Source organism: Megasphaera elsdenii DSM 20460 (genome assembly GCF_003010495.1).
Lineage (GTDB): Bacteria > Bacillota > Negativicutes > Veillonellales > Megasphaeraceae > Megasphaera > Megasphaera elsdenii.
This window is the reverse complement of record NZ_CP027570.1, coordinates 1833015-1890685: the sequence shown is the minus strand read 5'-3', so window position 1 is coordinate 1890685 and position 57671 is coordinate 1833015. Positions and strand designations below refer to the sequence as shown.

The 57671-nt window shown below is 54.6% G+C and carries 48 protein-coding genes (2 of these 48 cut by a window edge); 7 read left to right on the top strand and 41 right to left on the bottom strand.

All coding sequences use genetic code 11. The annotated features are described in order from the left end of the window. The 11 genes from aspS to nifJ all read right to left on the bottom strand — a co-directional run. Window positions 1-489, bottom strand: the beginning of a protein-coding gene (aspS, locus tag C6362_RS09005) for an aspartate--tRNA ligase (RefSeq protein WP_014016972.1). The gene continues 1305 nt to the left of window position 1, outside the view; the window shows 489 of its 1794 coding nt (coding positions 1-489); it begins with the start codon at window positions 487-489; the stop codon falls past the left edge of the window. Window positions 490-496: 7 nt separating this feature from the next. Continuing rightward, entirely contained in the window at window positions 497-1762 is a 1266-nt protein-coding gene (gene hisS, locus C6362_RS09000; RefSeq protein WP_014016973.1) for a histidine--tRNA ligase, read from the bottom strand. Further along, on the bottom strand, window positions 1763-3217 hold the full coding sequence (gene hemZ, locus C6362_RS08995) for a coproporphyrinogen dehydrogenase HemZ (RefSeq protein WP_014016974.1): 1455 nt from the start codon (window positions 3215-3217) through the stop codon (window positions 1763-1765). A gap of 1 nt (window position 3218) precedes the next feature. Beyond that, window positions 3219-3746, bottom strand: a complete 528-nt coding sequence (locus tag C6362_RS08990; RefSeq protein ID WP_014016975.1) for a Fur family transcriptional regulator — start codon at window positions 3744-3746, stop codon at window positions 3219-3221. Next, on the bottom strand, window positions 3718-4812 hold the full coding sequence (locus tag C6362_RS08985) for an AI-2E family transporter (RefSeq protein ID WP_014016976.1): 1095 nt from the start codon (window positions 4810-4812) through the stop codon (window positions 3718-3720). The genes C6362_RS08990 and C6362_RS08985 overlap by 29 nt, the downstream gene beginning before the upstream one ends. Before the next feature lie 3 nt (window positions 4813-4815). Continuing rightward, complete coding sequence (locus C6362_RS08980; protein ID WP_014016977.1) at window positions 4816-5451, bottom strand: MBL fold metallo-hydrolase; 636 nt, start codon at window positions 5449-5451, stop codon at window positions 4816-4818. Between the two features lie 15 nt (window positions 5452-5466). After that, on the bottom strand, window positions 5467-5916 hold the full coding sequence (gene dtd, locus C6362_RS08975) for a D-aminoacyl-tRNA deacylase (RefSeq protein WP_014016978.1): 450 nt from the start codon (window positions 5914-5916) through the stop codon (window positions 5467-5469). Then, window positions 5913-8117 carry a RelA/SpoT family protein gene (locus tag C6362_RS08970; RefSeq protein WP_014016979.1) on the bottom strand — a complete coding sequence of 735 codons (2205 nt, stop codon included), beginning with the start codon at window positions 8115-8117 and terminating at the stop codon, window positions 5913-5915. Before C6362_RS08970 ends, dtd begins: the two co-directional genes overlap by 4 nt. A gap of 15 nt (window positions 8118-8132) precedes the next feature. After that, entirely contained in the window at window positions 8133-10109 is a 1977-nt protein-coding gene (recJ, locus tag C6362_RS08965) for a single-stranded-DNA-specific exonuclease RecJ (RefSeq protein ID WP_041647315.1), read from the bottom strand. Between the two features lie 331 nt (window positions 10110-10440). Then, entirely contained in the window at window positions 10441-12063 is a 1623-nt protein-coding gene (locus C6362_RS08960; RefSeq protein WP_014016981.1) for an EamA family transporter, read from the bottom strand. Between the two features lie 149 nt (window positions 12064-12212). Beyond that, window positions 12213-15728, bottom strand: a complete 3516-nt coding sequence (gene nifJ / locus C6362_RS08955; protein WP_014016982.1) for a pyruvate:ferredoxin (flavodoxin) oxidoreductase — start codon at window positions 15726-15728, stop codon at window positions 12213-12215. Window positions 15729-16218: 490 nt separating this feature from the next. On the opposite strand from nifJ, the gene C6362_RS08950 reads away from it, so the two are divergent. After that, window positions 16219-17130, top strand: coding sequence for a LysR family transcriptional regulator (locus C6362_RS08950; RefSeq protein ID WP_014016983.1), 912 nt, complete (start codon window positions 16219-16221; stop codon window positions 17128-17130). 5 nt (window positions 17131-17135) lie between these two features. Further along, complete coding sequence (locus C6362_RS08945) at window positions 17136-17525, top strand: hypothetical protein (RefSeq protein ID WP_014016984.1); 390 nt, start codon at window positions 17136-17138, stop codon at window positions 17523-17525. A 157-nt stretch (window positions 17526-17682) separates the two neighbouring features. Here C6362_RS08945 and C6362_RS08940 read toward each other — a convergent pair whose 3' ends face one another. Genes C6362_RS08940 through C6362_RS08930 form a run of 3 tightly spaced genes read right to left on the bottom strand, consistent with a single transcriptional unit; the run spans window position 17683 to window position 20170 of the window. Continuing rightward, window positions 17683-18369: an HAD family hydrolase gene (locus tag C6362_RS08940; protein ID WP_014016985.1), complete on the bottom strand. Its 687-nt coding sequence runs from the start codon at window positions 18367-18369 to the stop codon at window positions 17683-17685. A gap of 36 nt (window positions 18370-18405) precedes the next feature. Beyond that, window positions 18406-19602, bottom strand: coding sequence for an acetate/propionate family kinase (locus C6362_RS08935; RefSeq protein WP_014016986.1), 1197 nt, complete (start codon window positions 19600-19602; stop codon window positions 18406-18408). 31 nt (window positions 19603-19633) lie between these two features. Next, the gene (locus tag C6362_RS08930; RefSeq protein ID WP_014016987.1) at window positions 19634-20170 is read right to left on the bottom strand and encodes a hypothetical protein; all 537 of its coding nucleotides are present in this window, start codon (window positions 20168-20170) and stop codon (window positions 19634-19636) included. Between the two features lie 260 nt (window positions 20171-20430). On the opposite strand from C6362_RS08930, the gene C6362_RS08925 reads away from it, so the two are divergent. Beyond that, the gene (locus C6362_RS08925; protein WP_014016988.1) at window positions 20431-21642 is read left to right on the top strand and encodes a tRNA(Met) cytidine acetate ligase; all 1212 of its coding nucleotides are present in this window, start codon (window positions 20431-20433) and stop codon (window positions 21640-21642) included. Between the two features lie 114 nt (window positions 21643-21756). Next, complete coding sequence (gene gltS / locus C6362_RS08920; RefSeq protein ID WP_014016989.1) at window positions 21757-23019, top strand: sodium/glutamate symporter; 1263 nt, start codon at window positions 21757-21759, stop codon at window positions 23017-23019. 541 nt (window positions 23020-23560) lie between these two features. Here the strand turns inward: gltS and htpG are convergent. The 4 genes from htpG to C6362_RS08900 form a co-directional block, all read right to left on the bottom strand. Continuing rightward, a complete protein-coding gene (gene htpG / locus C6362_RS08910) occupies window positions 23561-25510 on the bottom strand; it encodes a molecular chaperone HtpG (RefSeq protein ID WP_014016990.1) in 1950 nt (649 codons plus the stop codon). Between the two features lie 387 nt (window positions 25511-25897). Further along, window positions 25898-29116 carry an ESPR-type extended signal peptide-containing protein gene (locus C6362_RS08905; RefSeq protein ID WP_014016991.1) on the bottom strand — a complete coding sequence of 1073 codons (3219 nt, stop codon included), beginning with the start codon at window positions 29114-29116 and terminating at the stop codon, window positions 25898-25900. A 39-nt stretch (window positions 29117-29155) separates the two neighbouring features. Then, window positions 29156-29314: a hypothetical protein gene (locus C6362_RS11820; RefSeq protein ID WP_014016992.1), complete on the bottom strand. Its 159-nt coding sequence runs from the start codon at window positions 29312-29314 to the stop codon at window positions 29156-29158. Then, window positions 29311-29613: a hypothetical protein gene (locus tag C6362_RS08900; protein WP_014016993.1), complete on the bottom strand. Its 303-nt coding sequence runs from the start codon at window positions 29611-29613 to the stop codon at window positions 29311-29313. Before C6362_RS08900 ends, C6362_RS11820 begins: the two co-directional genes overlap by 4 nt. Before the next feature lie 214 nt (window positions 29614-29827). Here C6362_RS08900 and pckA point away from each other — a divergent pair, with 214 nt between their 5' ends. Beyond that, entirely contained in the window at window positions 29828-31414 is a 1587-nt protein-coding gene (gene pckA, locus C6362_RS08895; RefSeq protein WP_014016994.1) for a phosphoenolpyruvate carboxykinase (ATP), read from the top strand. Between the two features lie 144 nt (window positions 31415-31558). Here the strand turns inward: pckA and C6362_RS08890 are convergent, their stop codons facing one another. Then, window positions 31559-32374: a hypothetical protein gene (locus tag C6362_RS08890; protein WP_014016995.1), complete on the bottom strand. Its 816-nt coding sequence runs from the start codon at window positions 32372-32374 to the stop codon at window positions 31559-31561. 169 nt (window positions 32375-32543) lie between these two features. Between C6362_RS08890 and C6362_RS08885 the strand changes: the two genes are divergently transcribed. Next, the gene (locus C6362_RS08885) at window positions 32544-33017 is read left to right on the top strand and encodes a CBS domain-containing protein (protein ID WP_036203949.1); all 474 of its coding nucleotides are present in this window, start codon (window positions 32544-32546) and stop codon (window positions 33015-33017) included. A gap of 233 nt (window positions 33018-33250) precedes the next feature. On the opposite strand, the gene C6362_RS08880 is transcribed toward C6362_RS08885, so the two are convergent. From C6362_RS08880 to secA, 21 genes are all read right to left on the bottom strand, one after another. Then, the gene (locus tag C6362_RS08880; RefSeq protein ID WP_014016997.1) at window positions 33251-33913 is read right to left on the bottom strand and encodes a TatD family nuclease-associated radical SAM protein; all 663 of its coding nucleotides are present in this window, start codon (window positions 33911-33913) and stop codon (window positions 33251-33253) included. Between the two features lie 44 nt (window positions 33914-33957). Beyond that, window positions 33958-34779: a pyridoxamine kinase gene (locus C6362_RS08875; protein WP_014016998.1), complete on the bottom strand. Its 822-nt coding sequence runs from the start codon at window positions 34777-34779 to the stop codon at window positions 33958-33960. Window positions 34780-34792: 13 nt separating this feature from the next. Continuing rightward, window positions 34793-35347: an ECF transporter S component gene (locus C6362_RS08870; RefSeq protein ID WP_014016999.1), complete on the bottom strand. Its 555-nt coding sequence runs from the start codon at window positions 35345-35347 to the stop codon at window positions 34793-34795. Between the two features lie 385 nt (window positions 35348-35732). Then, complete coding sequence (locus C6362_RS08865) at window positions 35733-36587, bottom strand: CvfB family protein (RefSeq protein ID WP_027895748.1); 855 nt, start codon at window positions 36585-36587, stop codon at window positions 35733-35735. Window position 36588: 1 nt separating this feature from the next. Then, window positions 36589-36972 carry a ribosome silencing factor gene (gene rsfS, locus C6362_RS08860; RefSeq protein ID WP_014017001.1) on the bottom strand — a complete coding sequence of 128 codons (384 nt, stop codon included), beginning with the start codon at window positions 36970-36972 and terminating at the stop codon, window positions 36589-36591. A gap of 30 nt (window positions 36973-37002) precedes the next feature. Continuing rightward, window positions 37003-37971, bottom strand: a complete 969-nt coding sequence (locus tag C6362_RS08855; RefSeq protein ID WP_014017002.1) for an LCP family protein — start codon at window positions 37969-37971, stop codon at window positions 37003-37005. Between the two features lie 2 nt (window positions 37972-37973). Next, on the bottom strand, window positions 37974-38570 hold the full coding sequence (gene yqeK / locus C6362_RS08850; RefSeq protein ID WP_014017003.1) for a bis(5'-nucleosyl)-tetraphosphatase (symmetrical) YqeK: 597 nt from the start codon (window positions 38568-38570) through the stop codon (window positions 37974-37976). Continuing rightward, a complete protein-coding gene (gene nadD / locus C6362_RS08845) occupies window positions 38528-39169 on the bottom strand; it encodes a nicotinate-nucleotide adenylyltransferase (protein WP_014017004.1) in 642 nt (213 codons plus the stop codon). Before nadD ends, yqeK begins: the two co-directional genes overlap by 43 nt. 147 nt (window positions 39170-39316) lie before the next feature. Beyond that, window positions 39317-40561 (bottom strand): glutamate-5-semialdehyde dehydrogenase, encoded by a 1245-nt coding sequence (locus C6362_RS08840; RefSeq protein ID WP_014017005.1) that lies wholly within the window; start codon window positions 40559-40561, stop codon window positions 39317-39319. Between the two features lie 15 nt (window positions 40562-40576). After that, window positions 40577-41707 (bottom strand): glutamate 5-kinase, encoded by a 1131-nt coding sequence (gene proB, locus C6362_RS08835; RefSeq protein WP_014017006.1) that lies wholly within the window; start codon window positions 41705-41707, stop codon window positions 40577-40579. Window positions 41708-41720: 13 nt separating this feature from the next. Further along, on the bottom strand, window positions 41721-42014 hold the full coding sequence (locus tag C6362_RS08830; protein WP_014017007.1) for a YhbY family RNA-binding protein: 294 nt from the start codon (window positions 42012-42014) through the stop codon (window positions 41721-41723). A gap of 225 nt (window positions 42015-42239) precedes the next feature. Next, on the bottom strand, window positions 42240-43511 hold the full coding sequence (gene obgE / locus C6362_RS08825; protein WP_014017008.1) for a GTPase ObgE: 1272 nt from the start codon (window positions 43509-43511) through the stop codon (window positions 42240-42242). A gap of 135 nt (window positions 43512-43646) precedes the next feature. Beyond that, complete coding sequence (locus C6362_RS08820; RefSeq protein ID WP_014017009.1) at window positions 43647-44804, bottom strand: S41 family peptidase; 1158 nt, start codon at window positions 44802-44804, stop codon at window positions 43647-43649. Window positions 44805-44842: 38 nt separating this feature from the next. Then, window positions 44843-46006, bottom strand: a complete 1164-nt coding sequence (locus C6362_RS08815; protein ID WP_014017010.1) for a murein hydrolase activator EnvC family protein — start codon at window positions 46004-46006, stop codon at window positions 44843-44845. A 1-nt stretch (window position 46007) separates the two neighbouring features. Beyond that, window positions 46008-46895: a permease-like cell division protein FtsX gene (gene ftsX / locus C6362_RS08810; RefSeq protein WP_014017011.1), complete on the bottom strand. Its 888-nt coding sequence runs from the start codon at window positions 46893-46895 to the stop codon at window positions 46008-46010. Next, a complete protein-coding gene (gene ftsE, locus C6362_RS08805) occupies window positions 46885-47571 on the bottom strand; it encodes a cell division ATP-binding protein FtsE (protein ID WP_014017012.1) in 687 nt (228 codons plus the stop codon). The genes ftsX and ftsE overlap by 11 nt, the downstream gene beginning before the upstream one ends. Continuing rightward, the gene (gene csaB / locus C6362_RS08800; RefSeq protein WP_014017013.1) at window positions 47568-48701 is read right to left on the bottom strand and encodes a polysaccharide pyruvyl transferase CsaB; all 1134 of its coding nucleotides are present in this window, start codon (window positions 48699-48701) and stop codon (window positions 47568-47570) included. The genes ftsE and csaB overlap by 4 nt, the downstream gene beginning before the upstream one ends. Further along, window positions 48694-50742 (bottom strand): DUF5693 family protein, encoded by a 2049-nt coding sequence (locus tag C6362_RS08795; protein WP_051014201.1) that lies wholly within the window; start codon window positions 50740-50742, stop codon window positions 48694-48696. The genes csaB and C6362_RS08795 overlap by 8 nt, the downstream gene beginning before the upstream one ends. Before the next feature lie 23 nt (window positions 50743-50765). Further along, on the bottom strand, window positions 50766-51452 hold the full coding sequence (locus tag C6362_RS08790) for an LmeA family phospholipid-binding protein (RefSeq protein ID WP_014017015.1): 687 nt from the start codon (window positions 51450-51452) through the stop codon (window positions 50766-50768). Then, window positions 51453-52563 (bottom strand): peptide chain release factor 2 gene (gene prfB / locus C6362_RS08785; protein ID WP_333491161.1). Its coding sequence is split into 2 segments (ribosomal slippage): window positions 51453-52505 and window positions 52507-52563, totalling 1110 coding nucleotides; the frame shifts between segments, so codons are not numbered across the junction. A 105-nt stretch (window positions 52564-52668) separates the two neighbouring features. Then, window positions 52669-55134: a preprotein translocase subunit SecA gene (secA, locus tag C6362_RS08780; RefSeq protein WP_014017017.1), complete on the bottom strand. Its 2466-nt coding sequence runs from the start codon at window positions 55132-55134 to the stop codon at window positions 52669-52671. Window positions 55135-55310: 176 nt separating this feature from the next. Between secA and putP the strand changes: the two genes are divergently transcribed. Beyond that, window positions 55311-56816, top strand: coding sequence for a sodium/proline symporter PutP (gene putP / locus C6362_RS08775; protein WP_071821850.1), 1506 nt, complete (start codon window positions 55311-55313; stop codon window positions 56814-56816). Between the two features lie 368 nt (window positions 56817-57184). Here putP and hpf read toward each other — a convergent pair whose 3' ends face one another. Beyond that, on the bottom strand, window positions 57185-57671 hold the 3' portion of the coding sequence (gene hpf, locus C6362_RS08770) for a ribosome hibernation-promoting factor, HPF/YfiA family (RefSeq protein ID WP_014017019.1). 38 nt of this gene lie beyond the right edge of the window; only the last 487 of its 525 coding nucleotides appear in the window; the start codon falls outside the window, past its right edge; its stop codon occupies window positions 57185-57187.

Sequence of the window (57671 nt, the reverse complement as noted above, 5' to 3'; positions counted from 1 at the left end):
GTTGAGGAACGTCCGCATGGCATGTTTTACTTTATGGCGCATAATGAGGTTCTTCTGCATTTCCGGACGACGCAAGTCGAGGTAACGGTATTTCAGGCGTATCTTTTCGTCGACGTCGATGTTGTCTTCAATGTAGAACGGCGGTGTCTTGGACGAATTGAGGATGCGCAGTTCTTCGCAGCGGATTTCGATAGTGCCCGTCTTCATCTTGGGGTTGATCGTATCTTTATCACGCATGCGGACGATACCGCGTACAGCCAGGACGTATTCTGTACGTACCTGTTCTGCTTTATCGAAAGAAACCTTTTCATAATCCGGCGAAGCGACGACCTGTACGATGCCCGTACGGTCGCGGAGATCGATGAAGATCAGTCCGCCGTGGTCGCGGCGGCGTTCTACCCAACCGGTCAAGACGACTTCTTTGCCGTTGTCCGCTTCACTTACTTCAGCGCAGTATTGGGAGCGGTGTAAACCTTCCATTGTATCCATTCGTAAATCATCCCTTCTTGTGTGTTTCCATATATGCAACAATCCCATCAAGGGGAACGCTGACTTGTTCTTTGCTGGCCATATTGCGGACCTGGGCTTCACCGGCGGCTAATTCATCTTCGCCGATGATGACCGTGTAATCGGCATGGAGCTTATTGGCCGATTTCATCTGGCCCTTCATGCTGCGGCCTAAGAGGTCGATTTCAGCATAGAGGCCCTTTTCGCGGAGCTGCTGCTGCAGTTCGAAGGCCTTGGTCTTGGCAGCATCGCCGAGGGCGACGATGAAGACGGGCTGTTTCTTTTCGACCGGCGGCAAGAGGCCCTGTTCCTTCAAGGTCAGGAGCAGCCGTTCCATGCCGATAGCAAAGCCGATGCCCGGTGTCGACGGACCGCCGACTTCTTCGATGAGGCCGTCGTAGCGGCCGCCGCCGCAGACCGTGCTCTGTGCGCCCAAGGGAGCGTACATGATTTCAAAGGCCGTATTGGTATAATAGTCGAGGCCGCGGACCAGGCGCGGGTCGAGGGTAAAGGGAATACCGATGGCTGTCAGATATTCCTGGACTTTGTGGAAATGTTCCTTGCAATCGTCGCAGAGATTATCTGTAATCAAGGGTACGCCCATCTGCATCATTTTTTCGCCGTCTTCTTTGCAGTCGAGGACGCGGAGCGGATTCTTTTCCAGCCGTTCGTTGCAGTCGTCGCAGAGCTGATCCCGTTTATCGGCAAAGAAATCGAGGAGCTTCTGGCGATAGACAGGACGGCATTTCGGGCAGCCGACAGAGTTGAGGTGCAGGACCAGATCGTTCAGGCCCAGTTCCCGGAAGAGCTGGAAGGCCATGGCGATGATTTCGGCATCGACAGCCGGGTCCTTGGAGCCGATTTCTTCGACGCCGAACTGGGTGAACTGGCGATAGCGGCCGGCCTGGGGACGGTCATGACGGAACATGGGCCCCATGTAGTAAAACTTGTGGACCTGCGGGTCGCCGTAGAGCTTATGTTCCAGGAAGGCCCGGACGACGGAAGCCGTATTTTCCGGGCGCAGGGTCATGCTGCGGCCGCCGCGGTCTTCAAAGGTATACATTTCCTTGGTGACGACGTCTGTCGTTTCCCCGATGCCGCGTAAAAATAATTCAGTACTTTCAAACATAGGCGTGCGGATTTCGCCGAAACCATAGAGCGAGCAGATCTGGCGGATCTTGGCTTCCAGCAGCTGCCACTCTGCCGTCTGTTCCGGCAGGAAATCCTGCGTGCCTCTCGGTGCAGTAATTGCCATTTAAACATCCTCTTTTCCGTATATGATAGCACACAAACGGCGGCGCTGGGCCATTTTCTCAGCCAGCGCCTGCACATATGCATCGACATCTTTCGGCATATACACCTTTTCCAAGGTGTGGCCGTCGCGGCAGAGGAACTTCGTCGCCCCGCCCGGTCCGGCTGCCAGGACGGACTGCCGCTCTTCCATCATTTCAATATTATAGGCACTGACGCTGCCCGGCAGGGCGTAGCCGATATTGGCGAAGCTGGCTGCCATGTACTTCTGACGGTACATATAATAGGGCACATAGCCGCTGCCGGTCAGGATGGACTGACAGAGGCGGACCATGCGGCCCGTTTCTTCGGCAGGCGGAATAGAAGCCCGCAATTCATGATGGAACAAAGGAGCCCGTTTTTTTAATGCTAACGTATGAATTGTAACATTTTCCGGGTGCAGTTTGCAAACAATTTCCATATTTTCCTGCATATCCGCCACGGTTTGCCCGGGAAGGCCGGCGATGAAGTCCATATTGATGACGGAAAATCCCAGCTTCCGGCAGTTTTCATACATGGTGTAAATCGCTTCGACGCTATGGCGCCGGCCCAGGGCATCGAGGAGGTGCTGCTGCAGGGTCTGGGGATTGACGCTGATGCGGTCGACGCCGGCCTTGCGGAGCATGGCCAGCATGTCCGGCGTCGCCGTATCAGGACGGCCCGCTTCGACCGTCCATTCGCGGGCTTCCGGGAAATTCCGGGCCAGCCGCGTCATCATCGCTTCCAGGACCGGCAGGGGCAGGCACGTCGGCGTCCCGCCGCCGACATAGAGCGACGTCACTTCCAGGTCATAGGTCCGGCACAAGTCGGCCAGGTCGTCGAGATCGGCCAGGACGGCATCGCGGAAAGCCGTAAGCGCTGCCTCCCCTTCCCTGCCGATGAGGCGCGACGGGAAGGAACAGTACAGGCAGTGGCTGGGGCAGTAAGGGATGCCGACGTATAAGGCCAATTTCCGCCCCCGACAGGTCACGTAAGGCCGCTGCAGGCGGGCCATGGCCACCAGGTCCCGGGCCGTAGCCGGCGCGACGTGATACGACGTCTGCAAGGCTTTTTCGGCCTGGTCGTCAGTAAAGCCCTGGTCGAACAGGTGGTGGACCAGCTTCGTCGGCCGCACGCCGATGAGCGTCCCCCACGGACCCGGGCCATGGCCGGAAAAGCGGTTGTGCCAGTGGATGAGGCAGTCCTTGAGGGCGTCCCGTGCCCGGACCCCTGGCAAGAGGCGGGCTTCAGAGAACCAGGGTTCCCCGCCATCCTGGAAGGTACAGCTCAGATAGAGGTGGCCGCCGTCATCGCGGACGGTAACGGCCGCCCCGACGTCGCGGATTTCCCGGCCGCCGACATAGCCCAGCGACGCCATGACCTGGCCGACCAGGGCGTGGAGCCCCTCGGGCCCGTCATAGGTATAGGTCTGGACAGACATGTTATTCCGCTTCTTTCGCAGCTGCTTCCTTGGCCGCTTCTTCTGCCCGCTTCTTCTGGCAGTCTTCACAGTAGCCATAGACTTTCAGCTGATGGTCGACGGTGTGGAAGTGGAGGCGTTTTTCCAGGATCGTTTCCAGTGTTTCCAGGAGGTCGTCTTCACATTCCCAGACCTTGCCGCAGCCCAGGCAGATGAGGTGATGATGGAAATGGCCTTCATTGTCGCGGTCATTCAATTCGTAGCGGCTGCAGCCGTCGTCGAAGTCGAGTTTCTTCAAGAGGTCCATCTGGGTGAACAGGTCCAGCGTCCGGTAGACCGTAGCCAGGCCGATGTCGGGCGCCGTCTTCTTGACGAGTTCGAAGACTTCTTCGGCGCTCATGTGGCGGATCGGGCTTTCGACGAAGGCCCGCAGGATGATCTGACGCTGGGAAGTCATCTTGCACTTCTTGAACTTGATCTTTTCTTTCATGCGCTTCATCATGGTTTCCATGATTTCTTTTTTATTGGTTTCTGTTTTCGTTGTTTCCATTGTGCTTCATCGCCTTTTCTTTATATGTATTGTAGAACCATAAATGTTTACACAGAATCTGTAGCACTGCCGTCACCGGGACAGTAAGGATCATGCCGGCTACGCCAAAGAGGGTCCCGCCGATGAGCAGGGCGATGACGATGACGACCGGATGCAGGCTGATGACGGCCCCCATGACCTGAGGCATGATGAGGTGGCTGTCGATCTGCTGGATGACGATATAGAAGATGATGACTTTGATCGGCAGGGACAGGCTGACTGTCGCACTGAGCAGGATGGCCGGCACGGCGCCGACGATAGGCCCGACGATGGGGATCCATTCGGTAATGGCCGCCAAAAGTCCGATGACCATGGGATAAGGTACGCCCATAGCCCACATGCCGAGGAAGGTCAGCGTCGCAATGATACAGCTCATGAGGATCTGGCCGCGGATGTAACGGCTCAGGACGTGCTGTATTTCCTGGAAGAGCCCGGCCAGGTGGCTGCGGTAACTTTCGGGGAAGATGTCGACGAAAATCCTGACCATATGGCCGCCGTCTTTCATGAAATAAAAGGTAATGATCGGTACGACGAAAAATTCGACGACTGTCCCGGCAATGGCAAAGACCGACTGGATGAGGTTGGTAATGCCGTCGATGCCGTAATTGCCGACTTTGACGAAGGCGTCGTTGATGATCTTCTTGACCTGGTCGGGAATATAGAACTGGGTCTGCTCATTTTCAAGCTGCGTCACCAGAGCCGCCGTCTGGCTGACCAAATCGTTGAAGTTGGCTGCCAGTAAATTGACCTGGACGACCAGCGGTTTGACGATGCTGTTGGTAATGACCGTCACGATGACGATGAGGATGACGAAGGAAATGAGGATGGCTATATCGATGGGTACCTGGCGTCCCGTAAGGCGGCGCAGTCCCTTGATGACGCCATCGCGTATCGGCATGAGGATGAATGTCAGGATCAGGGAGATGACGACGGGCCAGTAGACGGCGTGGACCGTCAGGAACAAGGCCCCGGCCAGGACGGCCAGGGTGACGCGCATCCAAAATTCCGCTCCCTTATAGGCAGTCATGGTTTACCAGCCTCCGTCCAGGAAGGGATTGCCCCGCCGTTCGTCACCGATGGACGTGGCCGGGCCATGGCCGGGCAGGACCAGCGTATTGTCGGGCAAGGTCATGAGCTTCGTTTCCAGGCTGTGGAGCAAGGTCTTCGACGAACCGCCGTAGAGGTCAGTACGGCCGACGGAATAGCGGAACAGTGTGTCGCCGGAAAAGACGACGCCTTCGCCGTACAGGCTGAGGCCGCCCGGCGTGTGGCCCGGCGTTTCCAGGACCGTGAAGTGCAGGTTCCCCAGGGTCAGTTCATCGCCGTCCTTGACCAGGTGGTCGGCCGACGTACATTCGATGGCCTGGCCCATGAACAGGGACAGGTTGTTGTGCGAATTGGAAATGAGGTCGGCATCGCCGGCGCCGACGTAGACCGGTACATTCTTGCGCTGGCGCAGTTCCTGCAGGGCGCCGATATGGTCGGCATGGCCGTGAGTCAGGAAGATGAACCGCAGCGTCAGGCCATGGCTGGTCAGGGCCTTGTCGATGGCCGGATAGTCCCAGGCCGGGTCGACGACCATGGCGTCTTTCGTATCCGTATCGTAGACGATATAACAATTGGTCATGATAGGACCGAGTTCCATATTGATATATTTCATGCTCATATACACATTTCCCCCTTAAAAGGTTTTCTGGCTGTCCAAGAGGATGGTCACGGGCCCGTCGTTCTCCAGGGATACGACCATGTGGGTCCGGAAACGGCCTGTCGCCACGGGTACCCCGAAGGCGCGGACAGCGTCGACGAACTGATTGTACAGGGCTTCAGCCTGTTCAGGCCTGGCCGCTTCGATATAACTGGGACGGCGGCCGTGGCGGGCATCGCCGTACAAGGTGAATTGCGAAATGACCAGCATCTCCCCGCCTTCATCGAGGAGGGAGTGATTGAGTTTCCCCTGGTCATCTTCAAAGATCCGCAAGTGGACGATCTTATCGGCCAGGTAGCGGACGTCATCGTCTGTATCCTTGACGGACACGCCCAGGAGGACCGTCAGGCCGCTGCCGGCCTGCCCTGCCAAGACGCCGTCCGACGTCACAGAGGACTTCAAGGTCTTTTGTACGACAGCTCTCATGCCTGGCTCCCTCCCGTATAGCGTTCGACGGCATAGACATCCTTCAGGCGGCGTATCTTGGTGGCGACAAATTCGAACTGGGCCAGGTCCTTGATGCTGATGCCCATGTGGATGGTGACGTTCTTGGTATCGCTGGTCTTGGCGTTGACGCTGAGGATGGAAATCTTCATTTCCGCCAGGGTGGCCATGATTTCGGCCATGATGCCCGTGCGGTCGTAGGCGACGATTTCCATGTTCACTTCAAAGCGTTCGTTGCCGTCGTAATCCCATTCGACGTCGATGAGGCGGTCTACGTCATTCTGGCCGTGGGTGACATTCGGGCAGTCGGCGCGATGGACGGAGACGCCGCGGCCGCGGGTGATGAAGCCGATGATGGGGTCGCCCGGTACAGGACTGCAGCACTTGGCCAGGCGGACCAAGAGGCCCGGTTCGCCTTTGACCAGGATGCCCGTGCCGTTGTGCTTGACAGGCTTCTTGGTCTTGAGTTTTTCCAGGGCTGCCAGGCTGTTGGTCTTTTCTTCCTGCTTCTGCAGGTCTTTCTTGTGCAGTTCCAGGAGCTTGATGAGGACCGTATTGACGGCAAAGCCGCCGTAACCGACAGCGGCGACCAGGTCGTCTTCGGAGCCGGCATTCATCTGCTTGGCCACGCGGCCCAGGCGGCCGCCGACGTTGAGGGCTTTCCAGTCATGGCCCAGGCGCTTACATTCCCGTTCCAGCGCATCCAGGCCTTTGGCGATGTTTTCTTCGCGGTTTTCCTTCTTGAACCAGCTGCGGATCTTCGAGCGGCTTTCGGAGCTGCCGACGATGTTCAGCCAGTCCAGGCTGGGCTTGCCCACTTTGGACGTAATGATTTCGACGATGTCGCCGTTCTTCAATTTATAATCCAAGGGGACGATCTTGCCGTTGATCTTGGCGCCGACGCAGCGGTGGCCGACGTCGGTATGGATGCGGTAGGCGAAGTCGATGGGAATAGCCCCCTGGGGCAGGTCGATGACATCGCCCCGCGGCGAAAAAACGAAGACTTCGTCGGAAAAAGCATCGAGCTTGAGGGCATTGACAAATTCCTTGGGATTGCTCGTATCCTGCCATTCCAGGAGGTTGCGCAGCCAGCCCATCTTTTCATCGAAAGCGTCCTTATTGGCCGTCTGGTTGCCTTCTTTATACCGCCAGTGGGCGGCGACGCCGTATTCGGCGATGCGGTGCATTTCCCAGGTGCGGATCTGGATCTCGACGGGCTGCCCCCGCGTCCCGATGACCGTCGTGTGCAGGGACTGATAGTTATTGGGCTTGGGCATGGCGATGTAGTCCTTGAAGCGGTACGGCAAGGGCTTCCACAGGCTGTGGACGATGCCCAGGACGCCGTAACAGTCCTTGACGTCGTCGACGATGACGCGGATGGCGAAAAGGTCATAGACCTGGCTCAAGTCGCGGTTATCTTTCTTCATCTTCTTATAAATGCTGTAAAAATGCTTGGGCCGGCCGTTGATTTCGCAATGGATATGGGCTTCGTCGAGGGCCTTCTTGAGGACGTCGATGGCTTCGTTGACGATTTCTTCGCGGACGTGGCGCTTCTGCTTCATCTGGTCGACGAGGTCATAGTATTTATCCGGTTCGAGATAGCGGAAGGACAGATCTTCCAGTTCCCATTTGATATTGAAGATCCCCAAGCGGTGGGCCAGGGGCGCAAAGATTTCCAGCGTTTCCTGGGCGATGCGCTTCTGCTTGTCGCTGCGCATGTAGCGCAGGGTCCGCATGTTGTGCAGGCGGTCGGCGAGCTTGATGACGACGACGCGCACGTCCTTGGCCATGGCCAGGAACATCTTGCGCATGCTGTTGAGCTGCTGATCTTCTTTGGTACGGTAATTGAGACGGCTCAATTTGGTGACGCCGTCGACGAGGAAGGCCACTTCCTTGCCGAACATCTTCTTGAGGTCGTCCAGGGTATACGACGTATCTTCGACGACATCGTGGAGGAGCGACGCCGTAATGGTCGTCGTGTCTATTTTCATATCTGCCAGTATCTGTGCCACCGCCAGGGGATGCAGGATATACGGCTCCCCGCTGACGCGGCGCTGGTCCTTATGGGCCTCTTCGGCCAGCTGGTAGGCTTTGGTCACATCATCGCATTTGGCCTTAGGCAAATACGAATGTATCGTATCGATGAGGTGTTTAAATTCGACATCTTTATCTTTAAATTCCATAATATGAAGACCTCCTTACTCCTTGCAGTACAATTCATACGTCGGCGACGCATGGAGATCCATTTTCCCCGCAAGGATAGGAAAATAATAAGCTGGGCCGTCGTCATCATGGCGCACTTTGAGGACGCCGATTTCCCGCAGGACGACGATGGCAGCATAAATGGTGTGGACGTCGTAGCAGTCCCCCTGGGCCGCAGCCAGACGGCGGCGGACCTGCCAGACCGGCATGCCCCAGTCGGGGATGCACTTCTTGAGGGCCATGTAGATATCGACCATGACCGCCCGATTGAGGACGATATGGCGATGGGGCAGGTGGACGTCCTGGATGACCAGCTGCGGCGACGACAGGCCATTGAAGTCGTTCCGTTCGAGCTGGAAGGCCACGTCGATGACATCGCCTTCGACGATGGCGTCACACAGGCCGGCCTGGGACCAGGCCACGCCGGAAAGGCGCGTCCTGTCGGCTCCGCGGGCGACGAGGCGGACGTGCTGCTTTTCCCGGCCGATGGGCCGGATTTCTTCTACCACCGCCCCGGTCAGGGAAAAGACGGGCCGGCTGTTGCCCATGCCATACGGTTCCAGGCGGGCCAGTTCGGCAATGAGGTCCAGCGTCACCTCCGCCGGTTCCAGTTCCTTGTCGATGTGGACCAAGGGGATGTAATCAGCCGCCGTCATGTGGGCTGCGGCATAATCGAGCAGGCGCTGGCGCAGGGCCTCGATATTCTCGGCCTTGACGGAAAAGCCTGCTGCCATGGTGTGGCCGCCGAACTGGATGAGCAGGTCCTGGGCATACTGCAGGGCTTCGTACATATTGAAACCGCTGATGCTGCGGCACGAGCCCTTGCCGATGCCGTCGCGGACGGTGATGACCAGGGATGGCCGGTAGTACGTTTCCACCAGGCGCGATGCGGCAATGCCGATGACGCCGACGTGCCAGCCCTGGTGATAGGCGATGAGGACGCCGTCGCGTCCCCTCCCCTGCCCTTCGATCTGAGCGATGGCTTCCTGGGCAATGGTGTGCTCGATGTCCTGGCGCTCTGTGTTGAGATGGCTCAGTTCGGCCGCATCGGCCGCAGCCTTAGCCGCATCGGTCTCCAGGAGCAGTTCGACGCCTTTCGTGGCATGGCTGATACGGCCAGCCGCATTGAGACGCGGCGCTGCCGTAAAGGCGATGCGGCCGGCCGTGATGTCCCTGCCGCTCAGATTCGACGCGTCGAGGAGAGCTTTGATGCCTATCCGCTTCCCTTCTTTCATAGCCGTCAGGCCATGGCGGACGAGGATGCGGTTCTCCCCGGTCAGCGGGACCAGATCGGCAATGGTCCCCAAGGCGGCCAGGTCAGCATAGCCCGGCAGGTCCTCCTGGCAGTGATGCTGCCACAAGGCCCGGCAGAGGACGTAGGCCACGCCGGCTCCGGCCAGCTCCTTGAAGGGATAAGGGCAGCCGTCCTGCTTGGGATTGAGGACGGCCAGGGCCGGCGGAATCAGGTCCGGCGGCTCGTGATGATCCGTAATAATCATATCCAGGACCGGTGAGAACTGCCGGACCAGGTCGTATGACGAAATGCCGCAGTCGACGGTGATGAGCAGATCCGCCTGCCGGCTCAGCTGGTCCAAGGCCCCTTCGTTAAGGCCGTAGCCTTCGCTCTCCCTCTCAGGGATATAGAACTGCGGCGACGCACCCAGGTCGCGGAGGACGGAATAAACAAGAGACGTCGACGTAATGCCGTCGACGTCATAGTCCCCATAGATGACGATGCGCTGGTTTTCGGTTATGGCCTGTTCCAGCCGCTGCACGGCCGCGTCCATGCCCTTCATCAAAAAAGGGTCAGCCATATCGGCCAGGGTATCATGAAGAAAATGACTGGCTTCGCCGGCATCGGCAATGCCGCGATTGGCCAGTACCTGTGCTAAGACCGGAGAGATATGTAATTGTTCGGTCAAAGCCTGTATGAGCCCGCTGTCCGGACGGCCGAATTGCCATCGTTTCTCCATAGCTATCACAACACATTCTCAGGAATAATCACTATCAATAAGTCATCTCTTATTTTATCACTTTCTATTCTCAAAATAAAGACTAAATCTATCGCTCCTTGCCATTATTTGTTAATTTTGAGAAAATTTAAGATTTGTTTAAATTTGAAGTATAAAAAAAGCGCTGTCGTATAAAGACAGCGCTTTTTGGAGTTTGAAGTTTGATGTTTGATGTGGATGGGACAAACTTTAAAAGTCATTGCCTCAAACATCATACATCAAACCTCAAGCATTTAAGAAAAGGGCCATGCATGATGGAAAAAACCTTCGTGCGACAGCCCCTACTACAAACTCACGATTCGGCCGCTGCCGCCGGTGTGGAGATGGCGTTGTGGTCGGCTGCGGGGTTGATGTCCTCTTTGGAGATGGTCAGGCGGTGCTGAGCGGCCTGCAAGATGAGGTCGGCGGTCTTGACGACGCCGTAGTCACTGGACTTGAGGCTCAAGTCGTAGTTGGCGCCATAGCCCCAATAGGAGTCGGTGCAGTACATGCAGTGGTCGCGCCGTTCGTGATTGACGTGGTTGCGGATTTTCCGCGCCTTGTCGGCATCGACGTGTTCCCGGAGCATGATGCGCTGGATGGCCCAGTCCGGGTCGGACGAAATGAAGACGTTGAACGTATTCGGCCGTTTGCGCAGGATGTAGTTGGCCAGGCGGCCAACGATGACGCAGGATTTCCCAGCCGTCAGGCCCTGGATGACTTCCGCTTCATCGCGGAACATTTCCTGCTGCTTCGATTCATAGCCCGATGCATAGTGGATGTAATCATCATAGACCTTGGTCAGCAAGGGCCCGAGGAGACGCTTGCGGTCTTTGCACCAAGCAGCGAAGGTCTGAGGATGCTCTTTGCGGGTCAAATTGAGGATTTCCGTATCGTAATACGGGATACCGAGCTGACGGGCGACGAGCTTGCCAATATTGCGGCCGCCGCTGCCGTATTCACGGGAAATCGTAATGACCAAGGGGCTTTCTGTATCTTCCTTGATCCAAGCCGGATGGTTTTCGCGGCCTTCGATTTCGCCGATAGCATGGTGGCGGAAGAGCAAGTGTTCAATCGGCCCTGCCATGGTGCAGCCCAGAAGGATCAGCGCCAAGCCGACGACGGCATTGACCGTAATCGGTTCCGACAAGATGATGGCCGACAAGATCAAGGCGATAATCGGCTTAATGAAGAAGGCAAAGGACGCATTGGACGGACCTGTCAGTTCGACGGCCTTCATGAAACACAGATAGCCGAAGCCCGTGACGACTAAGGAACAGTAAATAAGGGACCACACGGTATGAGAATCAATACCGGCCACAATGGGATCGCCGTGGAACAAGAGGAGGAAAAGCAGAAAGACGCAGCCGATAAGAAAGCTGAAGGCATTTTCTACATTGCCGCCCAGTTTTTCAATACGCAGTTTCCCCAGCGTCGTGTAAAGGGCAAAGGAAACGGCAGCTGCCAGTGATACGAGCAAGCCGATATTGCCGCTGCGGATAATAGCCATGGGATTAGCGACGATGACCAGGCCGATAAGGCTCAAGACCAGGGTAATGGCCTTCTTGCGGGTAAAGGCTTCGTGAATAATGAAATACGAGAAAATCATGACAAAAATCGGATTACTGGAGAAGACAATGGCTGCCAGGCCGGCATTGGCCATGTTGACCCCGATCTGGAAGAAGATCATGCTGAAACAGATGTTGATCAGCCCGAGGACAGCCAAATACCCCCAATCGGAACGATCGAGGTGGATGCTGCGCTTCTTCACATCGCGGATAGCCAGCGGCATGAGCAACAGCCCGCCGACGAGGAACCTGAGAAAGGTCAGCTGGAAAGGCGTGAACGCCGTCCCGGCAATCTTCAAGGAGATTTCCATCGTACCAAAGGCTATGGCCGTTAGGACAATACATAACGTACCCAATTTAGATGACATACAGAAAGACCCCTTTCTAAGTGGTTCTTAAAAACACGCTTTATTATATACCCATTGATAAGGGATGGCAATAAAAAAAGACCCCGCATGAGGGTCGAAACCTTCATGCGGGGCCTTTCTTCTATTCTCATGCAGCGAGTGCAATCAAATTAGTCTTCAAAACCCTTCTGTAAACGTACATAGGATTCGCGACGAGCTTTAGCGTCTGCTTCTGTCTTAGCATAGAGAGCGTCTGCTTCTTCCGGGAAGCCTTTCTTAAGGGAAGCATAACGAACTTCACCCTGTAAGAATTCCTGGAATTTGCTGTAATCCGGTTCTTTGGAGTCGAGGCTGAACGGATTCTTGCCCTGAGCTTTGAGATCCGGGTTGTAACGGAAGAGATCCCAGTAACCGCATTCGACAGCGAGTTTTTCTTCGAGCTGGCTCTTGCCCATGCCTTTACGGATGCCGTGGTTAATGCAAGGAGCGTAGCAGATAACCAGGGACGGGCCATGGTAAGCTTCAGCTTCCGTCATAGCTTTCATGAGCTGGTTCTTATCAGCACCCATAGCTACCTGAGCTACATATACATAGCCGTAGGAAATAGCCATCATGCCGAGGTCCTTCTTCTTCGTGCGTTTGCCGGCAGCAGCGAACTGAGCGATTGCTGCAGTCGGGGTAGCTTTAGAGGACTGACCGCCAGTGTTGGAGTAAACTTCAGTATCGAGGACGAGAACGTTGACGTCGTGGTCGGAAGCGAGGACGTGGTCAACACCGCCGTAACCGATATCGTAGGACCAGCCGTCACCACCGATGATCCACTGGCTACGTTTAACGAAGAACTGTTTCTTAGCGAGGAAGTCTTCGAGAACCGGTTTGCCAGCAGCTTCTTTTTCGAGGAGAGCTGTCAGTTTGTCAGCGCGTTCACGAGAGCCTTCGCCTTCGTTCATGTTAGCAGCCCAGTCGCTGAGTGCAGCCTGGAGTTCCGGAGAAGCAACGGCTTTAGCAGCGTCGAGGTTTTCAGCCAAGTCTTTGCGGACTTTGTCTACGCCGAGGAACATGCCGAGACCAAATTCAGCAGCATCTTCGAAGAGGCTGTTTGCCCAAGCCGGGCCATGGCCAGCAGCGTTCATGGTGTACGGGGAAACCGGAGCGGATGCACCCCAAATGGAGGAGCAGCCAGTAGCATTTGCAATCATCATGCGATCGCCGAAGAGCTGCGTGATGAGTTTGACATACGGTGTTTCACCGCAGCCTGCGCATGCACCGGAGAATTCGAGGAGCGGAGTTTCGAACTGAGAACCGATGACGGTCTTCTTGTTCTGCGGGTTAGCTTTCGGAGCAACCTGTTCCGTACCATAGTACCAGAGATCCATCTTCTGACGTTCTTCGTCGGTGTTCGGAACCATCGTGAGGGCCTGAACCGGGCAGACGTTTACGCAGGAACCGCATTCGAGGCAGTCGAGCTGGTCAACGATGATGGAAACATGATACTGTTTGCCGGATTTAGCTTTAGCAGCCGTCTGGAAGCCAGCTGGAGCAGCTTTGAGTTCTTCGTCAGTCGTGAGGACCGGACGGATGGTTGCGTGCGGGCAAACGAAGGAGCACTGCATGCAGCCGATACATTTTTCAGCATCCCAGGAAGGAACGTGGAGAGCCGGGCCTGCTTTTTCGAATTTAGCAGTGCCGGAAGGCATAGTGCCATCTTCGCGGCCAGCAAATGCGGAAACCGGGAGATCGTCGCCAACCTGTTCGAGCATCGGTTTTGCAACTTCCGTGAAGTACTTCGTAGCCGGGCGGCCTTCGACGACTTCGTCTTTAGCGTCAGCCCAGGAAGCCGGATAGTTAACTTCATGGAATTCTTTGATACCAGCATCAACAGCGCCGTTGTTCATGTCAACGACTTTCTGGCCTTTCTTGCCATAGCTCTTGACGATGGAGTCTTTCAAGTATTTAACGGCATCATCGATAGGAATGATCTTAGCAAGTGCGAAGAATGCAGCCTGCATGACCATGTTGATACGAGTGCCGAGGCCGAGTTTCTGACCAATAGCGTCACCATTCAAGGTGTAGAATTTAACATGATGTTTAGCGATGGAACGTTTGATGCGAGCCGGAAGTTCTTTTTCCAGTTCTTCATCAGTCCAGGTGCAGTTCAGCATGAATGTGCCGCCGTCTTTAATGCCGCGGAGGACATCAAAACGTTTGATGTAGGACTGACGATGGCAAGCGATGTAGTCAGCTGCGTCGATGAGGTACGGCATATCGATCGGGCGAGTACCGAAACGCAGGTGAGAAATGGTTACGCCGCCGGATTTCTTGGAGTCATAAGCGAAGTATGCCTGAGCATACATGTCGGTGTGGTCACCGATGATCTTGATAGCGGATTTGTTAGCGCCGACAGTACCATCAGAACCGAAGCCCCAGAACTTGCAGGACGTAAGGCCAGTCGTGTCAAGCGGCATTTTCGGTTCGCGCGGAAGGCTGAGGTTGGTAACGTCGTCGTTGATAGCCAACGTGAAGCCGTTGAGCGGATGTTCTTTCTTGAGTTCTTTGAAGACAGCGAGGAAGTCTTCCGGAAGAACGTCCTTGGAGCCCATACCGGTACGGCCGCCGATAACGTCGATGTTGAGGTTTTCTTCAGTTACGAAGCCAACGATATCGAGGTAGAGCGGTTCGCCGAGGGAGCCCGGTTCTTTCGTGCGGTCGATGACAGCAATCTTCTTAACTGTTTTCGGAAGAACGTTGAGGAGGTATTTGTTGGAGAACGGACGATAGAGGTGAACGTTGATGGCACCGACTTTTTCGCCCTGGCTCTGCAAGTATTCGACAGTCTGTTTAGCGACGTCGGAGAGAGAACCCATGGAAACGACAACGTATTCAGCATCCGGAGCACCGTAGTAGTTGAACGGTTTGTACGTACGGCCCGTGATTTCAGAAACTTTGTCCATGTAGTCAGCTACGATATCCGGCATAGCGTCATAGAATTTGTTGGAAGCTTCTGTGTGCTGGAAGTATACGTCCGGGTTTTCTGCAGTGCCGCGGATTTCCGGCTGATCCGGGTTGAGGGCACGTTTGCGGAATGCTTCGATAGCGTCCCAGTCAACGAGTTTCTTGAAGTTTTCGAAGTCCATGACTTCAACTTTCTGGATTTCGTGGGAAGTACGGAAACCATCGAAGAAGTTGATGAACGGCAGGGAACCTTTGATTGCTGCCAAATGAGCGACACCACCGAGATCCATGACTTCCTGAACATTGGATTCGGCCAAGAGACAGCAGCCTGTTGCACGAGCAGACATAACGTCCTGATGGTCACCGAAGATGTTCAGTGCATGGTTAGCCAAAGCACGAGCAGCTACGTGGAATACGCCCGGGAGGAGTTCACCGGCAACTTTGTACATGTTCGGGATCATGAGGAGGAAGCCCTGAGATGCCGTGTACGTAGTTGTCAAAGCACCAGCCTGTAAAGAACCGTGGAATGCGCCAGCTGCGCCAGCTTCGGACTGCATTTCAACAACGTTGACTTTGTGGCCGAAGATGTTTTTCATGCCAGCGGCTGCCCAATCATCGACATGTTCTGCCATAGGAGAAGACGGCGTGATCGGATAAATTGCGGCAACTTCAGTAAATGCATAGGACACCCATGCAGCTGCTTCGTTACCATCCATGGTTTTAAATTTGCTCATAGATAAAACACGCTCCTTAAATAAAAGTATACTTTCAATATGGAAACACCATACTGATAGGCTTAAGAAAGCTATAAAGACGTTCTGTTGCATCCTCATACGGGCGGCGCGGACACCATCACCCAGGTTCCATGGATGACTTTTGTTCACGTATCGTCCATACACGTCCCTACCTTGAAAAAAATGCAATGAAAAGTGGGAAGGTTCAACAATATTCAAAAAAAGTATTGCTAATATTCTCAATCTGTAATACTATTATAGTGATATTACAGATTTGCACACCAACATGCCTTTTGAAGCTTGCTGACCATCACAAACCGAACGACTTTGTAACTTTTTCTTACAAGTTAATTATATGCCTAAGTAATGCTAAATTCAATAGGAATGTGATGCTAGTTTATGCATCATTCAGTGCTATTTTGTAAACGTATACCGATCGAGTGTATATTAAAGGCCCGACTCGGTGTACACCATTAGTGGAGGTGTTAGTATGGATTTTCATCATCTTAAATACTTTGTCGAAGTAGCCGACAAGAAATCATTCAGCAAAGCGGCGCGGACGCTGCACATTTCCCAGTCCGCCATCAGCCGTACCATCAAAGCCCTGGAAGAAGAATTGGGCGTCGTCCTCTTCATGCGCAATGCCAAAGCCGTCGAACTCACCGATGCCGGCACGATCTTCCTCTCCCACGCCAAGCGCGTCGTCTTCATGTTCGAACACTTGAAGACGGACTTCGAAAACGAATTCAAGTTGGAACAAGGGACGGTCCTCATCGGCCTGCCGCCGATCACGGGCGCTCCCATCTTCGCCAACCTCCTCGGCGCCTTCAAGCAGGAATACCCGCAGATCGAACTGGATCTCTACGAACACGGCTCGAAGAAAGTCGAAATCAGCGTCCAGGAAGGCCTCATCGACTTGGGCATCGTCTGCACGCAGCCGAAGGAAAAGGATTTTGAATCGTTCTTCCTGACCCAGGACCCGATGAACGTCATCATCCACCGGGACAACATCCTGTCCAAGGAAAAGACGATTCCTCTCAAGAAGCTGGCCAATGAATCGTTGGTCCTCTACCGCGACGACTTCAACCTGCACGATGAAATCATCCAGCACTGCAAGAAGATCGGCTTCCAGCCGAAGATCGTCTTTGAAACGAGCCAGCGGGACCTCATGATCCAGACCGTCGTGGCCAACCTGGGCGTCGCCCTCCTGCCGAGCCGCCTGTGCCCGACGAAGGAAACGAACCCCCGCGTATCGGAATCGGTCGTCGTCCGTCCCCTGGTCGAACCGGAAATCATGCACGTCCTCTACGTCATCTGGAAACGGGGCCACTACCTCTCCCATGCCGCTCAGTTATGGCTCGACTTCGTCCGCAATAAGGCCCGCGTCATTTCCAACTTATAGGCGCCATGGACAGACATAAGTCCCCGGCCTTCCTGGCCGGGCTCCGCCAAAAGGAACAGCAGGGCGGTGCCGCCCTTTCCCACCTGCGCCGCCGTTTCTGCCAGGCCTGGCGCGGTCTCCCCAAGGCCCAGAAGTGCGTCGTTCTCGTCGCCCTTCTGGAGTTCCTGTGGATCGCCGCCCTCCAGTTCCAGGTCTATGAGCTGGCAGACACGATCTCCATGCAGCGTGTCCGCATCGCCCAGCTGGAAAAGCAGGCTAAAAAACAAAATAATATGTTATATTCTGCTTCACAAACACTGGATGATATCGAAAAAAAATGGCATCGCCTCAATTTCCGTGTCCTGGAAAACACCTGGCGCATCGAAGAACCCGAAAAAGACCCGGACTCCTTATGAGTCCGGGTCTTTTTCGAGTTTGATGTTAAAAGTTTGATGTTTGATGCGGATGGTTTTAAATTTAAAGGCCCTTACATCAAACATCAAACCTCAAACAAAAAAAGGGACCTCGCATGATAGCCGAAGCCTTCGTGCGACAGTCCCTTTCTATGTGTGCTTAATTTTCGATGATTTTCAGGAAGGTTTCCGGTTCCGGCAGAGAATGGAGCAACTTCCAGGGCGCGCACTGGGCCAGTTCCTCATAGGAATAGCGGCCGGTGGCCACGCTGACCGTGCGGGCGCCGATGGCCTTGCCGCACTGGATGTCATACGGCGTATCGCCGATGACATAAGCCATCTCGATGGCGTCGCCCCAGGCTTTCTTGGCAATGGCCAGGGCATTGCGGGCCAGATCATCGCGATAGTAATAGTTGAAGGCGAAGCCGGAATGAGGGAAATCAAAATACTGGGACAGGCCGAAGACGTCCATCTTCATGCGGGCGCCAGTGGCACTGTTGCCGGTCAGCAGGAGTTGCTTATATTCCTTGCACTGCTGGAAAAAGGCCAGGTTCGCTTCTACCTGAGGCAGGACGACGCCTTCGTCAGCCTTGCGCTTCAGCCATTTGAGGAGCTTCTTTTCGTAGCCCCGGCAAAAAGCGTGGACTTCTTCGTCTGTCGGCATGATGCCCGTCGCTTTGTACAAGAGCTGCTGGCAGATGAAATTATCCGTCCGGCCGCCGGCGGCGATTTTGGGCACGGGCACGTCCGTACCTTTGAGGTCATGGAAGACTTCTTCAATGGCATATAAGCCGGCCCGGCCTGTATTCAATAAGGTTCCGTCAATGTCCCAGTATAGTAGTTTCACCGTATTCACTCCCTCTGCGGGCACGCACTTGAGTCATTACTGTTTGGATACGATTTCCTTCGTATCGCGGGCGATCATGATTTCTTCGTTCGTCGGGATGACGTACATCTTGACCGTCGAATCGTCCGTGCTGATGAGGGCATCTTTGCCGCGGACGTCGTTGCGCTGCGGGTCGAGTTTAGCACCGAGGTATTCCAGGCCTTCTGCAATGGCAGCACGGTCTTCGATACCGTTTTCGCCGACGCCAGCCGTGAAGGTGATGACGTCTACGCCGCCCATAGCGGCTGCGAAAGCACCGATTTCTTTGCGGACCTGATAATGGAACATGTCGAGGGCGAGCTGAGCGCGTTCATTGCCTTCCTTAGCTGCTTCGCCGAGGTCGCGGAAGTCGCTGGATACGCCGGAAATGCCGAGGACGCCGGATTTCTTATTCATGAGCGTATCCATTTCTTTCGTCGAAAGGTTGTGGTTGTCCATGACGTTGAGGACGATAGCCGGGTCGATATCGCCGCAGCGGGTGCCCATGAGGACGCCGGCGAGCGGTGTAAAGCCCATAGTCGTGTCGACGCATTTGCCATATTTGATGGCAGCCAGGGAAGAACCGTTGCCGAGGTGGCAGTTGATGATGCGCAGTTTTTCGACCGGTACGCCCATGACTTTAGCGACTTCGCCAGCTACATAGCGATGGCTCGTGCCGTGGAAGCCATAACGGCGGATGTGGTCTTCCGTGTAGAGTTCATACGGCAGGCCATACATGAAGGCTTTTGCCGGCATGGTCTGATGGAAAGCCGTGTCGAAGACGCCGACCTGGGGAACGCCAGGCATGATAGCTTTGCAGGCGTTGATGCCGATGATGTTAGGCGGATTGTGGAGCGGAGCCATAGCCGAGCATTTTTCCAAGGCTTTCATGACTTCATCCGTAATGAGCGTGGAAGCCGCAAATTCTTCGCCGCCATGGACGACGCGGTGGCCGACAGCATCGATGGCATCCATGGATTTGATGACGCCACATTCAGCATCGGTGAGGATGTCGAGGACAAGTTTGACAGCGACTTTGTGGTCCGGAATGGACTGTTTGATTTCTTTTTTCTGGCCATTCCATTTGTGTGTCAGCTGCGAATCGGGAAGGCCGATTTTTTCGACCAAACCTTTTGCCATTACTTCTTCATTGTCCATGTTGACGAGCTGGTACTTCAAGGACGAGCTGCCGCAGTTTACAACCAATACGATCATGAAAATTTACCCTCTTTCATTTGTCTTAGAATTATTTGAGCTGGCCAAATACGTGGTCAACTACTTCTTTAGCCAGGGCATCGCCGTCTCTGTATATGTACATGACGTGCCATATCTGGCCATTATCTTCAAAGAAGAGACTCCGCGCAGTGATTTTGACCGGCTGGCCGTTGAGCGGTTCCGTATAGGAAGCGTTGACAACGGTGGCCTTACGGCCGCTTTCTTCCGCGTCGGTGACCTTCGTTTGCAGATCAGAAAAATCCGGTGTCTGTTTCAGCATGGCAATGTACTCTTCTGCCATGGCTGCAGGCGTCGTTTCGCCAGCCGTTTCGGAGACAGCGATGACATTGATGTGCTTATCGTTGTTAATGTACATCACGCCTTCACCATTCTGGCGGTTTACGCGCCCCAGGTCGAACGGCGTCATGACATACACTTCCGAATTGCCGGCTTTCAGCTGGACATACCCGAAACTGTATTCTTCGAGCATCGTCATGTTGCCGCATCCGGACAACAATACGACAGCTGCGGTCATGGCCGCAACTGCTAATAATTTCAATCCTTTCATGCAATCACCTATTTATGCTTTCTACAGACTAGGTTCATTATAGCATAAAAGATTTATAGCGTCACCTAAAAAAAGCGACGAATTGCAAATACTTTCGCCCCTTCCCTTGTCCCTAACGAGTATACACCATTGACGTTTCAATATACCGCCCGTATACTTAACGTAATAAGCTATACTTTTTATAAAAAAATGCGTCCCATAAATACAGTGATGCCATACTCGGCGTCAATATTGTGAATTTTAGAACTTATGGAGGTCTTATGGAAGCTGTCGCCATCATTGCCGAATTTAACCCCTTTCATACCGGTCATGCCTATCTCATCCGCCAGGTCCGGCGCTTATCCGGGACCGATGCGGCCATCGTCGTCATCATGAGCGGCGCCTTCGTCCAGCGCGGTGAACCGGCCTTTTTCGATAAATGGCACCGCGCAGCCTGGGCCATCGAGGGCGGCGCCGATGCCGTCATCGAACTTCCGGCCGTCTATGCCCTGTCCAGCGCATCGGGCTTTGCCCTGGGCGGCGTCACCTTAGCGGCCCGGCTGGGCTGCCAGTCCCTGGCCTGCGGCGTCGAGGCGGGGACGGCCGAGGATTTTCTCTCCCTGGCCCGCCGGGCCGATACCCTGGAAATCGGCCCGGAGACGGCCAAAAAAGGTTCGGCCGGTCAGGCACGGACCGACGCACTCATGGCAGCGGCCCCCGACGAGGCCCGGCTCCTGGAGCAGCCCAATGCCCTGCTGGCTTTTGAATACGCCCGGGCCCTCTTGAAGCAGGAACGGCCCCTGTCCTTCCTTCCCCTGCCCCGCCAGGGCCGCCATGGCGATACCGGCCTCGGCGCCACCTTTGCCAGCGCCTCCGCCCTGCGGCAGGCCATGACCGACCATCCAGGCGATGAGAAGCCTTATATATCCTATATAGTAGAAAGAGTCCGCCCGTCCCTGCAGGACCAGCTGACCTTGGGGGCCTTTACAGATTACCGCCGTTACGGCGATTTCGTCGCCGGCCAGAACCGCCTGCTCACGCCGGACCAGCTGCGCCGCCTGCCGGCCTTTACGGAAGGCCTGGAAAACCGCTGGTACCGCGCCTTCGCCGAAGCCGGCGATTACGACCAGGCCCTGAAGCTCATCAAGACGCGGCGCTATGCCTACAGCCGCCTGTGCCGCATGGGGGCCTATACCCTCTTGCAGCCCTCCCGCCGACTCATGGACCAGTCCTACGAGGCCGGCCCGCAGTACGCCCGCCTCCTGGCCCTCAACGGCCGGGGCGCAGCCTTCCTGAAAGGCGCCCGGGACAAGCTGGCAGTCATCACCAAAATCCGCCAGGACCTTTCCAAACTGACGCCGCTGGGCCGGGAACAACTGGCCTTGGACCTGCGGGCCAGCGATGTCCAGTCATTCTGTTTTTCTAAAGAAAATCAGCGCAAAGGCCATCAAGATTATTATCATTCACCTATTTTTATAGGTATTCAAAAATAATATATGCTATATACCTAAAAAATCAAAAAGTTTTCCTATTTTCACAATTGTTTTACAGCCTAAAATCTGTTATGATATGTATTGTATTTTTAAAATTATAAGGAGGTTTTCCGCGTGTCTTTAAATCTTAATATCTATCAGACCCTGGCTGCGGCCATCGTCGTCTACTACGTCGGCGTCTTCTTGCGCGTCAAGATCAGCGTCCTTCGTAAGTATTGTATCCCGGCGCCCGTTGTCGGCGGTATCTTATTTGCTATCATCAATTGCATCTTATATACGCAGGGCATCTGGAAGTACGAACAGGATACGATCATGCAGAACATCTGCATGATGCTCTTCTTCACCAGCGTCGGCTATACGGCCAGCATCAGCCTCATCAAGCGCGGCGGCGTCATGGTCTTCAAAATGGCCATCGTCACGACGATTTTAATCGTCTTCCAGAACATCATCGGCTCCGGCCTGGCCATGGCCTTCAACCTGAGCCCGCTCCTGGGCCTGGCAACGGGTTCCATCCCCATGGTCGGCGGTCATGGTACGGCAGCGGCCTTTGGCCCGCTCCTGGAAAGCATCGGCCTCGACAGCGGCGCTACCATTGCCGTCGCAGCCGCTACCTTCGGCCTCGTCGCCGGCGGCGTCATCGGCGGCCCGATTGGCGAAGAACTGGTCCACAAATTCCACCTGGTCAGCTCGGCCGAATCGGAACGCTTCGACCCGTCCTTCAATGCTGGCACCGTTTCGAAACTGAAAGCCGTTGCCGGCAATAAGGAACGCGCAGAAAACGCCATCAAGATTGAAAATAAAATCGGTCAGACCATCGACAACTACCGCTTCATGAACGCCATGGCCCACCTCTTCCTGGCTATGGGCCTGGGTACCCTGGTCAGCGGCTTCTTCAGCAGCATCGGTCTGGTCTTCCCGGGCTATATCGGCTCCATGATCGTCGCTGCCATCATCCGCAATATCGCCGACTTCACTCACGCCTACAAAATCTACCAGCGTGAAAGCGAAGTCCTGGGCAACCTGAGCCTGACCGTCTTTTTGACCTGCGTCCTCATGAGCCTGAAACTCTGGCAGCTCGCCGATCTGGCCATCCCCCTGGTCGTCATGCTCCTCAGCCAGGCCCTGTTCATGGCCCTCTTTGCTTACTTCATCGTCTTCCGCGCCATGGGCAAGGATTACGAAGCAGCCGTCATGACCAGCGGCGTCTGCGGCTTCGGCCTCGGCGCTACGCCGAACGCCATCGCCAACATGACGGCCATGACCGAACTCTTCGGCCCGGCACCGACGGCCTTCTTCGTCATCCCCCTCATCGGCTCGCTCATCATCGACCCGGTCAACGCCTCGATCATCACCATCTTCATCAATATATTCCACTAGTAGGGGCTAGTGGTTCGTGGTTCGTGGTTCGTGGTTCGTGGTTCGTGGTTCGTGGTTCGTGGTTCGTGGTTCGTGGTTCGTGGTTCGTGGTTCGTGGTTCGTGGTTCGTGGTTCGTGGTTCGTAGTTCGTGGTTCGTGGTTCGTAGCTCGTAGCTCGTGGTTCGTGGCTCGTGGCTCGTGGCTAGCAGTTAGCCGCGGTCCCATGGACCGCTTTCGTAGGGGCCGTCCTGAAAGGCGGCCCGTATCTCGTGGCTCGTGGCTAGTAGTTAGCCGCGGTCCCATGGACCGCTTTCGTAGGGGCCGTCCTGAAAGGCGGCCCGGCTCTCCTGCTAGGAGAGCTGTCAGCGCAGCTGACTGAGAGGTTAATCGGTGAACTGCGGCCTACGAATTGCGGTGTCAGTTTGCGGAATTCCCACAAACGGGCCGCCTTAACAGGACGGCCCCTACGGCAAAAGGGCTTGTCGCATATGCGACAAGCCCTTTTGCTGGAGGAACGTCCCTTCCGGTCACACACCGGGAGGGGCTTTTTTTGTATGGAATTTTATTTTGCCATCAGGCTGGCTACTTTATTGGCGAAAGCCACGGGGTCGTCAGGCATGATGCCTTCCAGGAGCAGTGCCTGATCGTAGAGGAGGTTGCAGTAGTCCTTGAAGGACTGGCTGTCTTTACCCTGGTCGTGGACGGCAGTCAGTTTGCCGAACAGTTCATGCTGCGGGTTGATTTCCAGGATGCGGCGGGCCTTGAGCATGGGGTTGTTGGCAGCGGCAAAGGCCTGTTCCATAGCCAGGGACGGGCCGGCAGCGTCGGCGACGAGGCAGACGGCACCGCTCTTCAAGCGGTTGGACAAGCGGACATCGGCCACTTTATCGCCCAAGAAGTCTTTCATATCCTTCAAGAGGCTTTCATTATCCTTAGCCAATTCTTCGTTCTTCTTCTTTTCTTCTTTGAAGGCGTCGTCTTCCAAGTCCAAGTCGCCACGGCTGATGGAGTGGAAGCGGTGGCCTTCGTATTCACCGATAGCTTCAACGGCAAATTCATCGACTGGGTCGGTCATGTAGAGGACTTCAATGCCCCGGTCGCGGAGCATTTCCATCTGCGGCAGGCCTTCGATGGCTTCTTTGTCCTTGCCCGTGGCGTAGTAAATCTTCTGCTGGCCGTCTTTCATGCGGTCGACGTATTCCTTGATCGTGCACAGTTTGCCATCTTTCGACGACATGAAGAGCAGCAGGTCCTTCAATTTTTCGACGTTGTTTTCACCGGTCATCATGCCGCTGTAGACGCCGATTTTCAGGGATTTGCCGTATTCAGCCCAGAACGTTTCATATTTTTCACGGTCTTTTTCCAGATTCCGCTTCAACGTCTTGAGGATGGTCTTTTCCAGGTTGCGACCGATGAGGCTCAGTTCGCGGCTCTTCTGCAAGAGTTCACGGGAAATGTTCAGGGACAGGTCCGGCGAATCGACGAGGCCCTTGACAAAGCGCAGGTAATCCGGCAGGAGGTCCTTGCATTTATCCATGATGAAGACGTGGCGCGAATAGAGCTGGATGCCCGGTTCATAGTCGGCATAGTAGAGGTTGAACGGAGCCTTGCCCGGGATAAACAGGAGCGCCGTGTAATCGACGGCCCCTTCGACGCGGTTGTGGAAAATTTCCATCGGTTCTTCCCATTCATAGAACTGGTGCTGGAAAAATTCCTTATATTCTTCCGGCTTGATGTCCGATTTGTTGCGCGTCCACAAGGGCTGCATGGAGTTCAGCGTCCGCGTTTCCGTGTGTTCTTCTTCCGGTGCGTCTTCGATGACCTTGCCATCGGCATCCTTCGGTTTTTCCTTGGCCGTGAAATCCATGGTAATCGGGTAACGGATATAATCGGAATACTTCTTGACCAGGCTCTGGAGGGTCATCTTGTCGGTGTAGTTTTCTTCGCTGTCATCACCGTAGAAGTCCTTGCCCAGGCTGAGGATGATCGTCGTGCCGTGTTTCGGTTTCTGACATTCTTCCAGGCTGTATTCACCATCGCCTGTGGATTCCCATTTATAAGCCTGTTCTTCGCCGGCCTTGCGGGTGACGACGGTGACTTTATCGGCGACCATGAAGGCCGAATAGAAGCCGACGCCGAACTGGCCGATGAGGTCCTTGTCCGTGCTGTCTGCATCCTGGGATTCCTTCAGTTTTTCCAGGAAAGCCTTGGTGCCGGACTGGGCGATGGTGCCCAGGTTTTCCATCAAATCCTGTTTGTTCATGCCCAGGCCGTTATCGGAGATAGTCAGCGTGTGGGCATCGGCGTCAGGCGTCAAATGGATTTCAAAGGCCGTGTCCCCTTCGAGGAGGTCGCCGTTGGTCAGCGACTGGTAATGCAGCTTGTCGATAGCATCGGATGCGTTGGAAATCAGTTCGCGCAGGAAGATTTCGTGGTTGGTATAAATAGAATGGACCATCAAGTCCAGTAATTGTTTCGTTTCAGCTTGAAATTCATGGGTTTCTTTCGCCATACTCAAACACTCCTTTATATGATTCTGCCGTAGTGGCGGATACCTTCAGGTACCCTTACACCAATATCATACAGCAAAAAGTCAAATAGTCAAGTATTTTTTAAGAATTTGACCTTTATCGTGTATCCAGTATGCAATTTGAAATAGTGTACCAGATTGTATTATACTATATTTAGCATGTTAGTATGATAAAAAAACAAGTAAATCTATAGAATACCTCATCACTTACACTTCCATGTTAATTCGCATTTCTCCTGGTATTATATCATATGTATCAAAGATTAGAATCAGGCAACAAGCAACCAACAAAAAAAGAACGATGCATCGAGAAAATTTTTCTCTTTGCATCGTTCTTTTTCCTATCCGTTATTCAATGGTTCGTTAAGCTTATTTATTTTTGTTTTCTTTGACTGTGCGAACACGCTGAATCGTCGGATTGCCTGCTTTGTCTTTTGCTATCGTATCGACAGTGAAGTATTCTAATTCATGCGAGAATTCGCTGAGGATCTTGTCGGACAAGACAGCGCCTTTTGTCATGGCACGATACAAGATTGCTGCAAATTCATACCGCGTCATCGGGCGGTCTCCGTCAAAGTTGCCATCCGGATAGCCTTCGATCATGCCGTTGCCGGCCAGCTGTGCTACGTATTCGTAAGCCCAGTGATTCTGCGGTACATCCGGGAAGAGCTGCAGTTTGGATGTATCTATCTTCTTACCTGCATTGGCATCGAGCATGGCTGACTTCATAGCTTCCAATTCACCGCGCAGTTCTTTAATTTCCTTCGCCATCGCTACACGAGAAGTCGATACATGACTGCTTCCGGAACCTAGTTTGAAGCTTACGCCGGCATTAACCATGTTTTCGCCATTACCAAAGGTACCGCCTACAGAGAACATCGTGTCTTCATTCGGACGATAGTATGCCCCAACAGCAGCTGCATTGGCGCCGCGGTAGTTGCCATAGCCTGCCGCAAAGTCCCACTTCGCATCCGGATCAAAATCCAATGGATGTAATGCTGCCAAAGCCGCAGCACCGGCACCGACTTTGTTGACACGGTTATCGAGGTCAGAAATACGACCATTCATATGGTAAATAGATTCCGTGTTGGCCGTTACCTGGTTATCCAAAGCCGACAAGTTTTCACCAGCCGTGTTAGACTTTTTGACGAATTTGCCGTCTTTTGCAACTCTCGTTTCGTTATAGAGCTGACCGCCATTAACGGCATCGGTAGAGCCTTTTTCCACTTTGCCGTCTGCTACATTGGTAATCTTTAGGTCATTAGCATTCAGACCACTATCGCTTACATAGGTCTTGCCATTAACCTTTAAGCCGTCATTGCTGATAGAGGTTTGACCTGCGGTTACAGCAGTTGCGGTTACGCTTACGTCTTTACCAACCTTCAAGCCATCGTTGTTCATTACGGTTTGGCCAGTGGTTACGGTAGTTGCTTTTACAGTATCAACGTCTATGTCTTTCTTCAGCTCTACCTTATAGTTTGCTGCTTCACCTTCTTTAGCAGTGTTGGTAACAATAATATTGCTGCTGCCTTCTACTTTAGTGTGCTTAGCTGCAGTTGCTGCTACGTCGGTAAGTTTTTGATCCAGTTTGCCGATTGCGGTAGTAGTGCTATCGCCATCTGCAATATCACCTTTTTCTACCTTGCTGTACTGCAAATCGCCAACCTTCGTGTCCAGCTTACTGTTCAGGTTGTTTACAGCGTGAACAACAGTAGTATGGCTGCCGTCTTGGTTCTTAATATCGCTGGCAATATTATTAACATCGCCTACGTCACTTGCTTTGGCTACGTCGGTAATGGTTACAGTACCGGTTACCTTACCTTCTTCATTAACAATATCCATAGATACGCCCTGAGATTTATTGCCAGTGCTGTCAGTTACTTCGCCAACTGCATAGTTGCCACTCTTAATATGCGTATCGTTAGCTGCAACATAATCCTTCAGCTGGCCTACGTTTACAGCATCGGTCTTTTCAACGCCTGCTGCTACACCGGTAATCTTGCTGCCTGCTACATTCAAGCCACCGCTGATGGTTGTTCCGTTTTCACCAAGCATGATGGATTTTGCACTATAATCAGCACCGATATAGCTCATGCCAATACCGCTGTTAGTAATTGCAAAGTATTTATTACCATTGGAAATGATGATGCTATCTTTATTCAAGTTAATTTTGGAATCTCCATTGGCAACAGAGGTAATATCAGTCAAATCGCCTGCAACATTAACCTTGTAATCAGTCTGGCCGTCTTTAACTGTAGATTCAACTGTTGTATTCTTACCGTTAGATAAGGTGGTATGTTTACCTGCTTCGGTTGCTACAGCCTGCAGTTGGTCTTCAGTTGCAGCTCTGCCGGAAGTAATGCTGTCTTTATTCCAAGTAGTATTGGTAAGACCGGTTACAGTACCATCAGTACCATTAATAGTTACGGCATGAGTTCCACCAATTGTTACGCTATCCTTCAAGGAGATACCATAATTTGTTACATTAGTTTCATCATCAGTAGTTGTATTAAGATTAAAGTTGCCATCTACAGATACACTTGTGCCTTTAGCATTTACGGTATAAACTGTGTGTCCGTCGTCGGTTGCGTTTGATGCAACTACAGAAGCGATGTTGGTACCCTTAACTACCTCTGTCTTAGCAGCTGCACTTACCTTATTCAACTGGCTTACGTTTACAGCGTCATTATCAGCAATACCATTTGCTACGCCGGAAATCTTGCCGGTATTGTCAATGGTAACCTTATTATTAAACTTGATGCCATCATTTGCAAAGCTGATGCTGCCTGCGCCTTCACCTGCGCCGGTGATGGATTTGATATCCTTCAGCTCATCGTTCACATCAACCTTGTATTCCAGATGACCATCAGCAGTAGTCACAGGGTTCACTGTTGTATTCTTACCGTTAGACAAGGTAGTATGTTTACCTGCTTTTATACCATAAGATTTTCCATTAATAGTTAATTTTGTGGCGTTTCCGCTATCATCTGCCTCTGCCGTAACAACAGAGCCTGTCTGAAATTTTTGAGATTCGTTTCCAACTGTAACAGTTACTGCTGTATCTTGACCGTTAACACCACCGTTTCCAGTTAAAGTAATATTATTTTGAACGCTACTCCCATCATTACGTATCAAGGAAATTGTTCCCTTATTCGTTTCCTTATTCATGGTTACATTTTTAATGTCCTGATCATAAAGCAATTTATCATTCTCAACTAATCTATCGACAACTTTATTAATGTCCCCAATCGTCAATGTTGTATTATACGTCAACTCACCACATTCAGCTGTATGACCATGAACCCAACTACCAGGACGATAATGGCTTAAATTAGGATCATTTAACTTCGTGGTTTCATCTGTTGTATTGTTATATACAATAGTTTCTTTTGGCTCTTTTACACTTGTATCTACATTATCAGCAGCATATATAACGCCTGTCCCGATAGTTAGCATAGTTGCTGCCATAACAGCCGCTACAGATGCAGCTTTACGGCTTGAACCCGTTTGATGATTTTTAGCAAATTCCGAAGCTACAACATAGCAATTTCTTGCTTTATTCCACACGACTTTGTATATTTTATTCATATAGATATCCTCCTTCTTTTATACGTACTTTTTCAGGTATTATTTCTGTTCATACGAAACTTTCCGCCGTTTATTAAACCAACGTTTTCGGCAGTCATCACAGCAAAAAGTCCGATGCCGGTCTTTGGGGGTCGTAACGATGACGATTTTCCCACATTCCCGGCAGGTAAATTCTTTGCCGCAAACAGCACATTTCATACGAACATGGTCATGCTCCTGTCATTCCATACTGAATGGCAGACAGGTGGTAACCAATAATTGGAAATAACAAACGAATGCAAACATGCCAAAAAGGAGAGTATATGCCTACACTGTCCTTCTTTATATCTATATGAAACAAGACGCACCCATTCCTGGGCCTGTTTTTTTATATATGTGCCTTTACTATCTTGTAAATCCCCCCCTGTATATTGTTTAGCCGTCACCTCTCTGCCGATATGCATGATGGCCGTAAAACTAGTTGTAAAGTAAGAAATCATCATTTGGACAGGATACATGATTTTCACCCCCCTTACATTTTATGATAATTTTATTATAATATAATTATAGCATAATATGGAAGGAACGGCAAGATATCCGGAAAAGCTATATATATATATATACATACTTTAGTATATATATAGTTTGCAGTTTAAAATAGATAGTTGTTAAGTCGGGCCGCCCGTTTCGGAGCGGCCCCTACGAACTGAGAATCTCAAAGGAGTGATCAATATGCAACATACTTATGGCTTAGACCGCATCGGAGTGATAAATCCAGAAGTAGTATACCGCAATATGTCACCGGCCTGGCTAACGGAGCAAGCTCTGTTGAATCAGGAAGGCGTCCTCAGTGATACAGGGGCCCTAGTCGTACGCACTGGCAAGTATACCGGCCGGGCACCGGATGATAAATTCATCGTCGACACGCCGTCTATCCACGATTACATCGCCTGGAACAATATCAACCGGCCCATTTCCAAAGAAAAATTCAACGCCATCAAGAGCAAGATGCTGGCCTATTTCCAAAACCGGCCCCTGTACCTCTTCGACGGCTTTGCCGGTGCCGACGAGCTATGCCGCAAGAAATTCCGCGTCGTCAATGAACTGGCCAGCGAATGTCTCTTCATCCGCAACCTCCTCATCCGGCCGACAGCGGAAGAGCTGGCCCAGTACGGTGAACCAGACTTCACCATCCTCGTCGCCCCGGGTTTCCAGTGCAATCCCCAAGTCGACGGCACGCACTCGCAGGCAGCCATTCTCGTCGATTATGAATCCCGTATGGTCCTCATCGCCGGCACGCGCTATGCCGGAGAAATCAAGAAGAGTGTCTTCTCTGTCATGAATTACTTTCTGCCTAACGAAGGCGTTCTGCCCATGCACTGCTCGGCCAACATGGATCCGGTCACTAAGGAAACGGCTATCTTCTTCGGCCTGTCGGGCACAGGCAAGACGACCCTTTCGGCCGATCCGAACCGCAAGCTCATCGGCGACGACGAACACGGCTGGTCGTCACGGGGCATCTTCAACTTTGAAGGCGGCTGCTATGCCAAATGTATCAACCTCAATCCGGAAAAAGAACCGTACATCTATAACGCCATCAAGGCCGGCACCCTCGTCGAAAACGTCGTCCTCGATGAAGACACGCGCCATCCCAACTATTTCGACAGCAAGATAACCGAAAATACGCGGGCCGGCTACCCTATCGACTACATTCCCAACGCCGCCCAACCCGGCAAAGGCGGCATCCCGACGGTCATCATCTTCCTCACGGCCGACAGTTTCGGCGTCTTGCCGCCCATTTCACGGCTCAGCAAAGAAGCGGCCATGTATCACTTCGTCACGGGCTTTACGTCAAAAGTCGCCGGTACGGAACAAGGCATTACCGAACCGATTCCGACCTTCTCGACCCTCTTCGGCGAACCCTTCATGCCCTTGGCGCCGGACATTTACGCCGGTATGCTCGGCGAACGCATCGAAAAGTACAATACCAAGGTCTACCTGGTCAATACGGGCTGGACCGGCGGCCCCTATGGCATCGGCAGCCGCATGGACCTGAAATACACGCGGGCCATGATCACGGCCGCCCTGAACGGCTATCTCGACGACGTCCCCTACCGCCATGACCTGCGCTTCAACGTCGACATCCCCCAGACCTGTCCCGGCGTCCCCAACCAGATACTCAACCCGCGGGCGACGTGGGACAACAAGAAATCCTACGACATCATGGCCAAGAAAGTCGCCGCCATGTTCTATGAAAACTTCAAGACCAAGTACCCCGACATGCCCGAAGAAATCATTGAAGCGGGCCCGCGGGTGTAGTCGTTCGCAGGCCGCAGCGACATCCATGATGTCGCACCGTAGGGGCCGTCCTGTCAAGGCGGCCCGCCGTAAAATTTAAAAGCACTCACTAAAAACTATAAACTGCAAACTTAATACTCGAAAAATCGACGATGGTCAAAGCTATTAGCTGATAGTGACTGTTTCGACTTCTCCCAATGTGACGGGGCCGCCGATGAAGATCTGCTGCAAGTCGCCTTTTTCGCTGACTTTGGCAGCAATGGCCAGGGTCCCGCCAGGCTGTTTCATGTAGCAGGCCACGTTCTTATGGGTCGTGCAGGCCAGGGCCGCGGCGACGGCAGCCGAGCCACTGCCGCAGCTGTTTTCCCAATAGAGGGTATCCGTATCGCGGACGTAGACGGCGGGGATCATTTCCCCTTTCTTCGTATCGCAGAGGACCAGGCCGTAAGCCGGCAGGTCTTCGCCGTCGACATAGTCCTGGAGAATGGTCCAATATTTTTCTTTATCCAGGCCTTCCAAGGACGGGACGAAGTGGACGAAGTGCGTAATGCCCGGCAAATCGACGCGGAAAAAGCGGGCCGGGAAATCATCGACAGCGATGAGGATACCGCTTACGTCTTCGGGATAAGGCATTTCAATGAAAGCTTCATAAGTCCCCTCCCCTTTTCGGGCCACTTTGGCCGGCAGGACCGTATCGCAGCCTGAACAGGACACGTCGTACACGCCTTGTTCCCCGCCATCACAGGCCAGGGCCCAGGCCGCCGCCGACCGCGACGCATTGCCGCAGAACTCGCCGCCCATCATATCGACGCGCAGCGGCTTTCCCGCTTCACGGCTCACATAGCCGACCTGTTCCGCCTCGATGCCCGGCAGGGCCAATAACTGCGCCGCCAGGGAACTATGCTGCGCCTTCGCTACCGGCGTCAGCACCAAAATCGTCGTATTGCCGCTAGGGTCGGCCACTAAATAATCTATCGTCATGTCTATCGCTCCTTTAGTCTAGTGAAATATGCATTTATTATACCATGATTTGGCGAAGAACGCAGGCCGGCGGGACGGCGATAGCCGTCCCTATATTCCCAAAATATGGTATAATATAAATGAATAGGAGGCATGCTCCCATCGAATTTGTGATAAAGGGGTTGATCTTATGTCGAAAACGGCAGCAGATATTATGGAAAAAAATGTCATTACGGCGCAGAAAGATACGTCCATTTTTGATCTCGTCGATATGTTCGTAGAAAACAACGTCAACGCCATCCCTATCGTCCAGGACGACAAGGAAATCATCGGCATCGTCACCGACGCCGACCTCTTGTATAAGGAAGTCAAGCCCTGCGTCCCGCAGTACGTCAACCTCCTGGGCGCCAACATCTATTACGGCAACCTCAAGGAATACCAACAAGGCTTCAAGAAACTCTTCGCCTGCACAGCCGAACAGCTCATGACCAAAAAAGTCATCATGGCCGGCCCGGATGCTACCATAGAAGACCTGGCCAGCGTGATGGTCGCCGAACACCTGAAAGCCATCCCTATCGTCAAGGACAAAAAACTCCTAGGCATAGTAGAACGAAAGAACATCCTCAAACAACTCTATAACGAATACGGAGATAATGGGCAGTGAAAAAAGGTCTTGTCGCACGTGCGACAAGACCTTTTTTAGTGGCTAGTGGTTAGTGGCTAGTGGCTAGTGGCCCGGCTCTCCTGCTAGGAGAGCTGTCAGCGCAGCTGACTGAGAGGTTAATTCTCGTCCTCTACGGAATCGCATGCTTTACATTGCTGGCTATCCACTACAAACCCATTATGGCAGCGGGCTCGCCACGCGCGAGCCCCTACATCGTCATTTATTCTGCAAACTTATTTATCCTCGTACACGCGGACGCGGAGGCGGAGGCCCAGTTTATCACAAATGGCGCGGCACTTCTTGATTTCTTCGCTGTCTTCGACGTGGTCGACGACGGTGAGGACGACGTTAGGAACGTACTGTTTGCAGTCGACGGCGAATTTGAGCATGGCGTCATAGGACTGGATACCGAATTTGCTGCGCGTCAGTTCCAGATAGCGTTCCTTATTGGAGGCATTCATGCTGATAGAAATGGTATCTAAGATGCCGCCGCCAAAATTCGGTGCCGTATCGCGGCCATAGGCCAAATCGGATAGGCCGTTGGTATTGACGCGGGTCTTCATGCCGGGATGCGTGTCTTTGACGTATTTCAAGAGGGCCGTCAAATCATCGAGGCGCTCTGTCGGTTCGCCGAAGCCGCAGAAGACGACTTCGTTGATGTGGTCCCAGGGAGCACCGTCGAGGGCTTTCTTCACTTCATCCACCGTCGGTTCCCGCTTCAGCCACAGTGTCTCATTTTCGGCCATCTTCTTCATGGACCGCAGACAGAACGTACAGGAACAGGTGCAGCGATTGGTCAGATTGACGTACATGCTCCACTGTCCTTCAGGCTTCATCTTCAAGCCATCTTCGAGATCTACATATTGTCCTTGTCCTACTACCGTATAAACAATCATGATACGCTATCCCCTTTTTTGTCAATTTGTGTATCTTTTAAATCTCATCGCAGCGTCGTCAAGTATTCTTCAAAGGCCAGGCCGGCGTTATGCGGCAAATCCAAGGTTTCTGTATAGGCCATGACGCGGCAGATGAAATCCGACGCTTTCTGTACGGCCTGTTCCAGGCTTTCGCCGCGGACGACGGACGCCGAGACGATGGCCGCAAAGACATCCCCTGTCCCGCTGCGGTCGCTGCCGATTTTTTTCGCTTTGACCCAGCTCGTCCGGCCGTGGTCGTAGATGAAATTGCCGATATACGGCCCGTCGTGGATGCCCGTCAGGATGACGCCCTGAGGCCCCTTTTCGGCCAGAGCCTGGGCCATGGCCAATAAATCGGCTTCACCAAGGTCGCGGTCCGACCGATAAGGCAGGCTCAAAAGTTCGCAGGCTTCGGTCACATTGGGCGTCACCACGTCGGCATAAGCCAACAGGCGCCGCATTTCGTCGCACATTTCCTGCGTATACGACGGGTACAGCTGGCCATCGTCGCCCATGACCGGGTCGATAAAGGCCAGGGTCTGCGGTCCTTTGAAGTCGTGCAGGAAATCGAGGACGATGTCGATCTGCCGGGCCGAGCCGAGGAAGCCCGTACTGATGCCGTCAAAGGTCAGGCCGTTCTTCTTCCAGCTCTCGATATACGGCGTCATGTGATCCGTATAGTCGTCGAGATAATAATCGTGGAAGCCCGTATGGACCGACAAGATGGCCGTCGGCAGGATACAGCCCTGGACCTTCAGGGCCGACACGATAGGCAGGGCCACGGCAATGCTGCAACGGCCATAGCCGGTGACATCATTGACCAGAGCCAGTTTCTTTTGATGCATATACAATCATTCCTTATCTTTTCAGGCTATAACCATAACCACGGAATCTAGCCTTGATCAGACAAGCAGCCAGGGCATAGGCGGCAATCATATTGACGACGCCTTCCCCGATGAGTCCCGGTACCATCGGGATGCCGACGGCCCAGCTGCCGTAGAGGAGACTGCCCGATACAGTATAAGACAGGACCATCCAGGCAGCAGATAAGAAAAAGCCGAAGAAGACGCGCGGTGACGTCAGTTTCCATTCCCTTTTGTCCGGACGGACCGTATAAAAGACGGCTTCGACCATGACGTACTTGATGATCAGCGTCGGGATGATCCAAAGCGGAAAACCGCCGATGAAATCAGACAGGGCCGAGCCGACAGAAGCGGCCAGGGCTGCCTGGCGGCGCGTACTGAACAGGACAGACGCAAAGATAATGGCGTCCCCCAAATGGGCATAGCCCAGGGGAATCGGGATCTTCGGTACAAAGGTAAGGACAAAGACCAGGGCCGTCAAAACGGCAGCATAACAAAGACTCCCAGCCGAAACGGCTTGCTGTTTGTTTTCCATAGAATATGATGACATGTGAAATCCCCCTCACGGATTAGAAGTTTCACACATTGGCCAATGTATGGTTATGATTAATCTGTACCCTATTTTAGGGTATATTCAGCCCATTGTAAATGGGACAGATTGAACTTTTTCTGTCTAACAGAAAAAGTTCAATCCGTAGGGGACGTCCCAAAGGGCGTCCCGCCTGAATCCAATAGAATAAATCCGTAGGGGCTTGCCACGTAGAGGCCCCTACAAAATCAAAACGGGACCGTGCATGATGACATATGTCTTCGTGCACGGTCCCGTTTTTATACGAACCGCTCAATCGCATCAGCTTGCAGGATTCCCACAACGGGCCGCCCTTTGGGACGGCCCCTACGGCGACATGATTCATGTCGCTGCGGCCTGCGAGCCCCTACATATCCAAATAGGTCCAGCCCTGGTCCTGGTGGATTTTCTTCTCTTTCATGAGGTGGCCCAAGGCGCGCTTGAAGGCGGCTTTGCTCAGGCCGAATTTGGCTTTGATGACGGCCGGTGCCGTCTTATCGCCATAAGGCATCTTGCCCTTGCGCTGCTTGAGGAAGTCCAGGATGCGTTCGGCATCAGGATTGATGGCATTTTCCTTGGTCTGGCGCAGGGAGATGTTAATGCGGCCGTCTTCGCGCAGGTAAGTGATGCGGCCTTTGATCATCTGGCCGATGAGGATCGGCCCGTTGAACTCACTGCGGTGCAGGAAGGCGATCCACCGTTCGCGGGTCATGAGGTAAGCCCCCTGGTCGGTCATATTGTAGACCGCCCCTTCGACCCAGTCGCCGATTTTAGCATCCGTCGCTGCCCGCGACGCCCGGCGCATTTCGTCTTCCACTTCCATGGAGACGGCCAGGCGATGGGATTTGTCTTCATAGAGCTTTACCCAGACGTATTCCCCTTCTTTCGGCCGGCCTTTCATTTCGGCAAAGGGCATGAAGATGCCCCGTTCCGTACCGACATCGACGAAGGCACCGAAGCGCGTCGTATTGATGACCGGCGCATAGCCAATCTGGCCGACTTTAATTTTAGGAAGGCGCATGGAAGCCGTCAGGCGGCCTGACGGGTCATGGTACAAGAAGACCGTCACCTTATCGCCGACGTTGACGTCGCCCGTCTGCTGGTTCTTATGGAGTAAAATATCGTCGTTCGTATTGCCCGTACCGCCGTTCAAAAAGACGCCCATGTCGCTCTGGCGCAGGACTTCCAGCGTCGCAATACTGTTTTCCTGAAGTGTCGTCATCTTATTCACCTTCGTAGGCAATGCGCGGTGCGTCGCACCACAAGTTTTCCAGATCATAGTACTGGCGGTCCTGTTCGACAAAGACGTGGGCAATGACTTCGCCGGCATCGATGAGGATCCACTTGCCTTCGCGGTAGCCTTCGACGTGACGGACATCATAGCCGTTCTTTTCCATCTGTTCTTCGATGTTGTCGGCAATACTCTGGGACTGCCGGTTATTGCGGGCACTGCAGATGACGAAGTAGTCCGCCATGAGGGACGAATCGCTCATATCGAGGGTGACGATGTCCCAGGCTTTCTTGTCGTCAGCGGCCTTGCAGGCAATTTCATAGCTCTTCAGTTCTTTCGGTTGTTCAGCTTTCGCTGCTTTCATGGTAATTGGCATGTATGTAGTAACTCCTTTATGACGTAATTATTATTTTTTCGTATCATCCGGTTCCGGTGCTGTCGAAATGGCATTGTTCGTGCGGCCGATGACCTTCTGGACTTCGACCGGGTCGTAGGTCCAGTAATATTTCGTATCGCCGTTCTTGCCGCTCATGGCCATTTCGCCGGGCAGGATATAGAAGTCGATGTTATCGGCCGTGACGCCGCGGAAATCAAAGGCCAGCTGGGCCATATCCTTGGCGGAAATATTGGAATCGACGTCGTGCCATGCCCGGTACAGGAAGAAGGCATTGGTCACGCCGAAGCAGTCCTGCCGGTCTTCATAGAAATTCTTGATGAACCGTTCCTGGCGCTGCGTCCGCGACAGATAGCCGTCGCCATCGACGTAGCGCATATAGCCGGCAGCTTCCTTCCCGGTCAGGGTCTGATAACCCTGGAAGAGGTTGATGTCGGTCTTCCCCGTTTCTTCATCGCCGTGGTACATGTTCTTTTCGACGTAAATCGGCACGCCGCCACTCATATCGACCATCTTCGAGAAGGAATCGGCCGTAAAGGTCGCATAATAGGGGATGGGGATGTGGAAAATATCTTCGACGACGGCCCGGACCAGGCTCATGCCGCCTTCGCTATAGACATCCTGCAATTCCTGGATACCCTTTTCCTTGCGCCCTTCGATTTTCGTATCATCTGGCAGCATGATGATGTCGATGTGCTTCTTGGCCTTGTTGATGGCCGCGACACCGACGAAATTCGCCTGCTGCGGATGACCGCCATCGGTCCCGAGGAGGAGGACGTAAAGCGGCTTGTCCGGACTGGTCTGGGCAAAGACGGAGCTGTCGCTCTGGGTCTGGCTGGTATCGGGCGCGTCCTGCTGGATCGGCGCCTCTTTGATGGACTGGTAATGCAGGTACAAAGACCGGCCGGCCAGGAAGACGGCGACGGCGGCGACGACGGTCAAAATGCGGTATAAAATCTTCCTTCGTTTTTCCTGTGTCATCCTCAGGCCTTCCGATCTGCGGCACGGACGACGTCGATTTGTGCATTGCGATTGACGACGGTGCCGACGAAAATAGGTTTGCCCTGGTCGAGGAGATGGCGGATCGTCGAATCATAGCCTAAGAGGACGGCTTCATCGAGGTTGCGCCGGGCGGCTTTTCGCAAATCGTCGACGCCGTCGAAGTCGCGGTTCACTTCGATGTAATCGGCGAGGAAGATGATTTTTTCCAGCGTGCTCATCTGTTCCGCCCCGGTCGTATGATGAGCGATGGCCCCTAAGAGGGCCTGATCGGTGATGCCATAGCGTTCCCTGGCGATAGTCACGGCAGCGTAGCCGTGGAGCAGGCCGCCGTTAGCCAGGATGGGTGCCGGCAGGACGGGAAAGGATTTTTCCGCCAGGGCCTGCATGTCCGGCAGGGGCAGCTGTTTGGCAGCATCGTGCAAAAGGCCGGCCACTTCAGCCGTATCGGCATCGCAGCCGTAGCGGTCTGCCAATTCGCGGGCCGCTGCTGCTACACCCAGTACATGGGTATAGCGATGAGAAGACAGAGATTCCTTTAAATCCGCTTTGATTCTATCTTTGAATTCTTCGTTGTACATTGATATACTCCATTTTTTCTGATGTATTCGGCCACAGCCGGCGGTATCATATAGCGGACAGACAGGCCCAGGCGGATGCGGCGGCGCAGTTCCGTCGACGAAATTTCCATGGTCGGCACAGGCAGCTTGAGGATATGTTTCCCCAACTCCCCGAACGAGGCGATGATGGAGTCGATCTGTTCCGAGCCGTCCGGCCGGGTCGCTCCGACGAACTGGCACAACTTCAGGATTTCTTCCGGTTCTTTCCAGTTGTGCAGGTCGTGGATCGTATCTGTCCCGGATATAAAATACAAGATATACGACGGTCCGTAGAGCTTCTTCAGGAAGCGCAGCGTATCGACCGTATAGGAGTTGCCCTTGCGGCGCATCTCCATGTCACTGACTGTAAAACGAGGATTGTCAGCCGTAGCCAGGCGCGTCATGGTCAGGCGCTGCTCGGCCGTCGCCCCGTTGACGTTCTTGTTGGGCGTGATATATGACGGCACAAAGAGTACCTTGTCCAGGTGAAAGGTCTGGCGCGCTTCTTCGGCAATCATGAGATGGCCTAGATGGATGGGATTGAAGGTCCCCCCCATGATGCCGAGCCTAGTGATTTCCATGGTACCAATAAATTCCTCCCCAGGCGATAGCTACTGCTAACGCATAAAGCAATAAAAATTTGGCATAATGCCGGTATTCAAACTGAGTCTTCGGCGACGCCGCATACTGGCGCAGGGTCCGTCCATACCCGCGCAGCCGGGCCAGCCTCACCGGATCTGACCGTTGCCGTCGACGAGGTATTTATAGGACACGAGTGCTTCCAGCCCCATAGGGCCGCGGACGTGCAGCTTCTGCGTACTGATACCGATTTCGGCGCCAAAACCAAATTCAAAGCCATCGGTGAAGCGCGTCGACGCATTGACATAGACGGCCGCCGAATCGACAGCCGCCTGGAAAGCGGCAGCTGTCGCCTTATTTTCCGTAATGATGGCTTCGGAATGATGGGTACTGAAGCGGCGGATGTGGTCCAGTGCTTCCTGGAGGGAGCCGACGACCTTGACCGACATGATGAGGGCATTGTATTCCGTCGCCCAGTCTTCCTCGCTGGCCGCCTTCATGGCACTCGACTGGCAGGCTTCGTCGTCACCGCGCAGTTCGACGCGGTCCGCTTCCATGACCGGTGCCAGCTTCTTGAGGAAGGCATCGGCCACATCGCGGTGGACCAGGAGCGTTTCCATGGCGTTGCACGTCGACGGCCGCGAAACTTTGGCGTTTTCGACGATGTGGACGGCCATGTCCAGGTCGGCGTCTTTATCGACGTAGACGTGGCAGACGCCGCTGCCCGTTTCGATGCAGGGTACTGTCGCCGTATCGACGACCATGCGGATCAGGCCGGCACCGCCGCGGGGAATGGCCAGGTCGATGTACCGGCGCAAGGTCAGCAGTTCCTTGACCAAAGCCCGGTCCGTATTTTCGATGAGGTTCACGGCATCGGCCGGGAGACCGGCTTTGGCCAGGCCTTCGCGGATGACGTTAGCCAGGGCCGTATTGGACGCGATGGCTTCGCTGCCGCCGCGGAGGACGCAGGCGTTGCCGGCTTTGACGCAGAGGACGGCTGCGTCGACGGTGACGTTGGGCCGCGATTCATAAATGATGGCGATGACCCCTAAGGGCACGCTGACCTTGCGGATGTGCAGGCCGTTCGGGCGGTCCCATTCGTCGAGGACGACGCCGGCCGGGTCAGGCAGGTCGATGACCTGGCGGACGCCTTCGGCCATGGCGGCGATGCGGTCCTTGGTCAAAGTCAGGCGGTCGACCATGGCTTCGGCCATGCCCTTTTCCCGGGCCCGCTTCAAGTCGACGGCGTTGGCCGCCAGGATATCGTCTTCATGGGCGACCAGGCCGTCGGCAATGGCCGCCAGGGCCTGATTCTTTGCTGCCGTCGATGTCGCAGCCAGGGCATACGAGGCTTCTTTGGCATCGCGGCCTTTACGGAATACTTCGGATATCATGGAAAATACCCCCTTCTAATACATGGCGACGAGATTGTCGCGATGAATGACTTCCTCATAAATGCCATTGTGGCCGAGGACCTTGGGAATGTCGGCGGACTGCAGGCCCTTGATGGCATTGATGTTGACGCTGCTGTAGTTGCTGATGCCCTTGGCAATGGTCAGGCCGTCGTAGACGACGCTGACGATGTCCCCTTCGTCAAAGATACCTTCGACGGCGGTGATGCCGACGGGCAGGAGGCTGGAACCGCGGTCGATGATGGCGTTGCGGCAGCCTTCGTCGACGATGAGCCGGCCCTGGGCCTTGCTGCCCGATACGAGCCAGCGTTTCTTCGAATGTAGCGGCGTTTCCTTGGCTTTGAACAGCGTCCCCACTTCCTCACCGGCGCAGATGCGGCTGATGATGCCGTCTTCACTGCCCGAAGCGATGACCATGTCCACGTCGGCGGCGGTAGCAATGGAGGCCGCCTGGATTTTCGTGTACATGCCGCCGGTGCCCATGCTGGAGCCGGCGTCGCCGGCGATTTCATAGATGTGCTTGTCGATGTTGTCGACGACGGGGATGATCTTGGCATCGGCATGGGTCCGCGGGTTGTCCGTATAGAGACCGTCAATATCGGATAAGAGGATGAGCAGGTCCGCATCGACGAGGCCGCTGACCATGGCCGACAAGGTGTCGTTGTCGCCGATTTTGTATTCGTCGACGGCGACGACGTCATTTTCATTGATGATGGGAATGACGCCCATGTCGAGCAGGGTCAGCAAGGCGTTGCGGGAGTTCATGAATTTGCTCCGGTCCTGGGAATCCATGCGGGTCAGGAGGACCTGGCCGACGACCTGGCCGTATTCGCGGAAAAACCGTTCATACGTATGCATGAGGACGCCCTGGCCGACGGCGGCGAGGGCCTGCTTTTCCCGGATCGACCGGGGCCGGTGGTCCATATGGAGGGGTGCCAGGCCGGCGTTGGTGGCGCCGGAGCTGACGAGGATCATCTGCTTGCCCTGGTTCTGGAGGTCCGCCAGTTCCCGGACCAGGTGTTCCATGCGCTGGTAGTTCAGTTTCCCCGTCGCATGGGAAATGGTGCTGGACCCGACCTTGACGACGATGCGTTTCTTCTGGCCGAAGTCCCTGCTTGTACTGTTCACAAAGCCTCACGTCCTAATCTTTAATAAATTCGAAATGAGATTTCTTGTCTTTCTTCTTGAATAAGACGCCGTAGTGGCCGATGACCTGGATGAGTTCGGCGCCGAGCATGTCGGCCAAATCTTCCATGGTTTCCTTCGTCGGCAGATTGGCGTTGTTGAGGACGTGGGCCTTGATCAGTTCCCGCGCCGTAATGGCAGCCCGGGCGCTGTCGATGACAGCATCGCTGAGGCCGTCCTTGCCGATCTGGACGACAGCCGGCATGAGGCTGGCCATGCCCTTGAGTTGCTTCTTATCTTTATTGTTCATATGGATCTCCTTAGGTTCATTATTATGTAAAACAAGTAGGATTCAGGCGGGCCGCCCTTTGGGCGGCCCCTACGGGGTGCCGGGGGCGTTACCGCCGGACTCTGCGGGCTCGCCACATGCGAGCCCCTACGGAGGCCTGGTGCGTTACCGCCGGACTCAGGCGGGCTCGCCACGTGCGAGCCCCTACAATGGCTCCCCTATCAGGGGAGCCATTGGCGGCCTGCGTCATTTGTGGTATTCAAATTCCATGGAATAGATGCGGACGGTGTTGCCGTCCTGGATGCCGTGTTCCTGGAGGAGCTTGTCCAGTTCCATGTAGCGCCAGATGCGCTGGAAACGGCGCAGGGACTGGTCGTCATCGAAGTTGGTCATGGCGACGAGGTTTTCGATGCGGGCGCCGGTGATAACGAAGGCGCCGTCGTCGTCGCGCTTGACTTCAAAGTCCGGCTTGTTCTGGGCTTTATAGACGACTTCTTCCGTCGTTTCGTCCGGTTCTTCCACGTATTCTTCCAGCATCGTCCAAACCCGTTCCAAGAGCTTGTCCATGCCTTCGCCAGTCATGGCGCAGATGGGATAGACTTCGACGCCGTGGGCGGCCATGTAGTCCATGAGCCGTTCCAGGTTGTCCGAATCGCCGAGGAGGTCGATTTTATTGGCCGCTACGATTTGCTGCTTGCGCGACAGTTTTTCACTGTATTTCGCCAGTTCCGCGTTGATTTTTTCATAGTCTTCGATGGGGTCGCGGCCTTCGATGCCCGATACGTCGATGACGTGGATGAGGATCTTCGTCCGTTCGATGTGGCGCAGGAAATCGTGGCCCAGGCCGACGCCTTCACTGGCGCCGTCGATGAGGCCGGGAATATCGGCCATGACGAAGCTGCGGTGATCCGGCAGGTTGACGACACCCAGAATAGGGTTGAGCGTCGTGAAATGGTACGCAGCCACTTCCGGCTGAGCTGCCGACACCTTGCGCAGGATGCTCGACTTGCCGACGCTGGGATAGCCCAGGAGACCGACGTCAGCCAGGACTTTCAATTCCAGGCGCAGCCACCGTTCTTCCCCCGGTTCCCCCCGTTCGGCAAAGGTCGGCGTCCGGTTGGCACTGGTGCGGAAATGCCAGTTGCCGCGGCCGCCGCGGCCGCCTTTGGCGACGATGGCCCGCTGGCCGTCACGGGATAAGTCGGCCATGACCTGACCCGTTTCTTCGTCCTTGACGATGGTCCCCAAGGGGACGGTGATGACTAAATCTTCGGCGTTGCGGCCGTACTTGTTGCTGCCTTCGCCCTTGCCGCCGGGTTTGGCCTTGAACAGGCGGCGGAAGCGGAAGTCGACGAGGGTATTGACGTTGCGGTCGGCGACGAGGACGACGTTGCCGCCCTGACCGCCGTCACCGCCATTCGGTCCACCCTTGGGGACGAACTTTTCGTGACGGAAGCTGCTCATGCCGTCGCCGCCCTTGCCGGACTGTACAAAAATTCTTGCTCTGTCTATAAACATATTTCACCTCATAGGAATACATGCGGATACAGAAAGAGACACAGCATACATATACCATGTCTCCTGTCTATCTGTCCAAAAATATCTAATTGACGTTACTATCAAATTTTAAAGCATATTTGCCCATCTGTAAAGTCATTTTTCCCGAATAATTTCCAAAGCCTTTTCAAATTGGCTGTCTTCCGGGTCCGACGGGGTCAGGGGGACGACGACATCGGGCTCGATGCCGACGCCGTCGATTTCGCGGCCATTGGTCGTCCGATACTTGGCGACGGTCACTTTGACAGCTGACGAGGAATCGACAGGGAAGACGCCCTGGACGGTCCCCTTGCCGTAGGTCTTGACGCCGACGATGGGGCCGAGCTTCATATCCTGGACGGCACCGGCGATGATTTCCGAAGCGCTGGCCGAATTTTCATTGACCAGGACGACAAGGGGAATGGGGTCCTCCGTCCCCTGGGCCGTGTACTGGTCCACTTTGCCATCTTGTTCCGTATAGGACACGATGGTGCTGTCAGGCGGCACAAAATTGCTGGCCACGCCGACAGCCTGTTCGACGATGCCGCCCGGGTTGTCGCGCAAGTCGAGGATGAGCTTATTCATGCCCTGTTCACGGAGCTTGGTAAATTCTTTCGTGAAATCATCGGCTGTGCCCTCACTGAAGACGGCGACGCGGATATAACCGACATCCGTACCGTCGACCATCTTGCCGGCCACGGTCGGCACGTGGATCTGGCGGCGCTGGACAGTGAAAGATTGTTCTTCGCCATCGCGGCGGACGACGAGGTCGACGCTGGTATCGACAGGACCGCGGATGCGCTGGGACACATCTTCCAGCTTATAGTCTGCGACAGACGTCCCATCAATGGATACCAGGATATCGCCGCGCTGGAGGCCCGCTTCTTCAGCCGGACTGCCTTCCATGACGCCGGCGATGAGGATGCCGTCATCGGTCGATGCGATGTAGACGCCGATACCGGCATAGGTGCCGCTCATCTGGGCAGAAAAATCTTTATACAAGTCGCCGCCGAGATAGGTCGAATGTTTATCCCCCAGCGTGCTGACCATGCCCTTCAAGGCCCCGTCAAAGATGGCGTTTTTATCGACATCTTCGGCGTAATGGCTTTCGATGATCTCCAGCGTCCGGAAAAACTCGAACATCGACGAAGGCCGGCCGGTATAATACCAAAAGAGGCCAACCATGGCGACAATCATGATAATCATACCGCTGCAGACATACCCCAGCGGCCGGCGGACGTTCTCCCACGTCTGCCGTAAACTACGCTTCCCCATTATGGTGCCTCCTTGTATAGTGTATCAAACTTCATACCTCAAACATATCCCTGCGGATCGACGGGGTCGCCGTTGGCGCGGACTTCGAAGTGGACGTGAGGGCCGGTGGAGTTGCCTGTCGAGCCGGCATAGGCGATGACCTGGCCCTGAGAGACGCTCTGGCCGGCGGAAACGGCGAGTTCCTGATTGTGGCCGTACAAGGTCGACAGGCCGTTGCCGTGGTCGATGACGACGGCATAGCCATAGCCGCTGACCCAGCCGGCTTCGACGACAGTCCCGCCGTCGGCGGCCTGGACAGGGGTCCCATAATCGACGCCGATGTCGATACCGCTATGGTAGATGGTCGTCCCGAAGATGGGATGAGTCCGATAGCCGTAAGGCGAAGTGATGACGCCGTTGACGGGCCAGATCATGGCACCGGTCCCTCCCCCGCCGGAAGGCTGGGAGCTGCCGGCATCACTGCTTTCGCCCTGGTCGCTGCTGTCGGGAGCGGCCGGAGCCCGCTGGCGCAGCATCTCGGCAATGGACTGGGAAGCCTGCTGATATTCGGCATAAGCCTTTTCTGCCGTCGCCTTATCGGTCTGAGCCTGGTAGAGGACAGCCTGTTGTTCTTCTTTATGCGATGCGATTTCGTCGCGCTTGGCCTTCGCTTCATCGCGCAGTTTGGTCTGGCGGTCGCGCTGTACTTCTAACTCTTTCTGGGCCGCTTCGATGGCCGCCCGTTCCCGGCGGATGTCGGAAATAAGGGAAATATCGGCATCGACGACGCGGCGCAAGAGCTCCAGGCGGTTCGAGAAGTCGCTGAAGTCCTTGGCGCCGAGGACGACGTCGAGGTAGCTCAGCTGGCCATGCATGTAGACGTCTCGGATGCGCCTGGTAAAGACTTTCTCCCGCTTCTCCAGGCGGGCCCGGTTCTCGTCGAGCTCGGCCTGAGTCGCGGCTATTTTTTCTTCTGTCGCCGCCAGGTCAGCCGTTACCGTCCGATATTCGCCCTGGGCCGCTTCCAGGCTCTTCTGGATTTCATAGAGCTTGTCGCTGACGTTGTCGATGACCATTTGGGCCTGGGCCTTCTTTTCGCTCTGCTCGGCCATGCGGGTCTGGACGTCGTCCAGCTGGTCCTGCAGGTCATCGTCAGCAAAGGACAGGAGGCACGGCGACAACAGGGCTGCCGTTACGGCCAGGATAATGTATTTTCTTACCATATTACACCTTCATATATCGTTTCAGCGAAATCGTACTGCCCAAGGCGCCGATGATCATACTGATGACCAGGAGGATGGCCGCCGTGCGGTACATAAAGGGATAGACACTGACCATGGGCAGGAAGGCCAGGGACTGATGGATGGCCGTGACGGCGAATCCATAGAACTGCCACAAGGCCAGGTCAGCCAGGACGCCGCCGATGAAGCCCAGGAGCAGCCCTTCCAGGAGGAACGGCCAGCGGATGAACCAGTTCGTCGCGCCGACGTATTTCATGATGGCGATTTCCTTGCGCCGGGCGAAGACGGTCAGGCGGATCGTATTGGAAATGATGAACAGCATGGCCAGGGTCAGGAAAATGATCAAGGCAATGCCGCCCCAGCGGATGATGCGCGTAATCTGGAAAAGCTGTTCGACGATTTCCTGGCCGTAATGAGTCCCTTCGACTTCGGGATAATCGGAAACGATGTCCGCCGTCCGGCGCACGGCTTCCGGTTCCGTAAAGGTCACTTCATACGAACTGGGCAGGGGATTCTTGCCGTCCAGGGCGTCGAGGATACCCGGCTGGTCCTTCATGCGTTCCTTGAGGATATCCATGGCCTGGTCCTTATCGGTAAAGGCAACGGACTTCACGTCGGGCAGGGCGCTCAGGCGGCGGCCGACGCTGTCGATGTCCTTCTGGCTCACGTCGTCTTTGAGGTAGACCGTGATCTCGACCTGGCTTTCCAGGTTCTCGGCGAAGTAATCGAGGTTGGCCACGAGGGTCAGGAAAAGGCCCAGGATGAACAGCGACAAGGCGACGGTAGCGATAGAGGCGATGGACATGAAGCGGTTGCGCCAGAACGACTGGAGCGCTTCGGCCATGTAATAGCGCATGGTCCTAAGTTTCATCGTCGTATCCCCCCTTCTGTTCATCGCGGACGACTTTGCCGCCGTCGATTTCGATGACCCGCTTGTTCATCATGTCGACGAGGGTCTTATCATGGGTCACCATGAGGACCGTCGTCCCCATGTGGTTGATTTTCTTGAAGACTTCCATAATGTCCTGCGACGTTTCCGGGTCCAGGTTCCCCGTCGGTTCATCGGCAATGAGCAGCAGCGGCCGGTTGACGATGGCCCTGGCAATGGCCACGCGCTGCTGTTCGCCGCCGCTGAGGTTCCGCGGCAGGGCGTCGGCTTTGCCCACCAGGCCGACCAGGTCGAGGACGTCCCGGACACGGCGGCGGATGAGGCGCCGCGGCGCTTCGATGACTTCCATGGCAAAGGCCACGTTTTCCTGGGCCGTCTTATTGGGCAGGAGGCGGAAGTCCTGGAAGACGATGCCCATTTTGCGGCGCAAGTAGGGCACGCGGCTCTTGGCCAGTTTATTGACTTCGATGCCGTTGACGAAGACCGACCCCCGCGAGGGCAGTTCTTCATGGGACAAGAGCTTGATGAGCGTCGACTTGCCGGCCCCGCTGGCACCGACGACGAAGACAAATTCGCCCTTGCCGATATGGAGCGATACGTGGTCCAGGGCAATGGAACCATTGTCATAGACCTTGGATACGTTCTTTAATTCAATCATAAAGACCTCCGATGCTGTTGCAGGCGCTTGCGGACGCCCTTGCGCCCTTCCAGGATACGCAGGGCCAGATAGGCATTGCGCAGGGACTGGCGCCGCAGGTGATTGAGGCGGGCCTTGATTTCCGGTGCCAAATGGCCGAGAGATAATTTTTTCGTCACGTCGGCGACGATATCTGCCGCCTCGACGTCTTCCGTCGTACCGCAGACCTTATCGCCGATGAGGTTGATGAAACTGTCGATTTTCGGGTCATACGACACGGCCGTCGCCGGCACCTGCATGATGGCCGAAAAGATGAGGGCGTGCAGGCGATTGGCAATGACCGCATCCATACAGCCCATGAGAGACATAAATTCCACCGTCGTATAGTGGCCGTCGAGGACGACGGCCTTCGTCTTCATGCGGCTGGCAATATCGCGGCCTGCTTCGACATCGGCCGGGTACTGCATGGGGATAAAGATGACGTGGACGTCCTGTTTTTCCTGCAATTCGTCGGCCGCAGCGGCGATGGCTTCCTTATAGGCATCGTGGTCCTGCCAGTTGCGGACGGCAATGCCCAGGCGCCGGCGGATGCCGGTGATGCCGTGCTTCTTCAGGATGTACAGGCCGATGTTCTTGTCGACGGGATGCATGGACAAGACGGCATCGGCCGTCACGTGGACCGGTGGTTTGGTCACGCCCATGGCAGCCAGTTCAGCCTTGGAATCGGCATCGCGGACGCCGATGACGGCGACGCGCTGCAAGACCTTGCGCACGGCCCGGCGGGCTTTGGCACCGCGGACGGGACCGATACCCTGGGCATAGAGCATGACCGGCTTCTTGAAGAACAAGGCTATTTTCATGATCCACAAGTAATAATAGAGGCTGCGGGCACTGGTCACGTCCTGCAAGAGGCTGCCACCACCGCTTATAAGAATATCACAGCGGCGAATAGCCGCTGCGATAGCGAAGAAGTTCAGGCGGTGTACAGCCTGTACGTTATGGTTTTCCCGGGTCATGCGGCAGTTGCCGGTGATGACCGTAATGGATACGTCGGGAATGATGTCTTTCAGGGAGCCGACAATGGCAGCCAGCATGGCTTCGTCGCCGGCATTGGCAAAGCCGTAATAGCCGGAAATGACGACTCTAGTCACGATGGGCCACCTGCTTTCCCAGCCACGTCGTCACATAGCTGACGATGGCAATGGCAATGATCAATCCGATGCCGACGACCATGCCCGTCACCCAGCCGTTGATGCCGCGGATGAAGGACATGAGGAAGGGCGTCCGGATATGGGCGAAGGTTTCGACCATGGAGCCGACGCCGATGGCAGCGGCGATGACCAGGAAGAAGTGCAGCAGCTGCGGCCATTTACGGTACAGGGCAGCGACCATGAGGTAGAAAGCCGGATGGCCGATGAGAAATTCCTTTTCCCGCGGACGGGCATAGAGGACATTTTCCAGGAAACGGCGCATGGCCACTTCCACGCCCGGTACGGGGACGCCGGCCGTGTGACCGCTGCGGCCGACGAAGATGACGCCCGCCAGGGCCAGGACGGCCAGGATGAGGATAGTCCCCATCTTGATGGGAATGTTGAGGAAATCCTTGACGAAGACTTTGAGGTCTTCCGGCGAGGCGATGGTCTGTCCCATGAGCGGGAAACGGCGCAGATAACCGATGGCAACCAGGAGCAGCGGCAGGACGAAGGTCAGCTTGACGCCGCGGTAGAAGTCAAATTCCATGAAGAAGCGGATATTGCCCAGCATGGCGGCGATATAGAGGCCGCCGATCATGGCGACGGCGACGGCAAAGAACAAGCCGATCGTACCGTCGCGGACGACCCGGCCATAGCCGAGCTTCCTGGTGATTTTCTTTTTCTTCCAGTGGTCCAGGGCCAGGAGGATGGCCGCTGTCGGCGCAGCCGTAGCACAGCCGATAGCCCAGACCTGAAGGAACAGGGCCCCTTTGGCGACGACAGCGCCGATGACGGCGCAGACGATGCCGATGGCCATGAGGATATAGTTCTTGCGGTCCGACAGGGGAATGAGCAAGTTGAGGACAAAGACGAAGCCGCAGGCTGCTGCCGCTGCCGTAATGGCCAGGAGCAGGCGGTTCGGATAATACGGCGGCATGATGGACGCCTTGCCCAAGGTATAGCCGCGGTCCGTCAGTTTCTGCGAAACCATCTTGACATAGGACAAGTTAGTCTGAGTCAGGTTCATACCGTGGAGGGGCTTCTTATAGAGTGGATAGAGATTGACCCGGGCATTGCGTTCCAAATCGCTGATATAGTAGCGCATGGCCGCTTCTTCAGGCGTAATCTTTTCCAATTCTTCCTTGGCCATGGCATAGACGCGGGCCGTGCGGTAATGGACCAGGCCGGCCAGGTCGTACATGCCGTCCTGCTGGTTATACTGGAGCTGGTTGACCGATTCGATCATATAAAAGGGAATATCCCGGTCATTCAGGTTGTCTGCCGTATAGTCCAGCATGGTCTTGCGTTCGGCATTGACCGGCGTATAGCCCAGGACTTCCTTGCCGACGAACATGATGCCCGATACGTTCTGTATCTTATCGGCGCGGTCGAAGAAATGGGCGACCTGTTCTTTCGTTGGATTGCTGTAGTTCGTCGGACGCAGGATGACGTGGAACCCGTGGTCCGTAATGGTCCTGGCATCAGCACTGAGGATGCCAAGGTTGACGTCGCCCAGGCCAGGCATGACGCCTTTGATGCCGGCCATGCGGTACTGGCCGTTGGACATGATCTTCACCTTGTCATCGCCCAAGCGGGCCTTGAGGTCCGATACGACTTCATCGAAATACAAGTCCTTCTGGCTCTGGGGCTTGCCAATGAGGTAGTAGTCATAAGACTTGTCCGTCAGGCCGAACTGGGGATAATAGAGATCGGCGCCGAGTTTCGTCACCAGCGACAGTTCGCCGCGCTGAGTCAGTTTGTTGAGGGTTGCATCGTAAATAGTAAAGCTCGTCACGCCGGCATCGCGGCACATCTGGAGAGCCGTGTCGAGGTCGTAGCCGTCGTTCCGGGCCATGACGACGATAGCATCGTAATCCATAGCCTGTTCTATCGTCATCGACTTGTCTTCTATGGCATTGCGCTGTACGCACATGACCAGCGCACAGACGAGGCCGATGAAGACGGCCAGTATCATCGCCAGCATACTGCGTTTATTCATATTTGTCATTCTTTTCACCTTATCTATGAGTTGCTCACCTGGCCATGAATGGTCAGGAGGCCGTCGCGCATGGTTACGCTGTCCGGCTGGATTCCCAGGGGAAAGCCGGCAAAGTCGTAAATATCAGCACTCGCCATCTGCGTCGTGCTGATCTGCATGCCCATGCCTTCCACCGTCACTGACGACGGGATGAACATGAGCTTCGACCCTTTCATGCCAAAATGACCGCGGACGTCGGCCTGGGCCGACACGAGGCCGCCCAGTTTCACCCGCCCCTGGACGCGGACAGCATCGTCTTCAAAAGAGACTTGCGGGTCCTTCAAGCCTTCGACTTTTTTCACGAGGAATTTTTCCAGTTCCTCGCTGCGGATGGACGCCGTCATTTCCCCGCTCTCTGCCCGCGTGACCCGTACTTCCTGATCGGCCAGGGCCAGGAGCGGCTTGAAGTGGACGCCGTAGAGATTGCAGTCGAAGTGGGCGAAGGTCAAATCGCCAGCTTGGAAGTTGGTGGCATGGACGGTAATGGCGTCGATGTCGCCGAGGAAGATTTTGGCTCCCGGCGACGCCTGGACGCGGACATCATCGCTGTGCAGATTGAGCGTCGCCGACAAGGCTTGGCAAAGGCCGACTTCGGCCAGCTGCGGTGCATAGGAATTGGCACCGACCAAGAAGGCTGCGACGATGACAAAGAAAATCATCCATTTTTTCATTTAGAGCTCCTGCTTTGCTAACTTCTTTTCTTTCTCCTGCTGCAAATAGCCTTCGATGAAGATGTCCAGGTCGCCGTCCATGACAGCCTGGATATTGCCCGTTTCGACATTGGTCCGATGGTCCTTGACCAAATTGTACGGGTGGAACACATAGGAACGGATCTGGCTCCCCCATTCGATAGCCTGGTGGACGCCGCCGATTTCGGCTTTCAGTTTTTCCTGCTTTTCCTGTTCCAGTTCAAAGAGTTTGGCCCGCAGGTATTTCAAGCACATTTCCTTATTCTGCAGCTGCGACCGTTCATTCTGGCACTGGACGACGATGCCCGTCGGCATGTGGGTCATGCGGACAGCAGAACTCGTCTTGTTGACGTGCTGGCCGCCGGCACCGGAGGCGCGGAAGTAATCGACGCGGACGTCGTCCATGTTGATTTCGACATCGACATCATCCGGCAGTTCCGGCATGACATCGACAGCCGTAAAGGACGTGTGGCGCCGGGCTGCAGCATCAAAAGGCGAAATGCGGACCAGGCGATGGACGCCTTTTTCCGATTTCAAATAGCCATAGGCGTATTCACCTTCGACGCGGAAAGCGGCGCTCTTGATGCCCGCTTCATCGCCGGGCTGCATATCCAGGATAGTCAGTTTATAGCCATTGCGTTCGGCCCAGCGGGTATACATGCGGATGAGCATCTGCGCCCAGTCTTGGGCTTCCGTACCGCCGGCACCGGCGTGGAAGGTAATGAGGGCGTTGCACTTGTCGTATTCGCCGGACAAGAGGAGCCGCACTTCCCGCTTCTCGATATCCTTGAGCAGGTCGTGGTACTGCTTTTCAATATCTTCGGCAAAGGAAGCATCGCCGTCTTCCATGGCCATTTCCAAATACTCGCTGAGGTCGTCAGCTTTGCGGACGAGTTCTTCGTGACCTTCGACTTCCGTCTTGAGAAGCGTCGCTTCCTGGGAAATCTTCTTGGCCTTATCCGGGTCATTCCAGAAGGCCGGGTCACTCATCTGCATGTCTAAATCCATGATACGTTCTTTTTTCCGAGGTAAGTTAAAGTGAATCCCCGATTTCTTGTATTCTATGTTTCAGGTCTTCCAGAGGTTTTCTCATTTCATCTAGTAACACAAGTATCACCACTCTTCTAAAAAATAAATGTAATAGGTTATGCACAGGATTCGCGCGGGCGCCCCACATGGGCGCCCCTACGGCTGCCTTTTACTGCTTTTCTCTCTCTTCATCGCGCTTGATGTCTTCGGCGCTGACGGGTTTGCTTTCTTCATGGACTTCATGAGCGCCCTGGAGATGATCTTCTGCCTGCGGTACGGGCTTGCTGTACGTGACCTGGATATGGTAGAGGAAGGTGACGACAGTCCGCTTGATGGAGTCGATCATTTCTTCGAACATTTCATAGGCTTCGAATTTGTATTCGACGAGCGGGTTCTTCTGGCCATACGCACGCAGGTTGATGCCTTCTTTGAGGGCGTCCATGGCGTCGAGGTGGTCCATCCACTTGCTGTCGACGACGCGGAGCATGATGGCCTTTTCCAGTTCCTTCATAGTCGTTTCGCCGATTTCCTTGAGGCGTTCGTCGTAGAGGTCGACGGCGATCTGCTTCAATTTATCCTGGACTTCCACACGGCTCAGGTTTTCCAGTTCTTCTACAGTCGTCGCGTTCTTAGGCACGAAGTACTGCTGCATCTGAGCCAGGAGGCCGGCGAAATCCCATTCTTCCGGATAGAGCTTTTCGTCAGCGTATTTATCCAGGCCATCGTGGATGATATCGTCGACCATGCCCATGATGGTATCGCGCAGGGAATCGGCTGTCAGGACCTGGCGGCGCTGGCCGTAGAGGACTTCACGCTGCTGGTTCATGACATCGTCATATTCCAGGACGTACTTACGGATTTCAAAGTTGTGGCTTTCGACTTTCTTCTGGGCCTTTTCAATGGACCGGGTGATCATCTTGGCCGTAATCGGTTCGTCTTCATCCATGCCCAGCTTATCCATGAACTTGGAAATATTGTCCGAGCCGAAGATACGCATGAGGTCGTCTTCCAGGGACAGGAAGAACTGCGTCGTACCGGGGTCGCCCTGACGGCCGGCACGGCCGCGCAGCTGGTTGTCGATACGGCGGCTTTCATGGCGTTCCGTACCGATGATCATCAGGCCGCCCAGTTCGGCGACGCCCGGCCCGAGCTTGATATCCGTGCCGCGGCCAGCCATGTTGGTGGCAATGGTGACCATGCCCTTCTGACCGGCGTTCTTGATGATTTCCGCTTCTTTTTCATGGTATTTGGCGTTGAGCACGTTGTGGACGATGTTTTCCTTATCCAGGAGCTGGCTGAGGATTTCCGACTGGTTGATGGACGTCGTACCGACCAGGATCGGCTGGCCCGTAGCGTGGCGCTTCTTGACTTCCCGGACGACGGCGCGGTACTTGGCGTTCTTCGTCTTGTAGATGACGTCCGGCAAATCCTTACGGATAGCCGGCTTATTGGTCGGGATGACGTAGACGTCGAGCTTGTAGATCTTGTTAAATTCGTCTTCTTCCGTCTTAGCCGTACCAGTCATGCCGGCCAGTTTCTCGTACATACGGAAGTAGTTCTGGAAGGTAATCGTAGCCAAGGTCTTGCTTTCGCCCTGGACCTTGACGTTTTCCTTGGCTTCAATGGACTGATGGAGACCATCGCTGTAACGGCGGCCGAACATGAGGCGCCCGGTAAATTCGTCGACGATGACGATTTCACCGTTCTTGACGACGTAATCCTTGTCGCGGTGCATCATGAAGCGCGCCCGCAGAGCCTGGATGACCAGGTGGTTCAAGTCGAGGTGTTCGTTATCGAACATGTTGCTGATGCCCAGCATCTTTTCGACTTTGGCAACGCCCGAATCGGTCGGCGCAATGGTCTTCTGCTTTTCGTCCATCGTGTAGTCGTCCTTGGTGAAGGTCTTGACGATGCCTGCCAGCGTATAATAGAGGTCCGTCGATTTTTCACCAGGGCCGGAAATGATGAGCGGCGTCCGCGCTTCGTCGATGAGGATCGAGTCCACTTCGTCGACGATACAGTAGTTGAGCGGCCGCTGTACCATCTGGTCTTCACTGATGACCATGTTGTCGCGCAGGTAGTCGAACCCAAATTCGTTGTTCGTCCCATACGTGACGTCAGCGTTGTACGCCCGGCGGCGCTGGTCATACGTGAGGTCGTGGACGATGAGGCCGACAGACAGGCCGAGGAACTTATAGATGCGGCCCATATCTTCGCTGTCGCGGGTAGCCAGGTAGTCGTTGACCGTGACGACGTGGACGCCCTTGCCCGTCAGGGCATTGAGGTATACCGGCAAAGTCGCAACCAGGGTCTTCCCTTCACCAGTACGCATTTCGGCGATATCCCCGCGGTGGAGAACGATGCCCCCCAGGAGCTGGACGTCGAAATGGCGCATGCCCGTCACACGGCGCGACGCTTCACGGACGACGGCAAAAGCTTCGGGCAGAATGTCGTCCAACGTTTCTCCGTTGGCCAGGCGATTCTTGAACTCGAAGGTCTTTTCCTGCAGCGATGCATCGCTCAGGCCTGCCAATTTCGGTTCCAGGTCGTTGATGCGGCGGACAATAGGCCACATCTTCTTTAATTCATGCTCGGTATTATTCCCGAGCAGTCTTTGTATCAGTTTATTAAACACCTATCCGAGACCTCCAATTTACACAATTTGCAATCTACTCTGTGATATTATATCAATTATACATTATACCCCGACTACGACTCACAATGCAATACCTATTTCCCATATACAACAACGCATGAATATGCTAAAATAGTTTTATTATTTATATACCGCGTGAAAGGGGTTTTATGATTATGATGCAATATGATGTTTCCATATTGACGGCCTTTGCCTTGTACCTTCTGGTCATGCTGGCAATCGGCGTCTATTATTCCCGGTCCCAGCAACGGCTGAGCGACTATATCCTCGGCGGACGCAGCCTGGGGCCTTGGATCACTTCCATGAGCGCCGAAGCGTCAGACATGAGCGGCTGGATGCTCATGGGCGTCCCGGGTTTCGCTTATTCGACAGGCATCTCGGCTGCCTGGATTGCCATTGGCATCGCCATCGGCACGTACCTCAACTGGCAGTTCGTCTCCCAGCGCCTGCGCAACTATACGGAAGTTGCTAACAATAGCCTGACCATGCCGGACTACTTGAAAAACCGCTTCCACGATGACAAAAATATCATCCGCATCATCTCTGCCATCTTTATCCTCATATTCTTCCTTATATACACGTCGTCCGGTTTCGTCTCCGGCGGCAAACTCTTTGAATCGGTCTTCGGCATGGACTACTTCTCGGCCCTCCTGCTCAGCGCCGGCGTCGTCGTCATCTACACCTTCCTGGGCGGCTTCATGGCCGTCTGCTGGACCGACTTCATCCAGGGCTGCATGATGTTCCTGGCCATCGTCCTGGTCCCCGTCGTCGGCATGATCGCCTTCGGCGGCTGCGACGCCGTCATGACCCGATTAGCTGCGACGGCACCGAACCTCCTGGAAATGGCACCGGACACGACGACGACAGGCATCATCGGCATCATTTCCGCCCTGGCCTGGGGCGTCGGCTATTTCGGCCAGCCTCATATCCTGGTCCGCTTCATGGCCATCGGTGACCCGACGGAACTGAAGAAATCGAAACACATCGCCATGACCTGGGTCGTCATCTCCCTGGCCGCTGCCGTCCTGGTCGGCCTGGTCGGCAAAGTCGTCGTCCCGACGCCCTTAGCCGGCGCGGACTCGGAAAAAGTCTTCCTGGTCATGAGCCGCCAGCTCTTCCCGCCGTTCGCATCGGGCCTCATCTTGTCCGCCGTCCTGGCCGCCATCATGAGTACCGCCTCATCGCAGCTCCTGGTCACGGCATCGGCTATCTCCAAGGATTTTTATCACACCTTCATCCGCAAGAATGCCAGTGAAAAAGAACTCATATACGTCAGCCGCCTGACCGTCCTCGTCGTCGCCGCCTGCGCCATCGTCCTGGCCCTCAACCCGAACAGCTACATCCTGACCATGGTATCCTACGCCTGGGCCGGCTTCGGTGCCGCCTTCGGCCCGACCATCCTCCTGTCCTTGTACTGGAAACGCATGACCAAGAATGGCGCCCTGGCCGGCATCATCGTCGGCGGCCTGACCGTCCTCATTTGGAAACAATTCGCCTGGTTCGGCCTCTACGAAATCGTACCGGGCTTCCTCTTCTCGCTCATCGCCATCTACATCGTCAGCAAACTCGACGGCGAACCGAGCCAGGAAATCCAGGACGAATTTGAACAAGCCATCCACCACACGCCTAAAATCAGCGTCCTCCATAATGAGGATACGTAGGGGACGCCCAAAGGGCGGCCCGCCGCGCAGGCCGCAGGCCATCGTAGGGGCCGTCCCAAGCCTTTTTGGTCCGTCAGGTGCCGACTAGCGGAAGGCACAGGACGGCTGCCAAAACGGACAGCTGTAGCTGGACGGCCCGTTGCGGGAATTCCATAAACTGGTGCCGTAGGGACATCACATTGGGAAAAGGGGCTGTCGCACGAAGGCTTCTACCATCATGCGAGGTCCCTTCTGCAAACTTAATACGCAAAAAAGCTGCCGCATTATGTATTTCTGCTTAATGCGACAGCTTTTTTATTCATCTTTTCAACCTCTCAGTCAGCGATGCTGACAGCTCCCCTATCAAGGGAGCCACGGACTGCCAGCCCCTAGTATTCCGGTTCGATGAGGCCGTATTTGCCGTGTTTCCGTTTGTAGACGACGTTGATCGTGTCGGTCTTGGAATTGAGGAATACGAAGAAATCGTGACCTACGAGGTTCATCTGCAAGATAGCTTCTTCCACGTCCATCGGACGAGCGGCGAATTTCTTGACGCGGGCGACTTCAAAGGTTTCTTCCGGAACGGCCGGCCCTTCGACAAGAGCATCATTGAAAGCACCTTTCTTCATGCGGCGGGCGATTTTCGTTTTATATTTATGAATCTGGCGTACCAGTTTATCATAGACTAAATCGATAGCAGCATACATATCATCGTTGGCTTCAACGCCGCGGAGGACGACGCCGTCCACTTTCAACGTGATTTCAGCGATTTTCCGATCTTTTTCTACAGAAAGCAGGGCCTGGACATTGACTTCGTTATCAAAGTATTTCGTGACTTTCTTTTCCTGTTTTTCAACGTGATCTTTCAGAGCCGGT

Excerpts from the sequence above, each read along its gene's own strand:
- C6362_RS08790 (WP_014017015.1), bottom strand. The coding sequence starts at position 51,452 with ATGAAAAAATGGATGATTTTCTTTGTCATCGTCGCAGCCTTCTTGGTC.
- C6362_RS08990 (WP_014016975.1), bottom strand. The coding sequence starts at position 3,746 with ATGGAAACAACGAAAACAGAAACCAATAAAAAAGAAATCATGGAAACC.
- pckA (WP_014016994.1), top strand. The coding sequence starts at position 29,828 with ATGCAACATACTTATGGCTTAGACCGCATCGGAGTGATAAATCCAGAA.
- yqeK (WP_014017003.1), bottom strand. The coding sequence starts at position 38,570 with ATGTACAACGAAGAATTCAAAGATAGAATCAAAGCGGATTTAAAGGAA.
- C6362_RS08875 (WP_014016998.1), bottom strand. The coding sequence starts at position 34,779 with ATGCATCAAAAGAAACTGGCTCTGGTCAATGATGTCACCGGCTATGGC.
- htpG (WP_014016990.1), bottom strand. The coding sequence starts at position 25,510 with ATGGCGAAAGAAACCCATGAATTTCAAGCTGAAACGAAACAATTACTG.
- hemZ (WP_014016974.1), bottom strand. The coding sequence starts at position 3,217 with ATGTCTGTCCAGACCTATACCTATGACGGGCCCGAGGGGCTCCACGCC.
- C6362_RS08985 (WP_014016976.1), bottom strand. The coding sequence starts at position 4,812 with ATGACTGCCTATAAGGGAGCGGAATTTTGGATGCGCGTCACCCTGGCC.
- putP (WP_071821850.1), top strand. The coding sequence starts at position 55,311 with ATGATGCAATATGATGTTTCCATATTGACGGCCTTTGCCTTGTACCTT.
- C6362_RS08900 (WP_014016993.1), bottom strand. The coding sequence starts at position 29,613 with ATGTATCCTGTCCAAATGATGATTTCTTACTTTACAACTAGTTTTACG.
- C6362_RS08950 (WP_014016983.1), top strand. The coding sequence starts at position 16,219 with ATGGATTTTCATCATCTTAAATACTTTGTCGAAGTAGCCGACAAGAAA.
- recJ (WP_041647315.1), bottom strand. The coding sequence starts at position 10,109 with ATGGAGAAACGATGGCAATTCGGCCGTCCGGACAGCGGGCTCATACAG.
- C6362_RS08820 (WP_014017009.1), bottom strand. The coding sequence starts at position 44,804 with ATGGGGAAGCGTAGTTTACGGCAGACGTGGGAGAACGTCCGCCGGCCG.
- C6362_RS08880 (WP_014016997.1), bottom strand. The coding sequence starts at position 33,913 with ATGATTGTTTATACGGTAGTAGGACAAGGACAATATGTAGATCTCGAA.
- C6362_RS08870 (WP_014016999.1), bottom strand. The coding sequence starts at position 35,347 with ATGTCATCATATTCTATGGAAAACAAACAGCAAGCCGTTTCGGCTGGG.
- C6362_RS08840 (WP_014017005.1), bottom strand. The coding sequence starts at position 40,561 with ATGATATCCGAAGTATTCCGTAAAGGCCGCGATGCCAAAGAAGCCTCG.
- C6362_RS08815 (WP_014017010.1), bottom strand. The coding sequence starts at position 46,006 with ATGGTAAGAAAATACATTATCCTGGCCGTAACGGCAGCCCTGTTGTCG.
- obgE (WP_014017008.1), bottom strand. The coding sequence starts at position 43,511 with ATGTTTATAGACAGAGCAAGAATTTTTGTACAGTCCGGCAAGGGCGGC.
- C6362_RS08795 (WP_051014201.1), bottom strand. The coding sequence starts at position 50,742 with ATGAATAAACGCAGTATGCTGGCGATGATACTGGCCGTCTTCATCGGC.
- C6362_RS08970 (WP_014016979.1), bottom strand. The coding sequence starts at position 8,117 with ATGGAATTTAAAGATAAAGATGTCGAATTTAAACACCTCATCGATACG.
- C6362_RS08945 (WP_014016984.1), top strand. The coding sequence starts at position 17,136 with ATGGACAGACATAAGTCCCCGGCCTTCCTGGCCGGGCTCCGCCAAAAG.
- ftsX (WP_014017011.1), bottom strand. The coding sequence starts at position 46,895 with ATGAAACTTAGGACCATGCGCTATTACATGGCCGAAGCGCTCCAGTCG.
- C6362_RS08980 (WP_014016977.1), bottom strand. The coding sequence starts at position 5,451 with ATGAGCATGAAATATATCAATATGGAACTCGGTCCTATCATGACCAAT.
- C6362_RS11820 (WP_014016992.1), bottom strand. The coding sequence starts at position 29,314 with ATGAAATGTGCTGTTTGCGGCAAAGAATTTACCTGCCGGGAATGTGGG.
- C6362_RS08935 (WP_014016986.1), bottom strand. The coding sequence starts at position 19,602 with ATGATCGTATTGGTTGTAAACTGCGGCAGCTCGTCCTTGAAGTACCAG.
- C6362_RS08830 (WP_014017007.1), bottom strand. The coding sequence starts at position 42,014 with ATGAACAATAAAGATAAGAAGCAACTCAAGGGCATGGCCAGCCTCATG.
- rsfS (WP_014017001.1), bottom strand. The coding sequence starts at position 36,972 with ATGCCAATTACCATGAAAGCAGCGAAAGCTGAACAACCGAAAGAACTG.
- nadD (WP_014017004.1), bottom strand. The coding sequence starts at position 39,169 with ATGGAAATCACTAGGCTCGGCATCATGGGGGGGACCTTCAATCCCATC.
- C6362_RS08930 (WP_014016987.1), bottom strand. The coding sequence starts at position 20,170 with ATGAAAGGATTGAAATTATTAGCAGTTGCGGCCATGACCGCAGCTGTC.
- C6362_RS08905 (WP_014016991.1), bottom strand. The coding sequence starts at position 29,116 with ATGAATAAAATATACAAAGTCGTGTGGAATAAAGCAAGAAATTGCTAT.
- C6362_RS08960 (WP_014016981.1), bottom strand. The coding sequence starts at position 12,063 with ATGTCATCTAAATTGGGTACGTTATGTATTGTCCTAACGGCCATAGCC.
- C6362_RS08855 (WP_014017002.1), bottom strand. The coding sequence starts at position 37,971 with ATGACACAGGAAAAACGAAGGAAGATTTTATACCGCATTTTGACCGTC.
- hisS (WP_014016973.1), bottom strand. The coding sequence starts at position 1,762 with ATGGCAATTACTGCACCGAGAGGCACGCAGGATTTCCTGCCGGAACAG.
- C6362_RS08865 (WP_027895748.1), bottom strand. The coding sequence starts at position 36,587 with ATGACGACACTTCAGGAAAACAGTATTGCGACGCTGGAAGTCCTGCGC.
- C6362_RS08925 (WP_014016988.1), top strand. The coding sequence starts at position 20,431 with ATGGAAGCTGTCGCCATCATTGCCGAATTTAACCCCTTTCATACCGGT.
- C6362_RS08885 (WP_036203949.1), top strand. The coding sequence starts at position 32,544 with ATGTCGAAAACGGCAGCAGATATTATGGAAAAAAATGTCATTACGGCG.
- ftsE (WP_014017012.1), bottom strand. The coding sequence starts at position 47,571 with ATGATTGAATTAAAGAACGTATCCAAGGTCTATGACAATGGTTCCATT.
- dtd (WP_014016978.1), bottom strand. The coding sequence starts at position 5,916 with ATGAGAGCTGTCGTACAAAAGACCTTGAAGTCCTCTGTGACGTCGGAC.
- nifJ (WP_014016982.1), bottom strand. The coding sequence starts at position 15,728 with ATGAGCAAATTTAAAACCATGGATGGTAACGAAGCAGCTGCATGGGTG.
- C6362_RS08890 (WP_014016995.1), bottom strand. The coding sequence starts at position 32,374 with ATGACGATAGATTATTTAGTGGCCGACCCTAGCGGCAATACGACGATT.